The organism is Nocardia cyriacigeorgica (genome assembly GCF_010868145.1).
GTDB classification, from domain to species: Bacteria; Actinomycetota; Actinomycetes; order Mycobacteriales; family Mycobacteriaceae; genus Nocardia; species Nocardia cyriacigeorgica_D.
The window spans coordinates 1-57,671 of the sequence record NZ_JAAGUY010000029.1 but is presented as its reverse complement, the minus strand read 5'-3'; the positions used below and the strand labels follow the sequence as shown (position 1 = coordinate 57,671).

The window sequence follows — 57,671 nt, the reverse complement described above, 5'->3', positions numbered from 1 at the left end:
GGAGAGCCAGTCGGTGTATTCGTCGAGCTGATCGCCGACATTGCCGACGCCGAAGTCGACCTCCATCGCGGTGGTCAGGTAGATCCCGTCCGGCCCGATGCCGAAATCGACGCTGAGCGAAGTGCCGAGAAACACACCGAGGCTGTCACCGTCGCCGACACCGTCGAACGGATCACCCGCGCCCGGTGCCGTGGTCTCGGCCTGAGCAACCGGTGACGTGCCCGGCAGCCCGAACGTCCCCGAGCCGGGGGCGACGAAACCATTGGTGCCAGGAAGCCCGAACCCGTGCCCGGCCTGCCCCAGCCCATGGCCGGGCAGACCGAATCCTTGGCCGCCTGGCTCCTCGAAACCACCCCCGCCGGTGCCAGGAAGCCCGAACCCGTTCGAAGGTCCACCGGCACCGGGGATTCCACCGATACCGGGAACACCCTCCGCCGATGCGCCGGGAATGCCACCGAGGCCGGGAACACCCTCGCCGGTCGCGCCGGGGATGCCGCCGATCCCGGGCACACCGGCACCGGTGTCCGCGCCGGGGATGCCACCGATACCTGGCACGCCCTCACCGTTCGAACCGGGCAGCCGCATGCCGTCGGGCCCGTTGTCGGGCAGCGACGGCAGCTGGAAGCCTGCGTCGGTACCGCCACCACCACTGCCCATGCCACCATCCAGTCGCGGCAGCGGCATGGTGACCCACGGATCGGCACCGGGGGCGCCGGGCTCGGGCGTCTGGTCGGCGACCGGGGTCGGCGCGAAATCTTCGGGATTCGGATCCGGGAAGGTGAGCACCGGGCTCGGCACATCCGGATCGGGATCGGTGTTGCGCGCCCAGCCGGCATTCCAGCTGTCGAGGTGGTGTTCGTTGCCTGGCCGCGCAGGAACTCCACCGCCGTTGGCGGCCACCAGTGCGCCGCCGGTGACGTACGCACCACCTCTGGCTACTCGCGCGACCCCGCTCGCTACACGGTAGGCAGTGTCGCCGCCACGCTCGTCGGCATCGAAGTCGCCGTCGAAGGGCAGGTCACGCGTCATACGAAACTCCACTCTCGGGTCTATCCAGCATCCTCACCACGCCGGACCGACCGAGAGTGAAGATCAGGTACCACCATATTTGTGCGGAACCCAGCTGTCACATCCTCCGGGACGCTGAAAAAGTTAACAACGCCACGCAAATTGCCACAGCCCCCAGTTATCGGGTGGCGACGCCGACACGAGCCGGCGCGCCATTATCCCTGATCAGGCCCGAGATCGCGCGCTATTTCTTGTCTTTCGGCTTATCCGACTGCGCATCGGAGGACAGCGCCGCGACGAAGGCCTCCTGCGGAACATCCACCCGGCCGATGGTCTTCATCCGCTTCTTGCCTTCCTTCTGCTTCTCCAGCAGCTTGCGCTTACGGCTGATGTCACCGCCGTAGCACTTGGCGAGCACGTCCTTGCGGATGGCGCGGATATTTTCGCGGGCAATGATTTTCGAACCGATGGCGGCCTGGATCGGCACCTCGAACTGCTGGCGGGGAATCAACTCGCGCAGTTTGTTGGTCATCTTGTTGCCGTAGGCCTGCGCGGCGTCACGGTGCACGATCGCACTGAACGCGTCGACCGCCTCGCCCTGCAGCAAGATATCCACCTTGACCAAGTTCGACTCCTGCTCGCCCGCCTCCTCGTAATCGAGGCTGGCATAGCCGCGGGTACGCGACTTCAGCGAATCGAAGAAGTCGAAGATGATCTCGGCCATCGGCAGCGTGTAGCGCAGCTCGACACGGGTCTCCGACAGATAGTCCATGCCGCCTAGCTCACCGCGACGGGACTGGCACAGCTCCATGATCGAACCGATGAACTCGCTCGGCGAGATGACGGTGCACTTGACGACCGGTTCGAACACCCGGCGCACCTTGCCCTCGGGCCAGTACGACGGGTTGGTGACGACCTGCTCGCTGCCGTCCTCCATCTCCACCCGGTACACCACGTTGGGTGCGGTCGAGATCAGGTCCAGATCGAACTCGCGCTGCAATCGCTCACGGGTGATCTCCATGTGCAGCAAGCCGAGGAAGCCACAGCGGAAACCGAAGCCGAGCGCCACCGAGGTTTCCGGGGTGTAGGTCAGGGCGGCGTCGTTGAGCTGGAGCTTCTCCAGGGCGTCGCGCAGGTCCGGGTAATCGGAGCCGTCCACCGGGTACAGGCCCGAGTAGACCATCGGCCGCGGTTCCCGGTATCCGGTGAGCGGTTCGGACGCGCCGCCGCGGGCCGCGGTCACGGTATCGCCGACCTTGGACTGGCGCACATCCTTCACGCCGGTGATCAGATAGCCCACCTCACCGACACCGAGGCCCTGCGTCGGTTTGGGTTCGGGCGAGACGATACCGATCTCCAGCAGCTCATGGGTCGCACCGGTGGACATCATCTTGATCTTCTCGCGCGGGGTGAGCTTGCCGTCCACCACACGGATATAGGTCACCACACCGCGGTAGGTGTCGTAGACCGAATCGAAGATCATCGCGCGCGCCGGGGCGTCGGCATCGCCCTGCGGCGCCGGGATCTGGGCGATCACCTCGTCGAGCAATTCGGTCACACCGACGCCGGTCTTACCGGAGACCCGCAGCACATCCGACGGTTCGCAGCCCACGATGTGGGCCAGCTCGGCCGCGTAACGGTCCGGGTCGGCGGCGGGCAGGTCGATCTTGTTCAGCACCGGGATGATCGTCAGATCCTTGTCCAGTGCCAGATAGAGATTGGCCAGGGTCTGCGCCTCGATGCCCTGCGCGGCGTCAACCAGCAGGATCGCGCCCTCACAGGCTTCCAGCGCCCGCGAGACCTCATAGGTGAAGTCGACGTGGCCGGGTGTGTCGATGAGGTGCAGCACGAAGTCGGTGCCCGCGTGCTCACCGGTGCGCGGAGTCCACGGCAGCCGGACGTTCTGGGCCTTGATGGTGATGCCGCGTTCGCGCTCGATGTCCATCCGGTCCAGGTACTGAGCGCGCATCTGCCGCTCCTCGACCACTCCGGTCAGTTGCAGCATCCGGTCGGCCAGCGTCGACTTGCCGTGGTCGATGTGCGCGATGATGCAGAAGTTCCGGATCCGGGACGGATCGGTGAACGTCGTGTCGGCGAAGCTGGCGGGCACTCCACTCCTCATTCGGGTATCGGCGAACTGCGACCCATCGTCCCATGAGTAGGCCCGAGTGCCCTCCGCTGGCCCGTGCATAACGGGAATTCCGGGCAGCCGCAGCGCGATCGACGGCGGCTATGGGCGGGGTCGGGCACCGGATCGGACCAGATGTCATCACGGCGGGTCGCCGTTATATTCCAGTGATGGCCCGCAGTTGGAACTCTCTCGGTAAGCAGCTCGGCCTCATCGCGAAGGAGCAGGGGCCCAAGATCGTCAAGTCTCAGGCGCCGAAGCTGGTCGGCAAGTTGCAGCGCTCCACGCTGCTCGAACGTGCCGTCGGATCGCTGGCGCCACCGCGGCGCTCCGCGAGCGTGCCCGTCCGTCCGACCGCTTCCACACCGGTGCCCACCGCCCATCGCGCCCGCCAGATCGTCTATTCCCCGCATCTGGACGGCCGGGCCGACCCGGGCGAGATCGTGTGGACCTGGGTGCCGTTCGAGGAGGACCCCACCAACGGTAAGGACCGCCCCGTGCTCGTCGTCGGCCGCGACCGCCGGACATTGCTCGGTTTGATGCTGTCGTCGAACCCGATGCGCGCCCACGATCGGGACTGGGTCGGTATCGGCAGCGGCAGCTGGGATCACGAGGGCCGCCCGAGCTGGGTCCGGCTGGACCGGGTTCTCGACGTTCCCGAGGCGGGTATCCGCCGCGAGGGCGCCATCGTGCCACGCAAGACCTTCGATCTGGTCGCCCACCGTCTTGTCATCGAATACAACTGGAGCTGACCAACAGCAACGGACCCCGCGCCGACATCCGGTCGTTACGGGGTCCGTCGATCAAAGCGAATCAGCTGATCATGTCGCGGGAGCGACCGAACAGCATGCCGTAGATGAGTGCCCCGAGGCAGCCGCCGATCAGCGGGAACACCACGAATGCCCAGGACTGAGCCATGGCGCCGTCCTGGTAGGGCGCGACGCCGAGGCTGCGCGCCGGGTTCACCGAGGTGTTGTCGACCGGGATGGAAATCAGGTGAATGGCCGCAAGGGTGACACCGATGGACAGGCCGGCCAGGGGGACATCGGAGATCTGGTCGGTGGAGGCCAGCACCACGAACACCAGCAGCGCGGTCAGCATCACCTCGACGATGATCATCGCCGCCATCCCGTAGCCGTCCTGCACCACGACCTGCCCGAGCGGCCCCGTCACCGCCGACGGGCTGTGCTCACCCCAGCCGTTGGCGCCGAGCCCATCGACCGCGCGGTCGTAGGCCGGCAGGTTCTTCGCAATGGCGAACAGCACCAGACCGGACAGGAACGCGCCGATCAGTTGGGAGATGATGTATCCCACCGCGCTGACCGTGGACAGCCGGCCCATCAACAGCTGCCCGATCGTCACCGCCGGATTCACATGGCAGCCCGAGATCGGTCCTATGGCGTAGACCAGGAACATCAGCGTGAGACCGAAGGCCAGCGCCACCCCGAGCGCGCCGACCTTGTCCCCGGCCAGGACCGCGGTACCGACACCACCCATGACCAGGATGAATGTGCCGAGCGTCTCCGCCGCCCATTTCTTGGCCTCGGGTATCGGCTGCTGCTCGATGGCTTCCTCGACAACTTCCTGCGCAGTAGGTGACATGACGTCCGCCTTCCGAGAGGATCGTCCCCGCCACGGCGGAGAACACACCGGATAGTCCTGGGTCCCGCTGGAAAAACTGGTACGGCCGAAGTGAAAACGAACGTTACGCGAGGCGAGTGATCTCCACAACAACCTCCAGATCGGTCGAGCCGCCGCCGGAGAAGATGCCTTTCAACGGCGGCACATCCGCGTAATCGCGGCCCACACCGACCGACACGTGCTGCTCGTTGACCGGAGTGTTGTTCGTCGGGTCGTAGCCCCACCACATGCCGGTCCACGCCTCGATCCAGGCATGCGACTGCCCGGCCGTGGTCGCACCGATCTCGGCGTCCGGATGCGGATGGAGATAGCCCGAGACATACCGGCTGGGTATCCCCATGCTGCGCAACAGCACCAGCGTCAGATGCGCATAGTCCTGGCAGACGCCCTGCCGGTCGGCGAAGGCCTGCACCGCCGAGGTGTGCACCGAGGTGGTACCGGCGAGGTAGCACATTTCCCGATGCACCCATTCTGCAGCGCGCACAACGGCTTTCGCGGGCGCGACGCCACGAGCCAACTGCCGGGAGACGGCAGCCAGCTTCCGCTCGCGTGGCACATACGTGGTCGCGGCGAGCATCTCGTCGAAGCGATCACGGATCCGCTCATCACCCAGCTGATCCCAGGACAGTTCCTCGGCCGGTCTGGTGAACGGTTCGGTCTCCACCACCGAGGCGCCGGTGACCTCCAGTTCGGTATGTGGTGCGTGCAGATCGAAAGAGGTGACGGCGGTCCCCCAATAGTCGGTATACCGGTAGGACCTGGTCGCGGGTACCGTCTCGACCCGATTCAGGATGACGTTCTGCCTGCTGTCCGCGCGCGGGGTCAGCCGCGCCTCATTGAACGACCGGGTCACCGGCGCGTCGTAGACATATCCGGTGGTGTGCACCACCCGCATCCGCCAGCTCACAGTTCGCCCACCTCCTGCATCTGATCCCGGCTGCTACGCAGATCCGTCCACGCCACCCAGGGCGCGGCATGGAAGTACTGCCTCGCGATGGCCTCACTGACCTCACGGCAGGTCTGCTGCAATAACAGCAGCCGATCCTGCAGATCCTCGAGCAGTGCTCCCGGCGGCACGAATTCCAGTTCGCTGCGCGCCCGCCCGAGTAGCCGCTGCGCCTCATGCCTGGTCCCGAACCGGCTGTTGGGCCGCTGGTCGAGTTCGGCGAGGCAGGTTTCGGCCACCCGCACCGAATGGAACACCGATCGCGGGAACAACCGATCGAGCAGGATGAACTCCGCGACCAGATGCGCATCCAGAGCACCGCGGTGAGTGCGCAGATAAGTGTCGTGCGCACCCGCCGACCGCAATACCGTCACCCAGGCGGGTGAGGAGGTGCGGTCGCCCGCGCGCGAGAGCAGTAGGCGCACCGTCATGTCGACGCGTTCGATCGACCGTCCGAGCAACAGGAAGCGGTAGCCATCGTCGCGGCTGAGCGTCGAATCCGACAGGCCGGCGAACATGGCCGCACGGTCCTTGATGTAGTGGAAGAACTCGTGCGGGCCGAGACCACGCGCCGCCTTCTCCGTCGCCGCCAGACCGATGTAGGTGGCGTTGAGGCACTCCCACATCTCGCTCGACGTCACTTCCCTGGCACCCCTGGCATTTTCGCGGGCATTGGCCACCGAGTCGATGATCGAGCCACCGTGATGGCGGCTGAACGCCACCAGATCGGTCACCGACCAGACGTCGAGCGTCCGGGCCGGTGGTTCGATACCGAGCACCCGAAGCAGCACCCGCGAGGTGCGGTCGGGGTCGACGGTGGCGTCCTCGAGCAACTGATGCACGGCGACGTCGAGAATGCGGGCGGTGTCGTCGGCGCGCTCGACATAACGGCCGATCCAGTACAGCGATTCCGCATTGCGCGCCAGCATCACTGTTCCTGCTGCTGCTGTTGCTGCTGCAGGGTGGCCTGGGCGGCGGTGAGTTCGCGGCCCGATTCGAACGCATCGGCCTGCGGTGGATCACCGACCAGTTCGGCACCCGCCAGTTCCCGGTCCGCGCGCGAGGTCCGTGGCGACAGCACCCAGGTGTCCTTGCTGCCGCCGCCCTGGCTCGAGTTGACCACCAGCGATCCGGCGGGCAAGGCCACCCTGGTCAGGCCGCCGGGCAGCACCCAGATGTCCTCACCGTCGTTGACGGAGAAGGGCCGCAGATCCACATGCCGAGGCACCAGCTCGTCGCCGACCTTCGTCGGCACCGTGGACAGCTGCACCACCGGCTGCGCGATCCAGCCCCGCGGGTCCGCTCTGATCTTGCGGCGAGCGGCGTCGAGTTCCCTGGTACTCGCATCCGGCCCGATGACGATGCCGTAACCGCCGGAGCCCTCCACCGGCTTGATCACCAGCTCGGCGATCCGGTCGAGTACCTGCGTGCGTTCGTCGTCGAGCCAGCAGCGGTAGGTGTCGACATTGGGCAGGATCGGCTTCTCCCCGAGGTAGTACTCGATGATCGTCGGCACGTAGGTGTAGCTGAGTTTGTCGTCGCCGACGCCGTTGCCCACCGCGTTGGCGATCACGACATTGCCCGCGCGCGCCGCGTTGAGTACGCCCGCGACGCCGAGCACCGAATCCGGCCGGAAATGCATCGGGTCCAGGTAGGAGTCATCGATGCGGCGGTAGATCACGTCGACCTGCCGTTCACCGGCGGTGGTCCGCATGTAGACGACGTTGTCGCGGCAGAACAGGTCGCGTCCCTCCACTAGTTCGACACCCATCTGCCTGGCCAGCAGCGAATGTTCGAAGTAGGCGGAGTTGTGCACGCCGGGGGTGAGCACGACGACGGTGGGGTCGGCCTCGTTGGGCGCCGCCGACGCGCGCAGCGCCCGCAGCAGATGGCTCGCATAGTCACCGACGGCGCGCACCCGGTGCGAGGCGAACAAGTCGGGGAAAACCCGTGCCATGGTGCGTCGGTTCTCCATCACATAGGACACTCCGGACGGTGAGCGCAGGTTGTCCTCCAGCACCCGGAACGCGCCGAGCTCGTCGCGGACCAGGTCGATACCCGCTACATGGATACGCACGCCGTTGGGTGCGACCAGGCCCGCCGCCTCTCGATGGAAGTGCCGGCACGAGGTGACCAGCCGTTTCGGGATGACCCGATCACGCAGGATGTTCTGCTCGCCGTAGACGTCGGACAGAAACATCTCCAGCGCCCGCACCCGCTGCCTGATACCGCGCTCGAGCTTGGCCCACTCCGCCGCCGCGATCACCCGCGGCACCAGATCCAGCGGAAACGGCCGTTCCTGACCCGACAGCGAGAACGTGATGCCCTGGTCGATGAACGCACGATCGAGCGCCTCGGACCTGGCAGCCAGATCCGCCGCATCGATGGGTGCCAGCGCCGCATGGATCCCCTTGTACGGCGACCGCACCCGGCTGTCGGCATCGAACATCTCGTCGAACGCCGCAGCGAAGCGGCCCGGCCCATATCCGTCGAACAGTACGGATGGGCCCCTCCGACTATGACCGCCCGCCCGTCTGCCCGCCCGAACCGGGCGGACCTGCGCGACGGGTCGAGCCGGACGGGGCGGCGAGGTAGGGGTCATTCCGAAATCGTGCATCACCCAGCGACGATGCCGGGTGAGACACACGTAAACTTCTCGCATCGCGATGACGGATCGCGCGGTGGCGCTCACGACGGCCTTTCGGCGGCCGACACCGATTTCGTGTGCCGCGAGGGTGCTGGTACCCTCGATCTTCGGCGCAGCGTTACCCATACCCGGCGTAATCGCAGGGCACGATGCGCGCTACCAGACTTCAGAAGACAGCCATCAGCGACAAAGGAAACCAGAGGATACAGGCGTGGCCAACATCAAGTCCCAGATGAAGCGGATCCGGACCAACGAGGAAGCGCGTCAGCGCAACCAGTCGGTGAAGTCCGCGCTGCGCACCGCCGTCCGTAGCTTCCGCGAAGCCGCCGCCGCCGGCGACAAGGAAGCCGCTGGCGAGCGCCTGCGTTTCGTGAGCCGCAAGCTCGACAAGGCCGCCTCCAAGGGCGTCATCCACGCCAACCAGGCCGCCAACAAGAAGTCGGCGCTCTCGCTGGCCTTCAACAAGATCTGATTTTTCCGGTACCGCTCGGTACCGTCTCGACGCTCCAGCCGCCGCGGCCACGACGACCGCGGCGGCTTTCGCTGTCTGCGCAGCTCGTCGCCGCATTGTGTGCGGTGCGCCGCATGCTGTCGGTTAGCTGACGTACGATTCGCCCCATGGTGACCCTGTATGCGAATCAGACCGTGGTGCGTTCCGAGGACCTCCCGGAGGTGATCCGCGCCGCCGAGGTGCTCAATATCGGGGTGAAGATCGAGAACGTGGCCGTGCCCCTCGGCGACGACACCTACTCGATGGAGTGGATCGTCACCCGCGACGAGGAAGCGCCCGCCTACGAGGAGTGGGACGGCCGGTACGAGGAAGCCGACGAGGATCCGGCCGAACTCACCGTCGTCGAATAGCACCTACCTGTTCACCCCCTGTCCCCTCGGCCCGCTGTCGCGTACGGCGGGCCGACCGCCGTCCGCTGGTGCCCGGTGTCACGTGTCGTCGGCGAGGCGGTCCAGGGCCTGCTGTGACGCGGCATCGGCGGCCCGGTAGATGATCAGCCGCTGATCGGTCTCCTGGAGCGGCATCAGCACCTCGAAATCGACCGTGATCAGACCGACGACCGAATGGTTCATCCGTTTGCGCCCGCGGCCGCGCACCCGCACATCACGTTCGGCCCACGCCCGAGCGAACTCGGGGCTGTGGGCGCTGAAATCGGCGACCAGATCCGCCAATGCCTTGTCATCGGGATGCGCTGCCCACGCCGCACGCAAGTCGGCAATGCCCTCGCGGATGATCTGTTCGCGATCGACATAGAAATCGCGCATGCCCGGATGCAACAGGCATAACCACATGGTGTTGCGTTGCGTGGCCGGTAGCTCATCGAAATCCACCAACAACCTGGCCATTTCGCGGTTCCAGGTCAGGATGTCGTAGCGGTGGTCGACCAGCATGGCGGGCAATGGGGAGAGATCCTCGACCAGCATCGCCAGCGCCGGAGCCGCCACCGTGCTCGGCTTGTTGGCATAGGGCAGCCGCTGCTGAGCCAGGTCGAACATGTAGGCCGTCTCGTCGGGACTCAATTGCAGCGCCCGCGCCAGCGCCTCCAGGACCTCGGCGGACGGGCGCAGTCCACGCCCCTGTTCCAGCCGCACGATGTAGTCGGTGCTCACCCCGGCCAGCTCCGCGACCTCCTCGCGGCGCAGGCCCGGCGTGCGGCGCGTTTGTTTGCGAAGCGGCAGACCGAGGTCGGCGGGCGTCAACCGTTCCCGCCGCACGCGCAGGAATGCGCCGAACTCCCGAGTCGCGTTCATCGTCCCCGTCATCGTGCTCGATCTTACGGTCGGCGAGGGTGGGACCAGCTTTCCCAGGAAGAGCTCTCCCTTACCGCGGGGTCCGCGGACCAACAGACTCGTGTCGACGCATCACGCATACGACAGGAGCCGACATGGGGACCACTCTCGACACCTACCGGACCCTCGGGCGTTCGGGTCTGCGGGTATCACCGCTGTCATTGGGAACGATGACCTTCGGCGCGGACTGGGGCTGGGGCGCCGACAAGGACGAGGCTCGCAAGATCTTCGACACCTACCTCGATCGAGGCGGCAACTTCATCGACACCGCCAGCCAGTACACCGACGGCAGCTCCGAACAGCTGCTCGGCGAGTTCACCGCCGACAACCGGGAATCGCTGGTACTGGCAACGAAATACACCATGCTTCGCCGCCCGGGCGACCCGAACTCCGGTGGCAACCACCGCAAGAGCATGTTCGCCTCGGTCGAGGCGAGCCTGCGCCGGTTGAACACCGACTACATCGACCTGCTCTACCTGCATGCCTGGGATTTCCTGACTCCGGTGGAGGAAATCCTGCGGGCGATGGACGATCTGGTGCGCGCGGGCAAAGTGCTGTACGTGGGAATCTCCGACGCCCCGGCCTGGCAGATCTCGCGCATGCAGACCATTGCCGACCTGCGCGGATGGTCGCCGTTGATCGCGTTGCAGATCGAGTACAGCCTTATCGAACGCACCGTGGAGCGCGAGCTGATTCCCATGGCCACCGAACTCGGACTCGGTGTGATTCCCTGGTCGCCGCTGGGGAGTGGGGTACTCACCGGCAAGTACACGCGCGCCGACCTCGCCGATGAGGCGTCGGCCTCGCCCGCCGGGTCACGTAAGAATGTCGCGGCGGCCAGTGGCGCATTAACCGGACGTGGGCTCGCTATCGCCGACGTCGTCGGTGCGGTGGCCGGCGAACTGGGCCGGTCGCCGGCGCAGGTGGCTATCGCCTGGACGCTGCGGAATCCTGGGGTCGCCTCGCCCATCGTCGGTGCCCGCACCGCTGCACAGCTGGAGGACAATCTGGGCGCGCTGGATGTCGAGTTCGACGCCGCACAGCTGGCTCGGTTGGAGCGGGCCAGCGCCATCGAACTCGGTTTCCCGCATGATTTTCTGGCTCGCCCGATGGCCCGCCAGGTCGTCTTCGGCGATCTGAGGATCGAGGGTGCCGCCTGAGGAGTTGCGGTTGTGTCGCGAAGCCGGGCCCGGTTGGGCTCGGCCCCGCGACATCCGGTCGCCGTAAGCGTTCACGTGAATCAACGCACCGACCCGCCATCCGGCGTGGTCGCTGCCGACGATCGTTGACGGAGTACCGATGAATTCCGCGAATCCCTCTTCCCGCAGCATCCTCGAGCGTGCGAAGCTGCCCGCTCGCGCCGCGTCCTTCGTCCAGCCGCTGCTGTTGTCGCTGCTGATGACCTGCATCGTCTCGTTGATCAGCACTCTGATGAGCGACGGCATCGCGGTCGGGCTCTGGTTACGGTCGTGGGCGGTGTCGTGGCCGATCGCGTTTCCGACGTTGTTGCTGGTGCTTCCGGTCGTTCGGCGCATCACGATGCTGGTCGTACGCACCGCCTAAGGCGTTGCCGCACCGGCTTTTCAGACCGATCCCGGCCGCTGCGTATGCGGTTGCCGGGTCACCGGGCGGCCCGGGTCAGCGGCCGTGCAAGTCGAGGATCTGCATGACCGCGTGCTCGAGGGCATACGATGAATCCGCCGCTCCGCCTTTGACGTCGGCGTTCAACGTCGCCACTACTTGCAGCGCGGTGCCGATGGTTGCGGGGGTCCAGCCGCGTGATTGTGCCTGGGCCTTCTTCACCTTCCACGGGGGCATACCGAGCGGACCGGCCAGCTTGAACGGGTCGCCGCGTCCGGCCGAACCGACCTTGGCGATTGTGTGCACCGAATCGGCCAGCGCGTCGGCCAGCAGAACATGCGGCACACCCCGATCGTCGGCCCAGCGCAGCGCCTCCATCGCACCGGACCGATCACCGGTCACCGCCAGCTCGGCCACATCGAACCCGGATACTTCGGCCTTACCGGAGTAGTAGCGCCGCACCGCCGCGACGTCGATCTTGCCGCCGGTGTCGGCTGCCAGCTGCGAACTTGCCGCCGCCAACTCTCTGAGGTCGGAACCGACCGCTTCGAGCACGACCTGCACCACCTCACCCGAGACCCGGGCACCCGCGGCACGAAACTCGGCGCGGACGAACTCGGCCCGTTCGGATGCCTTGCTGAGCTTGGCGCAGTTGTGCACGACCGCGCCCGCCTTCTGGAGCGCCGGCGCCAGCGCTTTGGCTCGCCCACCTCCTGAGTGCAGCACCATGAGCACCACGCCGTCGGGTGGGTCGCCCGCTGCCTCGGTGATCACCGCGACGGCGTCCTTACCCGCCTCCGCGGCAGACTCCAGAATGATCACCCGGTCCTCGGCGAACAGCGATGGACTCAACAGCTCGGCCAGTTCGGCGGTACTGGCGTCTCCCGCCCGAAGGCGGTCCACCGGCACACCCTCCGGATCCGGCGCCTCAGCCTTGACCTGCGCGGTCACACTCGCGACCGCACGCTCGATCAACAACTCCTCGTCCCCGAGCACCAGGTGGACCGCCGCAGGTCGTTCGCTCACGCCCCCGATCCTACGGTCGGTGTCTGACAGCGCCCGACGTGCGGGGCCGGTCGACATCACGACATACGCGAGCGCTGTGCCGAGCTGTCCACGTGCACGTCGACAGGCCGCAGCACCGGCGACGCGACCCGCGCTCGGAGCACATGGAAATCGCTGGTGGCCACCTGGCGGCAGCGAACGGCCAGGCGGCGCACGCCCACCGGGAAGTCGCGGCGTCCGGGCCAGCCGCTGATGGGGATGTCGCGGTCGGTGTACAGGTGCGGCGCCCGCCGTGCGCACTTCCAGGTTGCCGCCATCGACGACGACGGCAATGGCTCCGTCACGGTCGGTGCGGGCGATGGTGGCGTCCGATGTTTCCAGGTCAGCGAGAACACCGGGGTGAGGGTGACCGAAGGTGTTGTCTGCGCCCGCGCTGATGATCGCCAGGCGCGGGTGGACAGCTCGGAAGAATTCCGGCGCGGTCGTGCGTGAACCATGGTGTGGCACCTTGAGGATGTCGGCGCGGATCGGGGCGCCGGCGCGGAGAAGTGCACGCTGGGCGCCGGCTTCGATATCGCCGGTGAGAAGGACGCGACCGGCAGCCGTATCCGCGGCAAGGACCACCGAGCGGTCGTTGGCGGTATCGAGGTCGAGCGGACCTGCCCGCCGAGTGGCAGGCACTTCCGGCGCGAGCACATGCAGGACGAGCTCGCCGGCGCTGACCCGGCAGCCGCTGGTCAGCTCGATCACTGGGATGTTCGCCCGATGAATTACCCGCGCAACCTCCGCGCGCCCGGCGTCGTAGTCGGCATCGCGATCACCGGCATCGGTGTGGCTCGCCTCGGTGTGGCCGACGTCAGGGAGACCGACAATGGGGTGGTCGGCATCGGGTTCCGATCGAACAACGTCTTTCGGAGAGTGCGTGTTCGGTGGGACGAGCGAAGAATCTGGCGCGGGGTCAAACCCTTGCTGTGCTCGGATTCCTTGCGCACCCTCTGGTCCCGATCTCGGCGCATCCGCGGTCTCGGCCGCACCGCACCACGCCGGTACCTGCGACGCCTTCGGGTCCGCGAGTTCACTCGCTTCCACTGCGACAGGCTGAGTGGTGGGACCACGTGTCGGTAATTCACCGGGGCCGACCGCGATCGCGCCGACCTCGCGTCCCTCCAGCGCACCAGCAAGCCCGCCGATGTGGTCGGCATGTGGATGCGTCATAACCAGCAGCGGTATTCGGGTGATGTCGAGCCGATCCAGGCAGGCACGGATCGCGCGGGGGTCGGGTCCGACATCGATGACGACGGCACTGCCGGGGCCGGTCGCCAATGCCAGGCCATCGCCCTGGCCGACATCGCAGGCGGCAAGCACCCATCCGTCGGGCGGCCAACCCGAGAACCAGAGCCGGACCGGAACGAGGACCGCGGCACTGCTGATCAGCACGGCCGCCGCCAGTCTGCGCACAAGAGCCGACCGCAGCAGCCAGATGCCCGCGACGACGATCACGCAAGAGATCAGGCCTCCGGTCGAACCGCCCGGCACCGCGACCATCGCGCCCGGTATCGCGGCACAATATTCAGCGACCGACAGCAACCACCACATCGGTGGTGCCGCACAACGCAGCACGAGTTCGGCAAGCGGCATCCACGCAGACGCCAGTACCGCGCCGGCGGCGCCGATTACCGTGATCGGTGCAATGACCGGCGCAACAAGGACATTCGCCACCACCGCTACGAGGCTGAGCTTGCCGCTCAATGCCACCACGATCGGCGTGGTCACCACGAACGCCGCCGCCGACACCGCGACGATCTCCGCCGGTAGACGCCACAATCCCTTGGCCTTCAACCATTCCGTCCAGCTCGGTGCGAGCAGGATCAGCGCGCCTGTCGCCAGGACCGAGAGCGCGAACCCCGCCGACACCGCGAGCGCGGGCCACACCGCAAGCAGCCCGATCACCGCCGCACACAATGCGGGTAAGGCTTGTCGCCGTCTGCCGGTCAGCAGAGCCAGCAAGGTGACCCCACCCATGGCCGCGGCCCGCAGGACACTCGGATCCGGCCGCGCGATGACGACGAACATCAGCAACGCGGCGGCCGCGACAACCACCGTCATCCGCGGACCGAGCGTGAGCAGTCGGGTGAGGAACAGTGCGACAGCCAGCAAGATCGTGAAATTCGCGCCGCTGACGACAGTTAGATGTTGCAGGCCGGCGGTTTCGAAATCACGACGCACCTCATCGGACAGAGCGGAGGTGTCTCCGACGACCAGTGCGGGCAGCGACCCGGCGGCCGCGGCGGGTAGCGCCGCGGCAGACGCCGCGACCAGGTCCGCCCGCACCGAGCCCGCGAGCCGCTGCCACCAGGGCAATGGGCCTGCTGCGGCCGGGTCACTCAGGGCGCGCAACGTCACCACGGTCAGGTCACGCATCCGCGGCGGGGAGGGTCTGGCCCGAAACTCGATCGGTTGACCAGGCAGTAGCTGCGCCCATGCCTGACCGGTCGCCAGAATCACCACCGTGCCACCGGCCCGCACAACGGTCGAACCCTGCTGATACTCCCGCAGATTCGCCCGCACCAACCAAGTCCGTTCACCGCCGAACGTCGCACCCCGCACCGGTTTCGGATCATCCACCGGTGTCACCGCCACCCGCACCGACGCACCTGCGGCCACTGCTCGGAGCGGATGGGTCTGCACACGGTGATCGCGCCAGGCGGCGGCCACCGCGAACCCGACTCCCAGTACGACCGCACCCAACGCGACCAACGCAACCGCCCGCCACCGCTCCCGCCGGTGCGCCACCGCCCACATCAACCCCACCCACAACCCGATCGCCGCGACCGTCGCCCCCAGTGCAACCGTCACCCCGACCCGCCACCCGGTGCTCAGCACGAGCACAGTCACCATCCAGCAGCACACCGCTGCCGGGAGGAGCCGCCCATCGAGCCTCGCCTCGACTTCCTCGTCGTTCGCCACCCCGGCGCGATCGGGTTCCGTCCCACTCGCCGACCGCTCGCGCTGCGGTGCCGGTTCACGCGGGGCCACCGCCGGGGCCGGGATCGGTGATTTCATATCGTCACCAGGTCGCGGAGCCTGGCCAGGCGGGCGGGGCCGATGCCGTCCACGTCACCCAATTGCTCGATATCGGTGAAGCGGCCGTTCGTCGTGCGCCAGGCGATGATGGCGCGGGCGGTGACGGGACCGATGCCGGGAAGGGCATCGAGATCGGATTCGGCGGCGGAGTTGAGATTCACTCGCGTGGCCGGAGCCGAGGAGGTGGCAGAGCCGGGTGCGGCCGAACTCGCAGTGCCGGATGCTCGGTCGGACATCCCGATGGTGGTGCTGCCAAGGCGCGGTCCGCCGGGCGCGGCGTCCACTGCTCCGACGACCACCTGATCGCCGTCGGCCAGTCGCTGAGCAAGGTTGATCCCGGCCAGGTCGGCGCCCTCGCGAGCCCCGCCTGCGGCAGCCACCGCATCGGCGACCCTCGAGCCTGGCGGAACGCGGACCAGTCCGGATTTGTGCACCAGGCCGACCACGCTCACCACCAGCTCGGCAGTGGCGCCATCCGGTGCGGGGTTGGGTGCAGCAGCGGTGTGTGCAGCCGGATCTGCACCGGACGGCGGAGCTCCCGGAACCGGAGCTGCGGTGTACACCGCAGCAACCGGCGGGACCTGCTGCGCGACTGGTCGTTCCCATAGCAGCACCACGACCGTGACCAATGCCGCGACGAGGCCGACCCCCGCCATCGTCAATACCCCGCGCCGACCCGGGTCCATCCGCGCCCGCCGAAAGCGTGACGGCACCAGCCGGTCTCGCCAACGATGGCGGGAGCCGCCGGGATCGTCCAGCCAGCCGGGCGCCTTCACTTCGCCGACCCCCTCGATGTCACCCTGGTCTCTCGGTGGGTCGTCGGGTGGGAGCTCGTCGAAGTTCCACCCCCCTGACTGGGCATCGGCTACCGAATCCGGATGGCCCCCTGCGGGTTCCGCATGACCTGAATTGCCTGGCGGATCCGATGCGCCGAGCCGGGCACCACCCCGCTGCGTATCGGTTGCCGACCGTCGCCCCCGCCCGGAGTTCCCCTCCCACTCCGGGTGGGATGCCGCGACCGATCTCGCGATGGTTCCCGATCGCGTCGATGTGGCAGGTTCCGTCGCCGCCCGGGTCGCACCGACCCGTGCGGTCAGTACGCCGAGTCGTTCCCGGATCCGTTCGCGTTCCTCGTGTCGTGACATGGCGGCAACGCTAGGGCCGGCCAGGTGCGGTATGCCCATGCCGACCAGGCATTTCGAGAAACCTGTGGATAACTGCGAGCATGTGCACAACTCGCTCGGACACGCCGGCTCACCGGTCGGACGCAGGCATCCGTTCATTCACCGGATGCGAGGATTCGCCCGTGTCAGCACCCACCGGGCAAGACCAGCACACCCACCGCCCCGACGCCGAGATGAACAGCCAGCGCCGGCCCGAATTCGGCGGTGATCACTTCATTCACGCCGGGGACCAGTTCCCGCAACTGCGTGGCCAGCGTATCGGCGGCCTCCGGGGCGCCCAGATGTTGCACCGCCACCGCCGCACCGTCCTCCCCCGCGGCTTCCACGGCCGCGGCGATCAGCTTCGCGTAGGCCTTGGAGCGGGTCCGTACCTTCTCGCGCAGCTCCAGTTTGCCGCCGACGATCTGCAACAACGGCTTGGTGACGAGCTCGCTGCCGAAGAACGACGCAGCGGAACTGAGCCGTCCACCCCTGCGTAGCTGCTCGGTCCGGTTCACCAGAATGAAGGTCCTGGCTCGCGCGGCCGCCGCGACGGCCGCGTCGTAGACCACGTCCAGGCCTGCGCCGGAGCAGGCACGCCGGGCTGCCGCCAATACCGGGAGGCCGGTGGCCAATCCGGCACCGAGCGAATCGACGAGCCGCACGCGGTCGGCCGCATCCATATCGCGCACAGCCTGCCTGCCCGCCTCCCAGGTACCCGACAGCTGGCGCGACAAATGCACCGCGACCACTCCGTCGCCGCCGCTACGGGCCAATGCCGATTCATAGGCGGCACGCAGCTCACCAGGCGAAGGCGCCGAGGTGGTCACGGCATCGGAGCCGTAGTCGATGTCGAGATCGTCGATACCCTCGCGTGCCGCGCGGTCGCCGACCAGAACATGCAGCGGCACAACGCCTATGCCCAGTTCACCGACGAGGTGGGCGGGCAGGCTCGCGGACGAATCGGTGACGACCACGACGGCCACGGACTACCGAACCTCCTGCAGGGTTTTCACCATCGCATTCGCCACAGCGGTGTGCCCGTCCCAGCCCCAATGGATGCCGTCGGGGTTGGCCGCATCGGAGAAGATGTTGTCGCGCACCGCTTCCCCGAGGTCGACCAGCGGTACCGAAGTCCGGCCCGACCATGCGCGCAACGCACGCACCGCACGTTCGCGCCCGCGATGGACCCGCCCGTATGCGTCGCAGTTGTGCACCGAGGGCAGCACTGCCACCACCGGGAGGTCCGGGCGCAGTTGCGCCAGCGCCTCCCGCGACTGTTCGAGGTAGCTCACGCTGACCTTCGGCGGAAGTGCCACCGGCCGACCGAGCTTGGACAGTTTGGGCTGCAGCCACTGGTAGGCCGACCGCACCCCGCGCCGCAGAGCGGGCGGACGCAGGTAGCGGATCATTTCCCGCAGCGCCGTTGGCAACGGCGAAGGCAGACTGTCCATGCCGCCCACGGCGAACACCACGGCGCCGGCACGCGGCACCGCCGCCCACACCCGCGGATCACCGATCAGTGCCCAATACCCGTCGCGGCAGGTCCAGCCGATGCGTGCGACCAGCTCGACATCCCAATCCAGTTCTGCACCCACCAGATTCGGCCAGATGCGGGGATGATCGGCCGGAAGGCCACCTTCGGGTCCGAAATAGGCCAGCGAGTCCGCGATCACCAACAGGATGGGACGTGGAGCTTCCTGCGACACCGCGACGGCGCCCTCCGCCGCAGCAGCCGCACGCTCCCCCGTCTCCGCAGCTGCGGGCTCGCTGTCTGCGAAGGGATCGATGTTCGCGGGCACGGAACCGTCGACCTCTGCCACGGATCCGGCCGCTTCGGCGGATTCAGCCCCGACAGCGACCGTCGGCGCATCCGGATCAGTGATCGTGGCCGCATCGGCTACGGGCTCGCCGGTCACGGCATCGGCGGGGTCGACCGTAGTCCGGTCCGGCACCGCGGCAACAGGACTCACTGCCTCGTCACGCGCAGGTTCGGACTCGTTTGTCACGTCTGCGACGGATGATGTCGGATCCGAGTCGGCACCCTCAGCGATCGGTTCGGCGGCAACAACCGCATCATCCGGCGATCCATCCACGACCGGATCAGCCTCGGACAGTTCTGCCGAGCCCACCGCCGAATCGGCTACCGCCGTAGCGATCTCATCCCGACCTGCCTGCTCGGCCTCAGATTTCATGTCAGCGTCGACGGCGTCCGGAGGCTCGGTGGGGGGCTCCGGCACAGCCTCCGCTCCCGCGCCGGACCTATCGGCGCCGAGGGCGGTCTCCGGCGACGGCGTTGCCGGGCTCGGAGTCGGCGGCGGCCCGAACAGGGCATCCGGGAGGGCACGTTCCGGTTTGGCGGAAACCTTCCGGAACAGTTCATCCGGCACTTGCCGGAGGGGCTCTTCAGAGGACATCGGGAGCTACCTTCGCCGCTGCGTTCCACACATCGAGGCGCCAGCCGGGCTGGTCGATGCTCGGGCCGTGGCTGCTCAGCTGCACCCAACTGGTGTTGGCCAGGCCGCCAAGGGCGGGCCAGCTCCGTGGCGGCAGGTCGAGCAGCGCTGCCGTGAGGGCGGCGATCAGCCCGCCGTGCGCCACCAGGATGATAGTCCCGCCGGGCCAATCCTGCCGCTCGGCGAACAGTTCTCGCACCACCGGGAGCGAACGCGCACCGACCTCGAGTTTGCTCTCGCCATTGGGCGGGGTGAAGCTCGCGTCGAGCCGCCATGCCACCCGGGCTCCGGGATAGCCCGCATCGACCTCCATGTGGTCGAGCCCCTCCCAGTCACCGAGGTTGGTCTCACGCAGACGTGGATCGCGGACAACCTCGATACCGGTGTGATCGGCCAGCGCCACCGCGGTCTCGTAGGCGCGCTTGAGGTCGGAGGACACGATGGCGATCGCATTGTGGGTCACCAGCTCTCGCGCCGCCTCCTTGGCCTGGCGGCGGCCGAGTTCGGTGAGATCGGTGTCGATCTGGCCCTGCATCCGATCGATGGCATTCCATTCGGTCTGCCCGTGGCGCAACAGGATCAGCTTGCGCACATGGCTGTACTTCGAACTCACTCGCCATCCTCGGAAGTCTCCGCGGCAGTGGTCGCCGGCGCGGCGATGCCGTCGACCGGAACCACCGGGCAGTCCTTCCACAAACGTTCCAGCGCATAGAAGTTGCGTTCGTCGTTGTGCTGGATGTGCACCACGACGTCGACGTAGTCCAGCAGCGCCCAGCGGCCCTCGCGGGTACCTTCGCGGCGCACCGGCTTGTGACCGGCGGCGCGCAGCTTTTCCTCGACGTTGTCGACGATCGCGTTGACCTGACGTTCGTTCGGCGCGGACGCGATCACGAAGCAGTCGGTGATCACCAATTGCTCGGACACATCGAGCACCACGACATCGGTAGCCAGCTTTTCATCGGCTGCCCGTGCGGCGACCCGCGCCATCTCCACCGCTTCGACAGAGGCCGTCATCCTCGCACCTCGCTGCGCTCGCTCACGCTCAGCTACCTTCCGCTTCTGCAGGCACATACAGGTGCCGCTTCGATATGTACTGCACGACACCGTCGGGGACGAGGTACCAGACCGGCCGGTTCTCAGCGGCGCGGCGGCGGCATTCGCTCGACGAGATCGCCAGGGCCGGGATCTCGATCATGGTCACCGCATCATTCGGAAGATCACGCAGATGCTCCTCGAGATGATCGGTGTGCAGTTCGTAACCCGGACGGCTCACCCCGACGAATCTCGCCAGGTCGAACAGTTCCGCCCAATCCTGCCACGTCAGGATATTGGCCAGCGCGTCCGCTCCGGTGATGAAGTAGAGCTCGGCATCCGGATGCTGTGATCGCAGGTCACGCAGGGTGTCGACGGTGTAGGTGACCCCACCGCGGTCGATATCGGCCCTGCTGACCGAGAACCGCGGGTTGGATGCCGTGGCGATAACGGTCATCAGGTAGCGGTCCTCGGCCGGGCTGACCTGCTTGTCCACCTTCTGCCATGGCTGTCCGGTGGGCACGAAGACAACCTCGTCGAGGTCGAATCGGTTGGCGACCTCGCTGGCTGCGACCAGGTGGCCGTGGTGGATGGGGTCGAACGTTCCGCCCATCACCCCGAGTTTGCGTCGAGGCCGGCCTGTCGTGTGCATGAGTGCCGAGCTTAACGGGTGCGCGGTGCACGACCGTTGTCGTGATAGCGGCTAACGGTCCTCCGGCTCCTCGGTCCGGAACTCCTCGCCCATCTCGGCCAGCTGGGATCGGGTGATTTCCAGTTCCGCGTCGACGTCGGTCGCGCCTTCCTCGCCTGCCGCGGCGGTCAGCTCCGCGACCAGGGCATCCATGGTTGCCTGCCAGGCCGGTGCCGCGGAGTCGGCGTCGTCGTCCCAGGTCTGCATCCACGCGATCCGACGCAGGCATTCGGCTCGCGCGGCGATCTTGCCGAGGCCACCCCACAGGTCGGCCGCCCGCAGGTACGCCGCCCGCGCCTCGCCGCTGCGCCCGGCCCGCGCAAGCGCCTGCGCCGCCGATCCGGCCAGTTCGGCCCGGAGTTCGTCATATCCGGGGACCTTCTCGATCAGCATCGCGGCCGAGACGTACTGGTGCGCGGCGTCGGCGTAGCGGCGCAGCTCGGACAGGGACGCACCGTACTGCGCGCCGATCACAGCCAGCTCTGTGGCCGGATACCCCAGGTCGGGGTCGCTGACAACCTGCTCGAACAGCGCGGCCGCGGGCCCGTGCTGCCCCGCGCGATGGAAGGCGCGGGCCGCGACGCAGCTGTGGTGCGCCGCGTCGGCATCCGATAAGCCCGACCAGCGGGCCGCGGCGTACAGCGCGGCGTCGGCCAAGTCGAGTTCGCGTCCTTGCTGCCCCGCCAACGCCGAGACCAGCAGCGAATTCAACCGGGCCAGATCCTCACGGGGCAATGCACCGGTACCGACCGCCATGGCCCGCCGCAGCTGGGTCTCGGCGGCCGCCGCGTCGGTGTGCAGACGCGCGGTGGCCGCTTCGATCAGCCGCGTCGCCTCGGCCGACCGGTCGACTACCTCCGCTGTCGGCTCTTCGTCGCCCGACGGCGCCGATACCCGGGCCACGGCTGCCGAACCACCGGCCGCCGTGGCAGCCGGCAGCGGTGCTTCGACGGGCAGGCGCCCACGCAGGCCGAGGGGCAGAAGTTCGACCAGCGGCTGCCTGGTCAGCCTGGCAGTGACGCGCCGGCTGAACTCGTCGGTGCCGTTCCTGGCGTCGTAGCGCCGCGTCAGCTGCTCGATTTCGGGTTCGAGTTCGGCCAGCGCCGATGCCACGGTTCCGGCGCCGATCGGCAACTCACCCATATCCAACGCCGACAACCGGCGCAGCAGCACGCTCGCCCCGGTGATGAACGACAGCCGGTTCGCGATATCGGCGGCCTGCTCGGCGATCCAGCCACTGTGTTCGGCGAGGATCTCGAGCCCCCGAGCCTCATTGCCGGTGAGTGCACAGAACTCGATGTGGTGGCCCACCGATGCACGCAGCTCGATATTGTGCCGGACCAGCGGATATCCGGTCAGATGCGCGCTGCGCGCCGCCGCGATGCGACCGGTGCGCAACATCGGCAGCAGCGCCTTGGCCAACACCCGATGCGGCTCCTCCGCGCAGGTCCGTTCACCGTCGAGCACCGGTTTCCAGTGCTCTAGCGCGGCCGCGTCGTCACCGGCTGCCTCGCTGATGACACCCCAGCTGTTGCGTTCGCAGGCGTCGCAGTCGGACATACCGTCACGTTCGGCGGCCAGTGCGGCATCCCGGAATCGAATCGCCTCGGTATGGTCGCCGAGCGCGCAGGCCATGTCGGCGCGCAGGCTCAGCACCGGACGCGCACTGTAGCCGCGCTGCCGGTACCGGTTCTCCAGCTCGTCGAGCCAGCGATCCACCGTCGGCAAACCGACGGCCGGATTCCAGATCAGATCCGAGGTCATCCACTTCAGCTGCCAATGCAGCGAGTGGGTCAGATGACCAAGCTCGGCCGGGTTCGCGTCATAGATCCCCAGCAACCTGCCGTACGCGACCGGCGACAGATCGCGTTCGCCTGCGTACACGTACGAGCGCGCCAGCTCGAGCAGCACACTGCCCTCGAGCCCGCGATCGGTGCCGCTGCGCGCGGCCGCCGCTGCCGTTTCCAGCCGCTGGGTACGGGTCCGCCCGTGTGGCAGCGATCGGCAGCGGCGCAGCTCGGTCTCGATCTCGGCGTGTTCCATATCAGTTCTCCCCGCCGTCGACGGCGCGCTCGGTCGCCCAGCTCAGAAACTCACTGAACGCGCGGTTGAGCAGCGCGGTATCGGCGGGCCGCAGCGGCCGGTGGGTCATCAGCAGGGCCTGCCCGTACAGCGATTCGATTGCGGTCTTCAAGAACACCGGATCGCCGATGCGGGCCAGTCTGCGCACCACCGGGCTGTGATAGTTGAGGACCAGCTGTGCGCGTGGTGTCGCGGATTCGAGCGCACCGAGAATGTCGGACCACAGATCGTCGGCGTCGGCCGCGGTGTCGGCCCTGGCCCGTTCGTTCCTGGCACCACGGCTGTCGAGATAGAGCGCGGGCACCGACACCGGGTGGTAAGCGCGCAGCAGCACATCGCAGGCGAGCGGATCGAGGGTGGTACGTGCGGTCGCGAGCACCGGCGCCAGCGCCAGTTCCTCGGCCGGATCCACCGGGTCGAGCGCGGCAGTCACGGCGGCACCGTCGAGTTCGACCACCTCCACACCGGGCACGATCTGCGGCAGCAGCGCGACCAGTTCGGCGTCATAGGTGTAGCCGCCGTTGACGATGCCGATACCCTGCGCCGACGCGGTCTGTGCCACCTGCCGGAACTCCTCCACCGACGTGCTGACCCGCACCACCGGATGCTTGCGGACGAACTCGGTGAGCGGGATCCGGCCCTCGGTGGTCTCGAACAGCAGATGCGGCAACATGATCCGCAGCAACTCGGTCGAATGCCTGGCCATGGCCTTGACGCCGAGCGCATGCACCGACAGGAATGCGGCCAGCCGCTCGGGCTGCTCGGCGGCGACTTCGGTCAGCCAGTCCCGCACCCGATCACCGAGCGCGTCACGGACAATGGCCAGACGCTCGTCCTCGTAGAGGCCTTCCCGCGACGCGGTGGGGCGCAGCGAATCGGTATCGATGACACAGCGCACGAAGAACGCCCAGTCCGGCAGCACGCCGCGCACCGCATCCCCGAGCAGCATCCCCTTCAAATAGACACGATGCGCGCTGGATTCGGCCGGATTGCCCGGTTGCGACAGCACATACGCGACACCGCTCACCCCGGCGAGATCGGTATCGAGATCGATGACGTCCAGCGGCTGGAAACCGAGGACCCGCTCGCCGTAGTCGAACAGCGCGGCCCGCCGCAGCGCGGGCGAGTCGAACGGGCGCCGCCAGATGGGCGGCGGATCGGTCACCCGGACCACCGGCCCGTCGGCTTCGACGGTCACCTCATAGGGCAACAACGAACCGTAGTCGGCGACGAGTTCGAGCACGCGTTCGGCGGTGAACCAGGACTGTGCTCCCGGCCGTGGCGTCAGCTCGACGGTGGTACCAGGGTCGGGATACTCCCCCGGCCCGAGTGCACGCAGCACATACGTCCCGTCCGCCGCGGCGACCCACTCCACCGGCGCGGCATCGGCATCAGCTGCCGAACGGGTGACAACGCGGATCGTCTCGGCGACGGTGAAGCAGGCGAGCAGGCCGATACCGAACTGGCCGAGGAACTCCCGCCGGGCACCCTCGATGTCATCGCGTTTGGACGAGCGGCCGATGGTGGCAAGGAAGCGGTGTACGTCGGCTTCGGTGAGCCCTATACCGGGATCGGTGATACGCAGGCCGTTGCCGTCGAGTGTCAGCCGGATCGCGGTCGGGGCATCGGGGTCGAGCTTCGCACGTGCCGTGACGGCATCGACGGCGTTCTGCAACAACTCCCGGATGTAGACCCGCGGACTCGAGTACAGGTGGTGCGACAGCAGATCCACGATCCCGCGCAGATCGACCTGAAACGAATAGTTGTTGTCCGCCGGAGCTGTGTTGACCATTCGGGCATTGTCGCGGCAACACCATAAGATTCGCTTAACAAGCGCTCATCGTCACACCGGCAGCAGCCGCGATACCACCGCCGTCAGCTGCGCCGCCGACCGGCATTCGTGCATCTCGATCACCTGCTGATACTTATCGGCCGCCGAATCACCCGATCCCCATTGGGTTGTCGGCTCCGGATTCAGCCAATGCGCATGCTTGGCCACCTCCACCAGCCTGCGCAGCGTCTCCAGCTCTGGATCGCGATAGTTGGTGCGCGCATCACCGAGGATCAGCAGCGAGCTGCGGCTGGTGACGGCATCGGGCCACTTCTCGGCGAAACCGGCCAATGCACTGCCGTAATCGGAATGCCCATCGAATCCGGCGACGTCGGCCTCGGTGAACACGCGTTTCATCGCCTCGTCCAATTGCGTTCGCGCATCGAAGAACCGGGTCACCTCATCGGTCTGATCGACGAAGGCGAAGATCCGCACCCGGGAGAACTGTTCGCGCAACGCGCTCACCAGTAACAAGGTGAAATTGCTGAACCCGGCGACCGAGCCAGAGACATCACACAGCAACACCAGTTCCGGGCGGCCAGGCCTCGGCTTACGACTGACCAGATCGATCGGCACCCCGCCGGTCGACATGGATTTACGCAGTGTGCGCCGCAGATCGATCTCCCCGCGCCGGGAATGCTTGCGCCGCACCGCCAACCGCGAGGCGAGTATCCGAGCCAGTCGCTGGGTACTGCGACGCAACTCGGCCAACTCCGACTCCGAGGCGCGCAGGAAATCGACCTCTTCGGCCTGTCGCGCGACGCCGTAACTGGCGACGCGCTCCCGGCCGATCCGTTCGGCGACGCGCCTGCGGGTCTCGGCATCCACGGTGGCGCGGAACCCGTCGATGCGCTGACGTGCGGCGCGGCGCGCCACCTCGGTATCGAACGCACTCGCGTCGGGGCGCGCCAAACCGGCGAGGATCTTCGCCAGCAGCGTCTGCGGCTGCACCTCTTTGAGCGCCTGATAGGTGGAAAACGATGGGCCGCGCGCGGACTGATATTGGCCGAGCTCCTCCACCATCTGCCCGGCCAGGGATTCCAACTGGGCGGCGGAGCCCTCCTCGGTCAACAGCTCGGCCAGCATCTCGCGCAGCGCCTCGATGTCGACACTGCCCGACGGCGTCCGCGGAATCTCGACATCGTCCACCGAATCGGTGCGGGCGCCGATCGCGACCGGAAACCACAGGTCGAACAGTCCATCGTAGGTGGTGCGGTGCGTCGTGCGGCGCAGCAGCGCGCAGGCGAGACCCTCCCGGACCGACTCGCGGTCCATCAGATCGAGCACCGTCAGGACCCGGCCGGCGTCCACCGTCTCCGACGGACCCACCGGAACACCCCGAGCCCGCAAGGCCTCGACGAAATCGACGAGGTGGCCCGCGATCCCGTGTGGCGCCTGAAAACTCGGCGACTGCGCGGGTACCGATCGCGCGGACATCGACTCAGGCCAGTTTCAGCTCGGCCAGCGCACGCTCATGGTCGCTGCGATGTTTGAGCACCACACCGAGCGTCGCACGCACCGTGGTGTCGTCGAGATCCTGCATGCCGAGGGCCAGGAGTGTCCGACCCCAGTCGATGGACTCGGCCACCGACGGCAGCTTCTTCAACGGCATGCCGCGCAGCACGTGCACGATTCGCACCAGCTGCGCCGCGACGGCCTCGGGCAATTCCGGTACCCGGCTGGCCAGGATACGACGTTCGAGGTCGGCGTCGGGGAAATCCAGATGCAGGTAGAGGCAGCGACGCTTGAGCGCCTCGGACAACTCCCTGGTGGCGTTGGAGGTGAGCACCACGAACGGCTTGTGCGCGGCGGTGATGGTGCCGAGTTCGGGCACCGTCACCGCGAAATCACTGAGCACCTCGAGCAGCAGCCCCTCGATCTCGACGTCTGCCTTGTCGGTTTCGTCGATGAGCAGCACCGTCGGCTCGGTCCGGCGGATCGCGGTCAGCAGCGGCCGCGCGAGCAGGAATTCCTCGGTGAAGACATCGGCCTTGGTCTCTTCCCAATCGTTCTCGCTGGAGGCCTGGATCCGCAGGATCTGCTTGGCGTGGTTCCATTCGTAGAGCGCGCGAGCCTCATCGACACCCTCATAGCACTGCAAACGCACCAGCTCCGCGCCCGCGGTCTGCGCGACCGCACGCGACAGCTCGGTCTTGCCGACACCGGCCGGCCCCTCGATCAGCAGCGGTTTACCCAGCCGATCGGCCAAGAACACCGACGTAGCGGTGGACTTATCGGCCAGATAGCCGGTCTCGGCGAGCCGATCGATCACCTCGTCCACCGACGCGAAGATCGGCTCCTGAACCGCGACCTGATCCGAATTCGAGCGATCCACCACCGCGTCCCTTTCCTGCGACTACCAGCCCCACGCTACGGGACGGCGGATCGGTGTCCCGGGTCAGACCGGACGGACCTGCCCATCGCCCCACACGATCCACTTGGTGGAGGTGAGTTCGGGCAGCGCCATCGGGCCACGTGCATGCAGCTTCTGGGTGGAGATACCGATCTCGGCACCGAATCCGAACTGTTCGCCGTCGGTGAAGGCGGTGGAAGCGTTCACCATGACCGCCGCGGCGTCGACCCGGCTGGTGAACTCGCGGGCCGCGGCCGATTCCGCGGTGACGATGGCCTCGGTGTGGCCGGTGCCCCAGGTGTTGATGTGCTCGACCGCGGCATCCAGACCGTCGACAACCTTCAGCGCGATATCGAGGGTCAGGTACTCCTCGCCCCAATCGGTATCGGTGGCGGGAACCTGACCGGGCAGATCACCGTGAATGGTGACGCCGTTGTCCTCGAGCGCCTTGGTGAGCCGCGGCACGGCGGCCTCGGCGATGGCGGCGTCGATGAGCACGGTCTCGGCCGCATTGCAGACGCTCGGCCTGCGGGTCTTGGCGTTGATCAGGATCTGCTCGGCCATATCCAGGTCGGCGCCCGCGTGCACGTAAACGTGGCAGTTGCCGGTGCCGGTCTCGATGGTCGGCACCTGCGCGTCACGCACGACGGCGTTGATCAGCCCGGCGCCACCGCGCGGAATCACCACATCGACCAGACCGCGCGCCTGGATCAGATGGGTGACGCTCGACCGGTCCGCACTGGGCAGCAGCTGAACGGCGTCGGCGGGGATACCCTGCGCGACAAGCGATTCACGCAGCACCTCGACCAGGGCGGCATTCGATCGGGCAGCCGACGACGAGCCACGCAGCAACGCCGCGTTGCCCGACTTCAGCGCCAGCCCGAACGCGTCGACGGTCACGTTCGGCCGCGCCTCGTACACCATGCCGACCACCCCGAGCGGCACCCGCACCTGGCGGATTTCCAGCCCGTTCGGCAGCGTCGAACCACGCACCACCACACCGACCGGATCCGGCAGGCCCGCGACCTGCCGCAGCCCGGAGGCAATGCCATCGATGCGTGGCTTGGTCAGCCGCAATCGGTCGAGCAGAGATTCCTCGGTGCCCGCGGCCTGCGCGGTCGCGATGTCCTCGGCGTTTGCGGCCAGCACCCGATCGGCGGCGGCGAGCAGCGCATCGGCAGCGGCGTGCAGAGCTTCGTTCTTCTCGGCGGTGGTCAACTGGGCGAGCGCACGTGATGCGACCCGAGCCTTACGCGCGGCCTCGTGCACGGCCTCGCGCACATCGAGCTCGGCTGTCTGTCCTACCGTCATGGGTTACAGACTACGCAGCCGCTACGACACCGAATCATCGTGTTGCGGGTCGCTCAGGTCGCTGGTCCGCGCCGGCTACACCGGTGAGCACTGACGTCCATCATCGGTGATCGACGACGTCGATCCGTAGGCGTGAGTGCCTGTGGTTTCCCCCAGGACATATGAGCCGACCGGTTCGCGCCGAGGGCAGACGCCCGCGCGTTCGTTCAATCAGCGGCAAGCACTGCCGCGAGGCCTTCTCGCAGGTCCTTGACGAAATACTCGGGAACCTCCAGCGACGGGAAATGACCACCGGTTTCGGGCGAGTTCCATCGGACGATGTGCCGGTACCGCTGCTGCGCCCAGGGGCGCGGGCACTTCTCGATGTCGCGTGGGTACACGGTGATTGCCGACGGGACGTCGACCCTCAGTCCGGGGTCGAGCGCATTGACGCCGCCGTGGCTTTCGTAGTAGATACGGGCCGACGACGCGCCGGCCCCGGTCAGCCAGTACAGGGTGACGTCGTCGAGAATTCTGTCTCGGGAAATCGTCTCGAACGGGCTGTCATCGGTATCTGTCCACTCGGCGAACTTGTCGAGGATCCAGGCGAGCAGCCCGACTGGCGAGTCGACGAGCGAGTAGCCGATGGTCTGCGGCCGGGTCGCCTGTTGTTTGGCGTACGCCGCGCGCGGGCCGCGCCAGAAGTCACTGGTTTCCTCGACCCATGTGCGCTCGGTTGCCGTCATACCGTTGGTGGTCAGCCCGGGCGGCGGCTGCGGGGTCAGCGTGTGGATGCCCAGAACCCGCTCCGGGAATCTGGCGCCGAGGACTGTAGTGATCACACCTCCCCAGTCGCCACCGTGCGCTACGAACTCGCTGTAGCCGAGCCGTCCCATCAGTTCCACCCATGCGGCCGCGATCTTTTCGATTCCCCATCCGGTGGTGGCCGGCTTGTCGCTGTAACCGAAGCCTGGTAGCGACGGGACCACGACGTGGAACGCCGGCGCATCTGCGTCTGTCGGATCCGCCAGCTCGTCTACTACATCGATGAACTCGGCAATGCTGCCCGGCCAGCCGTGCGTCACGATCAATGGAGTCGCGTCTGCGCGAACGGATCGGCGGTGCAGGAAGTGGATTCCCAGACCATCAATGGTCGTGCGGAACTGGCCGATCCGGTTGAGGCGCGCTTCGAACGATCGCCAGTCGTACCCGGTACGCCAGTAGTTCACGACATCGACGAGGTCGGCGAGAGGGACGCCCTGTTCCCATCGGCGCGGGTCGGGCGCGGCGCGATAGACCGTCTCGGCTTCCGGCAGCCGTGCCGCGGTCAATCGTGCCCGCAGATCGTCCAGGTCAGCGTCAGGCGCGTGGGCTGCGAATGCTTGGACGTCGTTGGTTGGACGGTCTGTGGGCACGAAACCTCCTCGATATCGTGAAACCGCCGTGGTCGAGAACCAGCAATGACGGTTCTAACATGGCTCGAAGTCGGTGCGCAACCAGCTATGGTGGTTCCATGCGCGTTGGGTTCCCTGATTTCCGCCTCGGCAGCGTGCTGGCGACCAGCTTCACGGCGACGCTGACGGAGCGATGCGGCAACGCTGTGGAACGCATACCCACGCCGCACCGACTCGTCGACTGGCTGACAGTGAACGGCCTTGCCCTGGAGTCCTGCACCACCGCCCAGCTCGAGCTCGCCTATGAGCTGAGGGAATCCATTCACGCCGCCGCGACAGCGGCCGCGATCAACGACGCTCTCCCTGCGTCTGCTGTCCACATCATCAATGACCGCAGCGCTCAGGGCCGGGCCGTGGCCATCCTGACGCCCGAGGGCGATCGGCGATGGCAACTCAGCTCGGCTTCCTGCGTAGAAGACGCCCTAGGCGTGATCGCCGCCGACGCGATCAGCATCATCTCAGGCGAGCGAGACGGAAAATTGGCCTTGTGCGCTTCGCCGACCTGCCGAGCCGCCTTCTTCGACACCAGCCGGAGTCGCACCCGCAGATGGTGTGACATGAACACGTGCGGGAATCGTCAGAAGAAAGAGCGCTTCAACGCCAACCATCGCAGAAACCCGACATCAGCGACGTAAACGTCGCCCCCCCGGCACATACCCGAGTGGGCCCCGCGTTCGCGACACATCTGTCGCTTCGATTCCAGCCCGAAAGCTGCGCCACCTCCACTGGCACACGGACAGCTGTCGGTGCGGTCCCGTAGTTTGCCGAGCACGGTTCATCGACACAGAAGCGGAGTAAGTGTGGCAGTCTCAGGCAACAGCAACGTCCCGATCGTGCCCACTTCGCCCCGATCGCGGCAGCGCCGGCCCGCCGAATCCTCGCGCGACAACTTCGACGATGACACCACGATCGACGAGGTCGAGTTCTCCGACGCCGACCTCACCCGCCCCGAGACCCACGCACTGGGCATCGATGGCTGCCGGTTCGACAACTGCCGTCTCGGCGGGGTCATGCGCGGCGTCACGATCTACGAATCCGAATTGTCGGTCTGCGATCTGGCCAACCTGCAGGCCGACGAATGCACGATGGCCGAATGCGCGATCAGCACCAGCAGGCTGACCGGCATGTCCTGGACCGCTGGCAGCTGGCGCGACGTTCTGCTCGAATCGACCCGCGCCGACCTCACCAACTTCCGGTACTCCAAGCTGCGCACCGTCGTCTTCCGCGACTGCGATCTGCGTCAGGCCGATTTCGAGGGTGTCGAGTTCCGCAATGTCGCCTTCGAGCATTGCAACCTCACCGGGGCCCGCTTCACCGGCACCGCGACGCGCCACAACCTCCGATTCACCGACTGCACTCTCGCCGATATCGACGGCGTCGCCGGACTACGCGGCGCCACCGTCGACGGCGGCGACCTCCTCGGTCTCGCCGCGAGCTTGGCCCGCGAGGCGGGGATCACTGTGCGCTGGTAAATACCCACCGGACCCTCCAGCAGCATTCGCGCATAGCCGCTAATGCGGGGTGGCCGGCGGCTACCGTGCGGGTATGACCGACGAACGTGGGCCCGTGATCGCGGTGCTCGGCAGCATCAATATGGATCTGGTCACCACCACCGACAGGCGGCCGCGACCGGGTGAGACGGTGCTCGGCAGCGGATTCGCCATGGTGCCGGGTGGTAAAGGCGCAAATCAGGCGGTCGCGGCGGGACGGGCCGGTGGGCAGGTGGAATTCATCGGTGCGGTCGGTGACGATGTGTTCGCCGACGAGCTGCGGGCGGTGTTGCGGGAATCCGGTGTGGGGACTGCGCGGTTGCGGACATTCGAGGGACCCAGTGGGATCGCCGCGATCGTGGTCGACGCGGGCGGGGAGAACAGCATCATCGTGGTGGGTGGGGCCAATTCCTCAGTCACAGAGCTGAGCGATGAGGATCTCGTAGTGATCGCCGCCGCCGATATCCTGCTGTGCCAGTTGGAGATTCCCGTGGTTGCGGTGAGGGCCGCAGCGCGGCACGCGAAGGCGAACGGAACCATCGTGGTGCTCAACCCCTCACCCGCCCGTGCGCTGCCGCCGGAGTTGTGGGCCGACATCGACGTCGCGGTAGTCAACTCCGGTGAGTTCACCGCACTCGGGTCCGCGCTCGAGCCGGTCCCACACCTGGTGGTGACGCTCGGGGCGGACGGCGCCCGCCACCGGGGGCCCGACGGCGTCGAACTCTCCGTCCCCGGTTCGGCGGTGGAGGTGGTCGACACCACCGGCGCTGGCGATACCTTCACCGGGGCTCTCGCCGTCGCCTGGGATCGCGGCCCAGCAGAGGCCCTGCGCTTCGCTTGCGCGGCCGGTGCGCTCGCGACCACCCGGTTGGGTGCGAGCGTGTCGATCCCACGGCGCGATGAGATCCATGCCGCGCTACGCGCCGCCGACTTCGCGCCGTGACCGCCTGCTGCCTGGACAGCCGCCGCACCGGCACCCATCCCGACCGTTGCGGGCGCCAGGTCGGGGCGAGCCGATGCCCGCGACCGGCTTCCCGTGACCTCGCCGGGCGTGCCCTGATCTGAGCGACGGTCCGGTGGGCGCTGTGAACCTGGTCGCCGCGGCCGCCTGCCGGCTCGGCGCCCCGAGAAACGAGTCCAGTCGAGGGTGTCGGTGGCATTCGGCCGGTCGATCGTTCGCCGGTTCGGTCGATCTCGGATCACCGGTGATCGTCCGACACCACCGATATTCAGGTGCGCCCTGCGGCTGCGGTGCCTACCGTTGAACGTGTAAGGCGAAGCGAATTCGCATGTAGTGAAAGGACCGAAACAATGTTTCCCGTCGAGCTGCCCGGTACCCGGGCGCGGACGTTGATGTGGGCTTCCGAGCACGATATCGAGCACGCCGCGCTGCGTCAGTTGCGCAATATCGCGCAACTGGAATGGGTCCACGGCGTACGCGTCATGCCGGACGTGCACCTCGGCAAGGGGGCAACTGTCGGCTCGGTCATCGCAATGAAGAATGCGGTCGCCCCGGCGGCCGTCGGCGTGGATATCGGCTGCGGTATGGAAAGCGTGAAAACCGACCTCACCGCTGCAGACCTGCCGCATAATCTGCACTCGTTGCGCAGCCGAATCGAGGCCGCGGTACCGGTGGGTTTCCACGGCCACGATGACCCGGTCAATGTGGGCAGGATAGGCGCGGAGATCTCCGGACTCGGCGCGAGCACCGCGACGCTGCGTTCGGGTTGGGACCGGTTCTGGGGTTCGTTCACCGATCTGGATAAGAGTGTGCGCTCACGCGAGTCCAAGGCGCATAAGCAGATGGGGACGCTAGGCCAAGGAAATCACTTTATTGAACTCTGCCTCGATCAGGACGATGCGGTGTGGATTCTGCTGCATTCCGGAAGCCGGAATATCGGCAAAGAGCTCGCCGAGCGGCATATGGCTGTAGCTCGGGCGCTGCCGCATAATGCAAACCTGCCGGATCGCGACCTCGCCGTATTCCTTTCTGGAACTCAGGAGATGGACGCCTACCGTCACGATCTCACCTGGGCTCAAGAATATGCGGCCCGCAACCGCGCAGTCATGCTGGCATTGGTGTGCCGCGCGGTCCGCGACGAGTTCGCCGATCGCTCGGTCAGGTTCGACGAGCCGATCTCATGTCATCACAATTATGTGGCGGAGGAGATCATCGACGGCATGCCGATGCTGGTGACTCGAAAGGGTGCTGTTCGGGCGGGTAAAGGGGATCTCGCGTTGATCCCCGGTTCGATGGGCACTCGCTCGTATGTCGTGCGAGGCAAAGGAAACCCTGACTCGTTCCAGTCCGCGTCCCACGGCGCGGGCAGGCGGATGAGCCGTACGGCGGCCAAGAAGAGGTACAGCGTCGCCGACCTCATTGCCCAGACCGAGGGTGTCGAGTCACGTAAGGATGCCGGTGTAGTAGACGAGATCCCCGCCGCCTACAAGAACATCGACGAGGTCATCGCTGCGCAGAGCGACCTGGTGGACGTGGTAGCGACCCTGCGTCAGGTTCTCTGCGTCAAGGGATGATCCGCACTCCGGCCGAGCCACTGCGGCTGGGCCGGGGTAGCGCGCGCCATTATTCGGACTTCGAGACCTGTTCGGAAACTATCCACAGCCTCATCTTCTGAAGTCTCCACTTGCGAACCGATACGCTGGATATGGTGCGTCCCAAGATCTCCGCGGCCATCGCCTGCCCGTGAGTCATAACGATCTCATCTTCGTGAGCCGTCCACGCCCTCCTCCTCACGCCGTATCGACCGGCTTTCTCGGCGGCGGGCACCCAGGCGGCGACCTTCTTCGCGGCCGCTCGTTTACGATCAATCCCGATCACGCCAGGCGAGTACCACACCCACGCCGCGAGTTGAGCTGCCGCCACGTTTTGGACCATTACATTGAAGACTCCGTCCCGTCTGTTGGGCCTAGCAGTCCTCGTCACCCCACAGACCCGTCTTATTGTTCGGCAAAAGAACGCGGCCGCTGCGGGGCTGGCTGTCACGAAACTAATGAATGGTTCACCCTTACATGTGAATCCGACCGAGCCATCGCCATCGAGCAAGCCGCGAACATAGTCCGCTTCGGCAAACGGTCGGTCCGGTGGATGAATGGTCCACGACTTCGCGCCAACGGTCACACCCAGGCTTGCAATCGACTGTCGTACTTCCTGATCGAAGAATCGCGATGTTGCAGTTTGATAATTGTCCGCGAAGTTGGTTGCGCGAGTTCGATAGGTGATGGATGAATAGCACGGCAGGATCTCGGCCACGCGAGCCAGAATCCGCTCGTCTCGGATCGCCAGTTCGAGCGAAACTCTGCCTTTGGCCTCGATGCTTCCCTCATGCGAACCGTCGGTCTGCAACAGTCCGATCATGTAAGCCACACCAGGCTCCATCGGGTCAAGCGTTGGCAAGGCTCCCCCTTAAGCGCAAACCACAGCGCCATCGTTGTTGGTTATCGCGACTCCGAACGCAGAAAGGCAGGCACGATCTACCGCAGTGGCAGATGCGATGGTGCGAGATCCCCTCGTGCACAACAATACCCGCACAGAAAAAGTCACGCTACAGGTTTGCCCGATGTCGTGCCGCCCGCGTAGAGGCTCTGCGTCACGGCTTCATCCGGCTCCACTCTGGCTGGTCCTGATAGGTCTTGTCTGAGATGATGGGCGCTGGCCTCAGCGGCGTTTGAGAGTTGCCACCACACCCGCGCCGAACAACAAAGTCCCTACGATCAGCACCATTCCGCTGGCGAGCCAGGCGTGTAGGGCGACGTGGAGTTCGGCGGTGAGGCCGGGGATGTTGCCGATGAGGCGGAAGGTGTCGTCGGGGAAGAGGATTTGGATGATGCCGGGGATGATGCCCCAGATCAGGCCGGCGATCATGGTCGCTGCGGGCGAGTACGCGGCCAGCACTGCGACCAGGAGCAGCAGGATCGCGCCGAGCACGGATTGACCGGGTGCGCTCCAACGATCGACGGAATCCCACCATCGGCTGGTGGTCAGCGAGCCGTGCGCGGCGATGCCTATGCCGATCGGCGTCACGATCAGCCCGACCACGGTGCCGATCGCAGTGCGACCGAACGAGCCACGATTCTGAAACTGGGCTCCGGGGGGCGACCACCCCGCCGGCGACTGGAAACTATCCGGCATCACGTCCTCCTACCAGGTCCTACGGCGCCCGGTGGCCCCCGTCATCAACCTCATTGTCCCCAGGAGTACCCAGATCCGCCGGTCACGGCTCGGACTCGCGGCCCTCCCGTGATCTTGTCGGTGGGGTGGGGCACCATGGCCCACATGAACACAGCTGAGGGGACGACAACGGCGGGTATCGACGTTGCCGGGCTGCGGGAGCGGGCCGAGGGTCTGCTGCGGGAGCTGGCCGGCAGCGGGGCGCGGTTGCGGGAGGACCAGTGGACCGCGATCGAAGCGCTGGTGGTGCATCGGCGGCGCGCGCTGGTGGTGCAGCGGACCGGGTGGGGTAAATCGGCGGTGTATTTCATCGCGGCGAAGCTGCTGCGCGCGGCGGGGCGCGGTCCGACGGTGATCGTGTCGCCGCTACTCGCGCTCATGCGCAACCAGGTGGCCGCCGCCGAACGTGCCGGGGTGGTGGCGGCGACCATCAACTCCGGCAACGTCACCGAATGGGACGACATCCACGCGCGGGTTTCCGCAGGTGAGGTGGATGTCCTGCTGGTGAGTCCGGAGCGGCTCAACAATCCCGACTTCCGGGATCAGGTGCTGCCGAAACTCGCCGCCGACGCGGGCCTGGTGGTGATCGATGAGGCGCACTGTGTCTCGGACTGGGGGCATGATTTCCGGCCCGACTACCGGCGCATCCGCACGCTGATCGCCGACCTGGGGTCCGATGTGCCGGTGCTGGCCACCACCGCCACCGCCAACGACCGCGTCGTCACCGACGTCGCCACCCAGATCGGCACCGACACCCTGGTGCTGCGCGGCACCCTCGACCGTGAATCGCTGCATCTGTCGGTGGTGCGGTTCGACGATGCGGTCGAGCGCACGGCCTGGTTGAGCCGCCATCTCGGTGAACTGCCGGGCTCGGGGATCGTCTACACGCTCACAGTGGCCGCCGCGCAGGATCTGGCCGATGTGCTGAATGCGCAGGGGCACACCGTCGCGGCCTACACCGGGCAGACCGATCCGGCCGAGCGCGAGATACTCGAGTCGGCCCTGCTGAACAACGAGGTCAAGGCACTGATCGCCACGTCGGCCCTCGGCATGGGATTCGACAAACCCGATCTCGGGTTCGTCGTGCACGTCGGTGCGCCGTCCTCCCCCATTTCCTACTACCAGCAGGTCGGTCGCGCTGGGCGCGGCACCGAACGCGCCGAGGTGGTGCTGCTGCCGGGCCCGGAGGACGCGCGCATCTGGAGCTATTTCGCCTCCGTCGCGTTCCCCCGTGAACACATTGTGCGTTCGGTGCTCGCGGCGCTGGATGTCGAGCGCCCGCTGTCGACGGCTGCGTTGGAGCCGTTGGTGGAGTTGAACCGGTCCCGGTTGGAGATGGTGCTGAAGGTTCTCGACGTCGACGGCGCGGTGCGGCGGGTGCGTGGCGGTTGGCTGTCCACCGGCCAGGCGTGGACCTACGACACCGAACGGTACGAGCGCTTGGAAGCGGCGCGGTCCGCCGAACAGCAGGCGATGGTCGACTATCAATCGACGACCGGCTGCCGCATGGTGTTCCTGCGCGGCCAGCTCGACGATCCAGGTTTGCACGCTGCGGGCCCCGGCACCTCCGAGTGCGGGCGCTGCGACAACTGCACCGGCACCCACCTGGATACCTCGATCGACGCCGACGCGATGGCCGCCACCCGGGAACGTCTGGACCGGCCCGGAATCGACCTGGCCCCGCGCAAGATGTGGCCGACCGGGATGGCGAAGCTCGGTATCCCCTTGTCCGGCAAGATCTCCGATGGCGCCGAGACCGGCCGAGTGATCGGCAGACTCAGCGCGCTCGGTTGGGGACAACGTTTGCGCGCGCTGCTCGACGGTCCGGATGCGCCGGTTCCGGATGCCGTGGTGCAGGCGTGTATCGCGGTGCTGCGCGATTGGGATTGGGCCACCCGGCCCACCTCGGTTCTCGCCCTGGAATCCCCCACCCATCCGATCCTGACCGCGACGCTCGCACAGCGGCTGGCGCAGATCGGCAAGCTCCGCGATCTGGGGACGATGCCGATCCGGCCCGACCGCCCACCGGTGTCGGCGGTCAATTCCGCCCATCGGGTCGCGGCGCTGCACGGCCTGTGGGATCTACCCGACCTGAGTTCGGTGGACGGTCCGATTCTGTTGGTCGACGCCCTCACCGACACCGGCTGGACCTTCACCGTCGCAGCCCATGAGCTGCGCGCGGCTGGCGCGCCCGCCGTCCTACCCTTCGCCCTCGCCACGCCGACCTGACCACCGGTTCCGCCGATCACAGCAGCCTGGCGTCGCCGGGGTCGATCACGCGACCGAGATCGAGGTCGATATCGAAAGTCGGTGCGGCGGCACCGCATCCGGCGATCATGGCGCGAGCCGCCGCTTCGATCGCCCGCTTCTCGGTGACTACCGTCGACACCCCGAACGCCGCGACCCGCACCACCCAGTTCGGACCGCAGCAATGAACAGTGCCCTACGCTGTACGCCACCGATCAGGGCAGCTACCTCGTCCAGGGCTGGCGCACCGACGAACCCGAGACAGTCGAGATACCGCATCTGCTGCTGGGATTCGCTGAACCGGATACGTTCGTCGGATCGACGATGGCCGCTACCGGTCGAGGTACTTTCACCCTGTCCGGCCGACCGGTCACCGAACCGGACACGCTGGCGCAGCTCGACCTGGCCGAGGACGAGACGGCGATCGAGGTGCCGAAGCTCGAAAGGAACTTTTACGGTGCGTCTGCTGCAAGGTGATCCGTATCCGGACCTACTTCGTTCCTGTCGGCGCGAAGCATTTCACCTGGAGGTTCGCGACTCCTACGGTGTCGCCGTGGAATCCGAGCCGCTGCAGCGGTTCCTCAGTGGGGAGCCGACCACCGATTTCGCTTGGTTCCAGCCGTGGCAGTCGCTGATTGAGGAAACGACGAGCCGGGGTGTAGCCGTGCGACGGGTGCGAGTACTCACCGAGCCGCACAGCGACTATCACCGGTGGATGCTGACGATCACTCCACAGAACATCGAGGCCGGGGAAGAGATTCGGTATTTGCCGCGGCACCTGGCCGGAGATGTTCCGGCCGAGGACTACTGGCTGTTGGACGAGGAACGGGTGGCGTTTCACGCCCGCGACGCCGACGGGCGTGGGCTCGGGGTAGCCATGACCTCGGATGCGTGGATCGTTGACCATTGCGTCGGCATGAAACGCCGACTATGGGAGCTGGCTACGCCGTTCGAAAATTACGCGGCGGCCCGATCTTCCCAGTGACCAACTCGGTTCATGAGCAGCGTGAAGCGCTCGGCAAGCGTCTGCGCGAGATGCGCAAGGACGCCGGACTCACCGCACGCCGGCTCGCAGCCCTGGCGGGTTGGCACGAATCCAAGGTTTCCAAGGTAGAAACCGGCGATCGCAGTCCCACCGAGGCAGACCTACGGACCTATTGTGCCCACACGGGCAATGACCACCAGCTGGCCGACCTCATCGCTTCGCTTCGCAATATCGAAAGCGCATACCAGGAATGGCGGAAGGTCGTCGGTCTCGGCACCAAACGACGGCAGCATGCGTTGGTCAAGCTGACCGAGGATGCCCAGATCATCCGGATCTACAATCCCTACTTCATCCCTGGTTTCCTCCAGACCGCCGAGTACGCCGCTGCCGTCCTGCACAACGCCGTCTCGTTCTACCAGACACCCAACGACGTCGAAGCCGGTGTCGCGAAGCGCATGGAGCGTCAGCAGCTCATGTACCGGGGAACCCGCCGATTCCACTTCCTGATCGGTGAACAGACTCTGTACACCACGGTGGGCAACGATGACGTGATGGTAGGGCAGTTGGATCGGTTGCTGGCCGTTGCCGGACTCCCGCGAGTGACGCTCGGAATCCTCCCGAACACTGCCGGCATCCCCTTCGCACCGACGAACTTTTCGATGTTCGACCAGCGGGTCGTCTTCGTCGAAGCAGTCACCGCCGAACTCACCATCACCCAGCCAAGGGAGATCGCCCTCTACGGCCGGGCGTTCGATGTGCTGGCCGGCCAGTCCGTGACCGGCGAGCGGGCGCGTGAGTTGATTCGGAAAGCTCTCGATACTCGCCGCGGTTGACGGCAGTGGGCGTCCACCTCGGCTCGACGGTCCCGAGCCGAATCGAGTCGGGACCACCGCGTGGGTGGCGCGTCGATCGTCGAGGCTCGGGTTATGGTCGAGGTCATGGCCAGTGGTAAGGGGGCGGCTGTCGAGCTGGATGTCGGGGACAGGGTGGTGCGTGTTTCCAACCCTGATCGGGTGTATTTCCCCGAATCCGGTGCCACCAAGCTCGATCTGGTGCAGTACTACCTGAGCGTCGGGGACGGGATCGTCAATGCGCTGCGGGATCGGCCGTGCATGTTGCATCGGTTTCCGAAGGGACTGGCTGGGGACAAGGTGCATCAGAAGCGGTTGCCTGCGGGTGCGCCCGATTGGGTGCCCACGGTGCGGGTGTTCTTCCCCCGCTATGGCAGGCATGCCGACGAGCTGTGCGTCTCCGAGCTGGCCGATGTTATTTGGGCGGTGCAGATGTCGACGGTGGAGTTCCATCCGTGGAATTCACGGCGCGCCGATACCGAAAGCCCCGACGAGTGGCGGATCGACCTGGATCCGATGCCCGACTGCCCGTGGTCGCGGGTGCAGCGGGTGGCCGGTGTGGTGCGGGAGGTGCTCGACGAGATCGGGGCGGTGGGCTGGCCGAAGACCTCGGGTGGGCATGGGTTGCACGTGTATGTCCGGATCGCGCCGGACTGGAGGTTTCAGGACGTTCGCCGCGCGGCGCTGGCCTTCGCCCGCGAGGTCGAGCGACGCGCACCCAAGGACGTGACTACCACTTGGTGGCGAAAGGACCGCGATCCACGACAGCTGTTCGTCGACTACAACCAGAACGCCCGCGACCACACCATCGCCGCCGCATACTCGGTGCGCGGCGTCCCCGAAGCCACTGTGTCCACCCCGGTGACCTGGGATGAGATCCCCGATATCCACCCACGCGATTTCACCATCGCCACCGTGCCCGCCCGCTACCACACGCTTGGCGACCTGCATGCGGGTATCGACGACGCCGTCTTCGAATTGGACCACCTGATCGAGTGGGCCGACCGGGACAAGGTCGAGCTGGACGAGGACGAGGACTGACCGGCAGCAGGCCGTTCACGTGACCGACCCCCCGGCCGGGCGCGAGACGAACCGATCGCCGGTTGCCGTGGAGATCGAGCGGCGTCCTGGTCACGCGACGACCCGAGTCCCGACGGTCCGCGAGTAAGTTCGGTCCGAGAACGGCCGCACGCGGGCGGCAGCGAGGGAACGGAGGAGGTTCGAGGATGAGCGGCACAGGTGTGGCGATCGCGATCGGCCCCGGTGAACAACCGATGCTCGAGCAGGCGGTGACCGATGCGGGCGCCCGCATCGCCGACCCGGCCGACGCCCGTGCTCTCATCTGGAACGGTCCACCGACGCAATTCCCGGATCGGCTCCCCTCCGGCATCGAATGGGTGCAACTGAACGCGGCCGGGGTCGAAGACTGGTTCGACGCCGGCGTCTTCGACCGCTTCCCTCGGGTCCGATTCACTTCCGCCGCAGGCACATACGCCGCCAGCGTCGCCGAGCACACGTTGATGTTGCTGCTGGCCGGAGTCCGTTATCTCCCAGAACATTTGCGGGCGAACCGCTGGCGGCAGCGGGAGTTCTTCCCGCATGTCGGTTCGCTGCGCGGCGCCACCGTCGCCATCGTGGGAGCCGGTGGGATCGGGCGCGCGCTCATCCCGATGTTGACGCCGCTGGGGGCGCGGATCATCGCGGTCAACCGGTCCGGACGTCCGATCGCCGGGCCTGGTACCCCCGATTCGGTGGAAACAGTGCGCGCCGACGATCTCGCAGGTGTGTGGTCCCGCACCGATCACGTGGTGATCGCGGCCCCGGCCACTGCCGAGACCCGCCATCTGGTCGGCGCGAAGGAGCTGGCGCAGCTGAAACCGACGTCCTGGGTGATCAATGTGGCGCGTGGCAGCCTCGTCGATACCGACGCGCTGGTCGAGGCGTTGCGTACCGACGTCATCGGCGGCGCGGGTCTCGACGTCACCGAGCCCGAACCGTTGCCCGACGGCCATCCGCTCTGGGAGCTGCCCAATGCCATTGTCACACCGCATGACTCGAATCCACCAGGGTTGCGGATGGCGGCATTCGCCCAGCATGTGACGGCGAACGTCACCCGTTTCGCCGCGGGCTCGGAGCTGTTGGCACCTATCGACCAGGAACACGGTTACTGACCGTCGCGCGGCGGTGTCCGGTGCAGCTGCCGGTGGGCGCTACACTCGGGCGGTCGACGGCCGTTGCGCCCGCCGGTCCGGCGCGCGGGTGGGGTTTGCGAGGAGGTGCACCGATGCCGAACTACCGCATCGATGACCTCGCACGCGCCGCAGGCACCACCACCCGCAATGTCCGCGCCTATCAGGAGCGCGGGCTGCTGCCCCCGCCGGTCGGGAAGAACGGCCGCGCCAGCATCTATGACGACACGCACCTGGAACGGCTGCGGTTGATCGACTCACTGCTGCAGCGTGGTTTCACCACCGCCCATATCGCCGATTTCATCACCAGCTGGGAGACCGGTAAGGATCTCACCGAGGTGCTCGGGCTGCAACACGCGGTGACGGCGACGTGGGCCAAGGAGGAGCCGTTCGAGGTGTCGCGGGAGCTGATCGGCTCCATCCTCGGGCCCGATACCGACGAGCTCGTCGAACAGTTGCGCCGGATGGGTCTGGTCCGCATCGACAACGACACCGTCGTTTTCACCGACACCCAGTTGCTGACTTCCTTCGCCGAACTCGACGAATACGGCCTCGACCTGCGCACTCTGATCAGCGTGCACACCAAGGTCGCCGCCCACATCGATGACATCACCAAGATCATGATCACCGCGGCGCGCAAACATATCGTCGACGAGCACGGTCCAGGCTGGCTACCGGAAACCAGTGAGGAGATCGCCCAGACGACGGCCATGCTCAACAAGATGCGCGAACTGAGCGTCGCATCCGTGCACAGCACCCTGGCCCGCTCGCTGGACACCAATCTCCGCCGTGAACTGGGTGAATACCTCGAAACCGCCGCCGATCGCGAACGCAAACGCACCGCGGCGAATTCGGATGAATCCGAGGGACGCCGGTAGCCGCTCGAGCGTCGATTTCCGTATGCCGGGACCTTGGCGGCCGTAATGTCTTCGGTAAGCGGATGCCGATGAATGGAGTCTCATGATCTCCGATCGAGCGAAAATGCCACCGCGGGCGCTGGTGCGGGTGGCGGAACGGGCACGCACTGTGATGGCTGCGGCGCACCGGCGGATGGTGCCCGGGCATGTGGCGCTGCTGGAGATGCTGGCGGCCGGATGGCTCACCCAGGCCATTCATGCCGCAGCGGATCTCGGGGTCGCCGACGCGCTGGCCGACGGACCACGCGACGGCGCCGACCTGGCGCAGGCGGTCGGAGCCGACGAGGACGCGCTGCATCGGCTGCTGCGGCTGCTGATCAGTCACGGCATTTTCACCAGGCGCCGCGACGGCAGGTACGCGCTCACGCCGATGGCGCAGGCTTTGCGGGCCGACTCCGTGGTCTCCCTGCGCGATGCCGCGCTGTTCTTCGGGTCGAAGATCCACCGGGACAACTGGACCCAGCTGGTGGACGTGGTGCGCAGCGGTGACGCGGTGGGCGGCACTGTCGACGGGATCCCGCTGTTCGACTATCTGCGCACCGACCGCGAGCTCGGTGCGCTGTTCGACCGCGCGATGACCAGTATCGATGATCTCGGCAGGCTGCCGCTGCTGTCGGCCTACGACTTCGGCCGCTATCGCACCCTCGTCGATGTGGGCGGCGGGCGCGGCGCATTGCTGACCGAGATCCTGCGGCGGGCACCGCAGTCGCGCGGCATCCTGTTCGATCTTCCGGAGGTGGTGGCCGACGCCCGGCCCCGGCTGACCGAGCTCGGGGTGGCCGACCGGTGTGCCGTTGTCGCGGGTTCGTTCTTCGATGCCGTTCCCGAAGGCGGTGACGCCTACCTGCTCAAGCATGTCATCCACGATTGGCCCGTCGATCAGGCCACGCGGATTCTGCGCAATGTCCGCGCTGCCATGTCGCCGCAGGCGCGGCTGTTGCTCATCGAGCTCGTCCTCCCCGACGACGCTCGCCCGCATCCGAGCAAGTACATCGATCTGGAGATGCTGGTCAACACCGGCGGTAGGGAACGTAACGCCGCCGAATACCGTGCGCTGCTGGCCGAATGCGGTTTCACTCTCGCCTCGGTCACCCCGACCCTGTCCCCGGAGAACGTGCTCGAAGCCGTCCCGGTGCGCTGAGCATCGGCCGGTCGATCCTGCTCAGCCCGGCACGACTGCCTGGCCGATGAGCGCCAGGTAGAGCGTGAGGATGAACAGCACCGCCGGTATCACCGGATAGTCCTCGTCCTGCGAGCGCAGGAAACGCCCGCCGCCGAGAAACGGAATCACCAGCAGCACCAGCGGAATCCAGCTGATCACCGCGCGTGCGCCGTCGTGCTCCCAGGGGCGGACCAGCACCAGATCGGCAGCGACAGCGACGATCGCGCAGCCGAGCGCCGCGCCCACCGATCCGACCGTGCCGAGTGTGTTGGAGTAGTACATCTCCCCCGGCCGCGGTGTCCGCGAGGTCTTACGCGCGAATTCGAACTGCAGGAAGGCACCGGCGAAGATGACCGCGGCAGCCGCCGCCTGCCAACCGGATTCGACCTCGCCGGTGTCGGTGGCAGACACCACGACATAGGCGGTGACCAGCAACTGCACCGGATAGGTCACCAGCAGATTCAGCAGAATACTGGTGCGGATCGGTTCGGAGAGCTGCTCCAGCCCCCACAGCCCGAGACCATAAACGAGCACCGCGGCGATGGCGACAGCCGAACCGACCGACAGCAGCAGGCTCGCCGCGATCGCACCGACCGCGATGACAGCCATCGCGGCACGCAGATCCAGTGCGGTGACCGCGCCCGTCACCAGCGGCCGATCCGGGTTGTGCACCCGGTCGTAGTCGAGGTCCTTCTGCTCGTCGACCATCCGCAGATACAGCAGCACGAACGCGACCACCACGATCCGCAGCGCCGTCGCCCAGGTGGGATGCCAGCTCGAATCCGGTTGGGTGACCAGCGCGGCAGTGCCTTCCAGCGCCAATACCCACAGCACGCCATAGAGCAGATAGTGCGGTTTGTACATCACGGCGGTGAAGCGCGCGATACGGACCACCGTGCCGATCGGGCCCGCCGGCGAGGTCATGGCCTCCGCCTGGGAAGGTGCTGTCCGGTCACGCACGCTCCCGCCCTCAGGCACCTGACTCACTCCGACTCCAGCGGTCCCACATGGTCACCTCGGCCGCCGGCGCCCGCCGGCCGGGGCTCGCATCGCCGGGCAGCAGATGCGCGACCGGCAGCATCGCCACCTGGGTCACCTCGTCGAACGGAATGTCGAGCAGCTCGGCGATCTCGCGTTCATAGGCCAGGTGCGCAGTGGTCAAGCAGGAGCCGAGGCCCCGATCGTGCAGTGCCAGCTGAAAATTCCACACGGCCGGATAGATCGACCCGAAGAAGCTGGCCAACAGCAACGATGAAGCCTCGGCCGGCGGACGGCCGAGCGAGCACACCACCACCAGTGCGGGCACCTCGTGTAGATGGGCGGCCAGGTATTGCCCGGAGGCGAGGTCGCCGAGCTGATCCGGGCGTGGAGTGCGCGCGGACAGGTAGGCAGCGAACCCCTTGCGGTAGTACTCGGCGATCTGCTGTTTGGTCGCTTCGTCCTGGACGACGAGGAACCGCCACGGCTGACGGTTCGTCCCGCTCGGCGCGTGTACCGCGATATCGAGGCACTCCAGCAGGTCTCGGCGCTCGACCGGGCGGGTCAGGTCCAGCCTGCGCCGGAAAGCACGTGTGGTGGTGAGCAGTTCGGCACCACCCATCACAGACCGGACCTATCGATCGAGGTATCCGATTCGGCGACGACGACGTCCTCGGCGAATTCGGCGTCCACGCGTGCCGCGACGGCGCCTGCCTGGTGGATCTCGCAGCGCACCACCGTGCGGTCGCCGGTGCGGGCGATGACCTCGGCCCGGCATTCCGCGGGACTGTCGAGTTCGACGAAGCGGTCGAAGGTGCTCGACACCCCCATGAGCCGGGGCGCTTGCGTGAGCACCATGGCCAGTGCGGTCTGTCTGCACGCCTCGATCAGCAGACTGCCGGGCACATGGTCGAGCGGATGATCGAACAGGATCGGGTGGCCGATATCGGGCACCAGCGTGGCGCAGGCGGTGTCGCCGTCGCTGCGCACCGGACCGACCACGACATTACGCCAGTTCTCCCGGCCCACCTCGGCGGCTTCGGCGCGCTCGGTCAGCGCGGACGCACCGACGAACGGCCCCAGACCGAGGCTGTCGCGGAATGCGCTGCGCATCCGGTCCCAGCGCCCGCCGGTGGTCCAGGAGAACGACCCGTCGACCGTCATCATCGGCACGCCGCCGCAGGAGATGTCGAGCACCATATCGACGCCGTGCATATCGGTCCCGTCGTGGTGTTTGCGTGGAACCCGCACGGCCATCACCAGATCGGCGGGGGCGAACCCGACATCCCACGCCGCGGTATCGGAGCCGGTGCCGTTGAACGTGCGTACCAGGAACGCCCGGTCGGTGGGGACGGCATAGAACTCGTGGGTCAGTGCGATCGCCGCCTGTCGCGCGGCTTCCATCACCACCAGCGGATCGTGGCGAAGGGCGAGGGTGCCCGCGTGGTCGCCGTAGTAGGAGTGCATGCGCGGTAGCTGCGCACCGGCGACGAATTGGTCCTCACCGACAGTGTCGAGCGAGGTGACGAACACCTCGGAGACCGCGCAGCGGTGCGCAAGCTCTCGGGAGATGGTGCGAACATGCGATGCGGTGTTGTCGGCGTTCACTGTCTCGACGCTCACGGCCGGCCCTCCAACCAGTCGGATGCGGACACCGGGCGCAACGTTTGTGGTTGCGTCCCCACCCGCATGGGTAGTACATAGGACCCGAGCACGATCACCGACCACGGGTCGAGCTCGACGCCCCGATCCCATGCCGTAGCCAGCAACCGTGCGCAGTCGGTATCGGACTCGGGGTCGAATCCGCTGGGGAGAGCGACGTTCGCGCGCTCCAGTTCGTCGGCCAACCTGCGGGCGGCCTCGGCCCGGCCGAAGTCACGGGCGGGGGTACTCGCGTAGAGGTCTGCGGCCAGTTCGGCGGCCTCGGTGGATCGGTCCACGCCTGCGGCCGCGTGGGTGAGCACCTCGGCGCGGCGAGTTTCGTCGAACAGGATCGACAGCTCACGCAATACGTCGGCGGGGTCGTCGGGCGAGTGCACCAGATTCAGCAGGTAGCTGTGCCGCCCGAGCAGGTGCCGCAGTTCGCCCGGCTGCCGTTTGCGCGGGTCGGTCGGGCCCTTGGCGTCGGTCAGCCGGACCGGGACGGGCAGCTCGGCGTCCTCCGCGGCGACAACGAGCACCAGCACATCGCAGATGCCGACCAGCAGATCGGCCAGTCGCCGCCGCTCGGTCGAAGCGATGTTCCAGGAGTAGTACCAGAGCGCACGGGCCAGCAGCCGGTCGGCGGGCACGCGGTCGGCATCGACGACCCGGAATCCGTTGTCGGACAGCCACGCCAGCGTCGGCTTCACCGAACGTGCCACAATGGCATCGGGTTTGAGCAACAGCAGGGAGTGCTCCCTGGCGAACTTCGCCGCATCCACTCCGGCCCGGTCGAGCTGATCGACACTTTCTTGCACATAGGTGTCACCCAGGTAGGCGCGCACCTTCTCCGGCTGGGTGGTCAGTGCGCTCAGCAGCTCGCGCAGTTGCTCGCTCATCCACCCACCCCACCGAAACCGTTGCCGGCCAGCACATCCTCGATCGAGGGCAGCGGGACCCCGAGATAGCCGGATTCCAGACAGTAGTCGAGCAAAATGCGCAGGTACTCCTTACCGGTGGCCGGTGACCGACGACCCAGCAGCACATCGGCGTTCTCGGTGTCGAAGACCAGCCTGCGCCGGAAGTAGCTGGTGTAGAGCGAGCCGATGCGCCGGTAGTACTCGCGTTCGATCGGCGCGAGATCGGATTCGGCGAAGCTCGTCTCCGGTACGAAGGTCGCCACCTCGAACGATGGGTACTCGGCCAGCACGTCGGAAACCTCGCGCAAAGACAAGGTGTCGCGGCCGAGCGCGTGCAGGGTGCGCCCGGACGCCGAATCGAAGTCGAGGACGGCCGCGGCGACCACGTCGGCCACATGGTCCACCGGCGCCAGCGACAGCGTCGCGTCGTAGCGGCCCGGCAGTGACCGCAGCTTGCCCTCCACCATCAGTTTCACCACGGTGTAGAGGTTCTTGTACTCGCGGATGACGCCGGTATCGCTCGCACCGGTGACGATGCCAGGTCGCACGATCGCCCACTGCAGGCCGCGCTCAGTGGCCGCGTGCACCAGCTGTTCGGCGCGGAACTTGCTGTCCTCATAGCCGTTGCCGAACCCGTGCCCGGCCTCGAGTTCGTCCTCCCGAATCGTGCCGCCACGCATCCCGCACACGTAGGCGGTACTGACATGCACCAGCGGCACCTGCCAGCGCAACGCGAGCTCGATCGCATTGGCCGTACCCGCGATATTGAGCTGCTCGTAGTCGGTATCGGTCGCGTCGAAGGCGGTGGTGGCCGCGCAGTGCACGATCACGCCGACCCGCTCGGCCAAGTCCTCGGCGTCGCGGTCGGCGAGACCGAATCCGGCGGCCCGGATATCCCCGGCGACCGACGTTCCCGGTTCGAGCGGGGTGCCGTCGTTGCGGATGACCTCACCGTTGCGGTGCAGTATCGCGGCGATGGGACGGCCGGCCGCAGCCAGCCTGGCCACCACTTCGGCGCCGACCAAACCGGTCGCGCCGGTGACGAGGGCGGTATCGCGGTCACTCATGATCGGCTGTCCAAACTGCCACTGATCAGGGCGATGACCTCACCGACGCGGCGAACACCGGCCAGTTCTTCGGGTCGATACCGTGGCAGCTCGAAGGCGCGCTCGAGCACGACGGTCAGTTCCATCAGCCGCAGCGAATCGAAACCCATGTCCTCCATGAGCCGCTGGTCATCGGCCATGGCGGCGTCCTGGTCCGGCGCCATGGCACGGATGAGGGCGCGCACCCGGTCGGCGACGGCGGTGTCGGTGGCGGTCATGACGGCTCGCTTTCGCGTAGATGGGGTTGCTGACCACCGGTGGTCAGCAGGTCACGGGCCTCGTCAAGGGGCAGATCGGTATCGAGGTAGCCGGCGATGCGTAACCAGTCGTAGCCGATCGCGAGGGTGCGCCGCCATTGTTCACGCGAATCGAAGGAGGCGGGGAAGTCGGCACCACCGGCGACCGCGCGCACCAGGACCACGAAATCGTCGATCGTGGCGAACCCGGCCATCGCATCGGCGCCGGCGGCGAGTGCCGCCGAGAACTGCACCGCCTGCGCGGATTCCAACGCATCCATCAGCTCACCACGACGCCCTGCGTGCGGCGGCAGCAGCCGCCGCACCGTCTCGACCGGCGCCACATCAGCGGGCAACGGGTGGATACCGAACGCCGACAACAGCACCCGTACCGCCATGGCGATCATCCGGTGTGCGGCGATATCGGCGACGCCGCCCTGCGCGTTCTTCACCGCACCCGCCAGATCTTCGCGGGCGTTCTCCAGCACGATGTTCGACCACACCAGGTTCATCGCGCATTCGGTGAACCGCGGCGCGGGCAGCGGTGACAGCGTCGCAACCGGCTCGGTGCTCACCGCACCGGTCACTCCCAGCGCTGGCGCCGCCCACGACGGCACCGGCGTGTAGGGCCGCAACGGTTTACACATCGCCAGCGCTGGTTCGATGGATTCACCACCGCGCCACTGCAATCCGACCACGCCGAGGCGCAGGAACTCGGCGAGCTCGGCGCGAATATCGGTGCTCGCGCGGCCAAGGACCGCGGCGAGGGAATGCCGGAACACCACCGACCGCCAGGCGCGGCCGCCGCGTTCGGACAGGACGAAGACGTCCTCATCGCCGCGGATGACGTGGATGCGCTCGCCGATCTTCCAGGTGGTGACCCCGGGGACGCGCGCGAACAGGATCTGATCCGCGTCGTCGGTGACATCGGTGACGCCGAGATCGGCGGCCAGTTCGAGGACCTGATCCCAGCACACACGCTGCTCGAGTGCGCGTTTTGCCGCCGCGCCGAGGATGCCCTGCGGCCGTGCCGATCCGACCTCTGCACCGGCGGGCTCCCCGGTCGCGCAGGCGATCGCCGGTCGGCCGACGGGTGCGAGCAGGTCCTGGAACCGGGTGATCCGGTCGTCGGTGCCGATGCGGGTCAACTGCTGTGGCAACCATTTGGTTTCGAGATATGTCTCGTTCACGCCTGCCGCCCAGGACTTCATCGCCTGACGCAGACCGTCCTCGGCCCAGTCACGGGCTTCGGTGTCAGCGCCGAGGGTGCGCAACGCCACCGCATAGCGCAGTGCCTGACGGGCACGAGCGGCCCACCAGTCGGCGAGCCGTGCGGCGAAGGTGGTGTGCGGCAGCAGCGCGCGCAGTTCGGCGATATCCGGGGCGCCGGGGCGTACGAGGGTGGCGCGCAGGAACCGCTGGCAGCGGTTGAGCAGATCTTCGTCGAGGGTGGTGACATCTGCGGCCGCGACCACGGCCTCCAGTTGCTGCCGCAGCTGGGCATGGGAGCGGGTGCGGACCTCGACCCGGCGGCCGTCGATGAACAGCACCGTCGGCAGGGTCGGCATCTGTTCGGACCCCGGTGCGACAACCAGGAAATCGACGTCGGAGCCCTCGTTACCGAAACCCTCGGCCAGTGAGCCCTCGAACAGCACCGCCGAATCGGCCGGGATGGATACCTGCGCCAAGGCGGCGTCGAGGAGTTCGCGGGTGCGGTCGGCGGGCAGGGTCGGCGTGGGCGTTTCGGCCTCGACCGGAGTAGCGGCGACGTTATCGGCGGTACCCGCCGACGCCGTGCCATCCGCCTCGTGCACCACCGCGCCTTCCAGAGCACCGTCGGCGAACAGCTGCCACATGTGACGACGCCGTGGTTTGCCGCTGGACGTGCGCCGGATCAGCCCGCGTGGACCGGTGACGACGGTGACCGTCTGCGCGGGACCGAGTTCGCCGCGAATGATCTTGCGCGCCTCGGTGATCCACCCCCCGGGTGCGGATTCGGCGAACAGCGCGATCCCTTGCGATCCCGCTTCGGTGATCGCCACCGCGGCCAGTTTGCCCTTCGTGATCCCGGCCTCCTGCGCGACCCGCGATTCGATGTCCTCCATGAACACCGAACGGCCGCGCACCTTCAGGCTCGAACCCATCCGGCCGAGGACGAAAACCTCGCCGCGATGCAGGAATCCGGCGTCGCCGGTGCAGAGCACGCCGTTCTCGATCCGGGTGGACGATCCCGGGCTCGGCGGGCCGGAGTAGCCGAGCGCGACCGAATCTCCGACCACCGCCATCTCACCGAGTGTTCCGTCGGGCAGGTCGTTGCCCTCCTCGTCGACCACCCGCACCGTCGATTCGGGCGTCGAATAGCCGAGGCCGGTGATCCAGCCCGCCCCGTCCACCCGGTGGGTGTCATCGAGCGGTTCTTCGGCGAGCACCGAAACCGGCAGGCCGAATCGCAGGGCGGCGTTGTCCACCCGCAGCGCCGTCACCGGGCGGCGGCGCGCCGACGACGTCACCATCAGTGTCGCCTCTGCCAGCCCGTAGGCCAGTGTGTAGGCGTTCATCGAAAACCCGCGGGGTCCGGTGAGTTCGGCGAAGGACTGAAGATCGGCGACCTCCACCGGCTCCGAACCGACGGCGAGGGTGCGCCAGCCGGACAGATCCAGGTCGGCGATGTCCTCCGGCCGCACCCTGTGCGCCACGTAGCCGAGCGCGAACGACGGCGACGGCGAATGCTGGGCCCGGGTCATCGCCCGCAACCACCGGATCGGGTCACGGACGAACTGGTCCGGCCGCATCAGGTACAGCTCGCCCTGGTTGGTGACGGTGGTCAAGAACGCCCCGACCAGGCCCATGTCGTGGTACAGCGGCAACCACGACACCATCGCCTCACCGGGATGCCAGTCGATGAGCTGCGAAATCATGGCGATGTTGTTGGCCAGGTTGCGCCAGCTGACCCGCACTCCGCGCGGGGTGCCGGTGGAACCGGAGGTGAATTGCAGCAGCGCACAGGGGTCCGGCGCGCCGAACACCCGTTCCGCAGGTGCGGGCGGCAACGTCGCCGGGTCGATGACGACCGGTTCGTCGGTGCGGCCGGCTTCCACCACGGCACGGCGCGCGAGCTGTTCGAACTCGACCGAGGTCACAACGACACGTGGCTGTGCCTGCTCCAGGATCGCGGCCACATGGCTGATGTACTGGTCGATATCACCGAACATCGGCGGCGCGACCGGCGTGAACACACCGCCGCACGCCCACACCGCGTAGAACGCGGCCGTGCACGGGAATCCGGTCGGCATGACGACGCAGGCGCCGTCACCGCTGCCCATACCGTGCTCGCGCATCAGCTCCGCGATGGACCAGGTGAGGTCCGCCAGTTCGGCGTAGCTGCGGTAGTCCCAGCCGTCGGCCTCGTCGGCGAAATGGATACCGGTGTCCGCATCCGGGGAGACGAGCCACTGGCGAACCGTCGCAACGTATTCGGCCTCACTCATCGTCCGATGCTCCTCCGGACAGCACCGTCACCGTCCCGTTGGTTCCGTCCACCCGTATATGCATGCCCGTCCGTATTCGCTTGGTGATGTCTTTGACTTGAACGACCGTCGGCACGCCGAGTTCACGTGCCACGATTGCGACGTGGGTGAGCGGGCTGCCCCGCTCTATCACCAGCGCCGACGCGGACGGCAGCGCCGCCACCCAGCCGGGGTCGGTGCGGTAGGCGATCAGGATGCCACCGGCGACGTCACGGGGCTCGTCCACCACAACCGCTGCGCCCTCGACTACACCGGAGGCCGACGGCGTGCCTGCCAGGACGGTACCCGTCGTCGCGGGCGGAGTGTCGGTCACCGGAACCCAGCCCTGGGAAGCCAGCTCCTGTCGGCCGAACGTGGATCCGATGGTGGTGAACCGCGCCGGAGCTACGAGCTCGGCATCTTTGGCGCGCTGCACCTTTCGCGCGGTGACCAGATCACGCAGGTCGGCCGTGTCAGCGCCTTCGTAGCTTCCGCGCAGCTCGTCGACGGTCAGGTAGAACACGTCGGAGAACTCGTCGATGATCCCGCGTGCGGCGAGATCCCGGCCCATCACCCGGATCATCCGCTTCACCATGCCGAACGCCCTTGTCCGGCAGAACCGCAACCGTTCCCGATGCGCTGCGCATCGAGATACTTTGGCGCGCAACCGTTCATAGATCCGCCTGCGGAATCCGTTCAGACGTGCGTCGAGGTAGGAGTCAGCCTCGGCGCCGCGATCGGGCTGCTGCCCGGCCTGACCGACCCGGCCGAGGGCGCTGCGCAGCATGACGAAGAGACTCGCCGGATCCTCGCGCAGATCGGGCGTTTCCAGTTTCAGTTCGTCCAGGCTGCGGTAGCCGTAGCGGTCGATATAGGCCTCGACTTCGGCGCGGAACCCCGCGTAGGCGTCGGAGCCGTGCAGCTTCCGGTAGATCTGTTGCGGCTCGGTCGAATTGATGAGGGCGGTCAGTTCCGGGTCGGCGTGCACGGTCTCGGCCATCGCCGTCAGGGCTCGTGCCGGTTCCGCCGATTCGACGTCGGCGCCCGGCCCGACGACCGCGTACAGGAACCATTCGGGTGCCTTCGGCAGGAAGAGCTTGGTGAGCAGGAACATCGCGCCGGTGCAGGTGAGCAGGATCGCGTCGAGCACCATGAGCGGCCCCCAGCGCTGGACCAGATCGCGATCAACCCTGCGGTAGGCCGCGTAGGCCTGCTCACCGGTCAGGGTCGTGTAATCGATGGCCTCGTACTCGTCGTAGACACGGTAGAACTCGGTGAAGAATTGCTCGACCATGTCGTCGATACCGAACAGTCTGCGCAGATACGTGACGGTGGTGACGGTCCTGGACCGGACGCGGGCGGCGCTGGTGCGGAAGGTGTAGGGCCGCAGCGTTTTCGCGATCTCGTCGGCGAGTGGCTCGTCCACACCGAGGGCGGCCTCGAGGACCTTGCGATTGAGCGGATAGCCCGGCGCGATACCGACCATCCGGTACCAGTGCAGCAGGTTGTAGTACACGCGGCCGTGAAAGTAGCCGAGCAGGACCGGTGTCCATTCGTCGGTCTGGCGCAATTGCTCGGCCGGTACCTTCAGCGATTCGGCGTAGCCGCGATAGACCCGGCCGTAGATATCGGCGGCGGTGGTGTAGGTCAGCGGTGAGGTGATACCGCTGAAGCTTTCGATGATGTTCGAGTTGTCCCAGATCCGGGTCTGCCCGTCGGGAACGTCTTCACCGGCGCCGCGGATCAGCGAGGCGTCCGCGATCGCCCGGTCCGCGGCCACCGCCGCCAGTGCGGTGGTGATGGGACGAGCCTGCAGAAACCAGATGCCGTCATCGTCGATGGCCCATTCGATGTCCTGCGGTGCGCCGAGCGCGGCCTCGAGTTTGCGGCCGAGCTCGGCGAGGGCGGCGATCTCCGATTCGGTCAAGGCCAGGCGTGCGCGGCGCGCTGCGTCGACGTCGCTCGTTGTCGAGCCCTGGACGTCGTCGGGCAGGAACGCCCGGTCCTTGTCGCCTATGACGGTGTCCAGTACCACGCCGGAGCGGTCAACGACCACCGAATCGGCGTCGACGGCACCCGACACCAAACCCTCACCCAAGCCGTATACGGCGCTGATCACCAGCTCATCGACCGACCCGCTCACCGGGTTGGCGGTGAACATCACCCCGCTGATCCGCGCGGGTACCAGCCGCTGCAACACCACCGCGACGGCCGCGACCCGCGGCTGATCGTGCGCGAACGCGTAGTCGATCGACCGCTGCGAGAACGCCGATGCCCAGCAGGCACGCACCCGGTCGGCCACGGCGTCCTCGCCGTTGACATTGAGGAACGAATCGAACTGACCTGCATACGAATGCGCAGGCCCGTCCTCGGCCGCAACCGAGGATCGCACCGCGATCGACGCCCCGCCGAGACGGCGATAACCGTCGGCGATCAGCTCGGCGACATCGGCGGGCAGGGCCGCGGAATCGATCGCTGTCCGCAACGCCGCGCCGGCAGCCGATGCCGTCTCGGGCGTGTCGGCGGCGGCGAACGCCTCGATATGCTTGCCCAAGCCCGCACCGGCAACGAATGCGTCGAAGACATCGGTGCCGAGCACCGTCCACTCCGGCACCGCGAAACCGCTGTTGTGCAGGGTGTGCAATCCGCGGGCCTTACCGCCTGCCAAGGCCGTGACGGCCCCCGAGTCGGTCCACGGTCCGAGCAGCTGCACGCTTCCTCCCAACGCTGCCGGCAGTGCCGGGCAGCTCATATTTCTCGGCCCTCCGTGATCGCGGGGCCCGCGACCGAGTTAATCCGAGCATTGTCTGTATATCCGAGAATTGACCATGGTGTTAGCTCACAATCCTCGGGTGCCCCCGCAGTGTCGAGCTGTCCGACTTCGATCGCACCCTCTTATGTCGCGCCTACTAAGCTGTCGGGCAGCGTCGGTGGGTGCGGTGAGGATGTGATCGGGTCGTGAGTTGGACGTTCACTCCGGACGAGTTCGCCCATATCTGGCGCGAAACCGACCAGGACCGTCACCCGTATCCGCTGCGCATCCTGGAGACACCGCGCACCGAACACGAGGCCGAGACGCTGCGCGCCGAGCTTGCCACCCGGCTGCCGCTGGGCACCGACCCGGATCTGTCGGCCTGCCTGCGCATTCTCGCCGCACCGCATACCCGAATCGTCGCTATCGGCGGCGGACACACCGCGGGCAGCGAAATCCGTCTGCTGGCCACCGCGGTCTTCGATCGCGCGGTGCTCGCCGTCCAGGAACCCGGCCGCACACCGGACTTCGGTGGGCAGGTGCGGATATCGATCGGGCACAGTGCCAAACTCGGTGCACGGATCGCCGCGCTGCTGCCCAAGACCCCCGCCGGGCGCGAGCCCGCACGGGCAGCGGCGGCAGACGCGATCCGCGACGACGAGGTCGTCATCGCCACCCAGCGCGCGGCGCTGCCTATCCGGCGGCTACTGCTGAAACCACACACCGCCGAAGGACATATCCGGATCGAGCCACGCTTGGACCGCCCCACTCCACCCGCACCGGTCCACTACACCTGGATCGATGTCGAGGGCGACGGCCGCTACTTGATCAAAGCCGGTGACACCGTGCATATCGTGCCCGCGGGCACTGAACAGCTGGCCGCGCAACTGCAGAAGCGGGTGCCTTCCTGATGCCCATGACCCCCTGACCGGTGACCTCGATTGCGACTACTCTGAATCGGACCGACGGAGGGGACAGCGATGACGATCGAGACCAGCCGAACCGAAATCGCCCGTTTTCGGCAAGCGGCGCACGCGGGCACAGTCAAGTTCGATCCGGCCGCGGCGCGGCGCTGCGCCGAACTCTACGACCATCAGGTCGATCGCCTGCTACACCTGCAACAACGGCTGGAATCGGTGGCCGAGCCGCGCGGATTCGGCGGACTCGTCTCGGCACAGCAACTGCAGGCCGGATTCGGTCACAAGGCCCGCGACGCTGCGGCGCTGCTCGATCACTACATCGAGGCCGCCTACCGGATGAAAGAGGCGTTCCTGATCAGCGGCGGACTCTACGAAGAAGCCGACGCCGCCAACGCCGCAGCGATCCGTGCGATCGAGTCGAGGCTGCCCCGATGAGCGGCACCGACCCCGAATACATCAGCGCCATGGAACACTTCGAGTCGATGCGGCACGAGGAGATCTACGCGAAAACCCAGGAGATCGACGCGGCCGCGATCCTGCAGACCTCTGCCGCCTGGCTGGAAGCCGCGGCAGGCCTGTCGACGTCGTTCCCGCTCACCCGCGACAGCGTGGATCGAGTGATGGATTCGATGGACTGGGAAGGTGCCGCCGCCGATGCCGCCCACGCCAGCGCCCGCAGTTTCGCCGCGTCGGTGGACGACCTGGCCGGGGTCCTCGGCCAGGTCGGCGCCAGGATCGGCGGGGTCGCCGCGGCGGCGGAGGCGGTCAAGCTCGCTGTCGTGCCGCCCGGTGGATCGGGTCCCATCGGCGCCATCGCCAAGCTGCTGGAAGCCGCCAACGTCATCGATGCGCAGATGGCCCAGGAAGCGTTGCGTCAGGAAGCCGTGCTGGCAATGAACATGATCTACAAGCCGGCTTATGGGCTGGCGGGGTCCGGGGTGCCCGCATTGCCCGCGCCGCCGGGAGCGCCAGGGGTCCCGGCGGCACCGGCAACTCCGCCACAGCCGTTGCGCGGGGACCCGGCCGCGCCCCCGAACGGTTCCGCTCCGTCGAATCCCGCACCGGACCAGGATGATCCGGGTGCCACCGCACCCCGGTCCACGTCACCGGAAACCGGCACCCAGTCCCCGCAGCCACCTAGCCTGAACACCCCTCCCTCCACTGAGCGCCCGCAGGGCGGGACGGCGCCCGCTCCGCCCACACAGCAGGCGCCGTCCCAACCCGTGCCGCCACCGGCCGCACCCCCGCCGATCGCGCCTCCGTTGCCCGTTCCCACACCGTCCGAACCACCGCTTCCAGTCCCTCCACCGGCCCAACCGCCGCCGAGGCCCCGGCCGAGCAGCAGGCGAGCACCGCGACCGAGCCGTCCACACCGGAGCCGGCCGAGCCC

Annotated in this window: 51 protein-coding genes and 1 pseudogene (1 of these 52 running past the window's edge); 20 read left to right on the top strand and 32 right to left on the bottom strand. The window is 67.1% G+C overall.

Annotated elements, in window-relative coordinates:
• Together GV792_RS24900 and lepA are read right to left on the bottom strand one after the other, a co-directional pair.
• Positions 1-1,029, bottom strand: the beginning of a protein-coding gene (locus tag GV792_RS24900; RefSeq protein ID WP_163826981.1) for a hypothetical protein. The gene continues 1,269 nt to the left of window position 1, outside the view; only the first 1,029 of its 2,298 coding nucleotides appear in the window; its start codon is at positions 1,027-1,029; its stop codon lies off the left edge, out of view.
• Positions 1,030-1,252: 223 nt separating this feature from the next.
• Entirely contained in the window at positions 1,253-3,130 is a 1,878-nt protein-coding gene (gene lepA, locus GV792_RS24895; RefSeq protein ID WP_163826979.1) for a translation elongation factor 4, read from the bottom strand.
• A gap of 176 nt (positions 3,131-3,306) precedes the next feature.
• Between lepA and GV792_RS24890 the strand changes: the two genes are divergently transcribed.
• Entirely contained in the window at positions 3,307-3,888 is a 582-nt protein-coding gene (locus GV792_RS24890; protein ID WP_163826977.1) for a type II toxin-antitoxin system PemK/MazF family toxin, read from the top strand.
• A gap of 61 nt (positions 3,889-3,949) precedes the next feature.
• On the opposite strand, the gene GV792_RS24885 is transcribed toward GV792_RS24890, so the two are convergent.
• From GV792_RS24885 to GV792_RS24870, 4 genes are all read right to left on the bottom strand, one after another.
• Positions 3,950-4,738 (bottom strand): aquaporin, encoded by a 789-nt coding sequence (locus GV792_RS24885; RefSeq protein ID WP_163826975.1) that lies wholly within the window; start codon positions 4,736-4,738, stop codon positions 3,950-3,952.
• Between the two features lie 103 nt (positions 4,739-4,841).
• A complete protein-coding gene (locus GV792_RS24880; RefSeq protein ID WP_309138629.1) occupies positions 4,842-5,684 on the bottom strand; it encodes a transglutaminase family protein in 843 nt (280 codons plus the stop codon).
• Positions 5,681-6,652: an alpha-E domain-containing protein gene (locus tag GV792_RS24875; protein ID WP_163826973.1), complete on the bottom strand. Its 972-nt coding sequence runs from the start codon at positions 6,650-6,652 to the stop codon at positions 5,681-5,683. The genes GV792_RS24880 and GV792_RS24875 overlap by 4 nt, the downstream gene beginning before the upstream one ends.
• Entirely contained in the window at positions 6,652-8,172 is a 1,521-nt protein-coding gene (locus tag GV792_RS24870) for a circularly permuted type 2 ATP-grasp protein (protein ID WP_256670751.1), read from the bottom strand. The genes GV792_RS24875 and GV792_RS24870 overlap by 1 nt, the downstream gene beginning before the upstream one ends.
• Positions 8,173-8,581: 409 nt before the next feature.
• Between GV792_RS24870 and rpsT the strand changes: the two genes are divergently transcribed.
• The gene (gene rpsT, locus GV792_RS24865; RefSeq protein WP_163826969.1) at positions 8,582-8,842 is read left to right on the top strand and encodes a 30S ribosomal protein S20; all 261 of its coding nucleotides are present in this window, start codon (positions 8,582-8,584) and stop codon (positions 8,840-8,842) included.
• Positions 8,843-8,988: 146 nt separating this feature from the next.
• Positions 8,989-9,231, top strand: a complete 243-nt coding sequence (locus GV792_RS24860) for a hypothetical protein (protein WP_163826967.1) — start codon at positions 8,989-8,991, stop codon at positions 9,229-9,231.
• Between the two features lie 78 nt (positions 9,232-9,309).
• Here GV792_RS24860 and GV792_RS24855 read toward each other — a convergent pair whose 3' ends face one another.
• Complete coding sequence (locus tag GV792_RS24855; protein WP_163826965.1) at positions 9,310-10,143, bottom strand: helix-turn-helix transcriptional regulator; 834 nt, start codon at positions 10,141-10,143, stop codon at positions 9,310-9,312.
• Between the two features lie 122 nt (positions 10,144-10,265).
• On the opposite strand from GV792_RS24855, the gene GV792_RS24850 reads away from it, so the two are divergent.
• Positions 10,266-11,330, top strand: a complete 1,065-nt coding sequence (locus tag GV792_RS24850; protein ID WP_163826963.1) for an aldo/keto reductase — start codon at positions 10,266-10,268, stop codon at positions 11,328-11,330.
• Positions 11,331-11,469: 139 nt separating this feature from the next.
• Positions 11,470-11,733: a DUF2798 domain-containing protein gene (locus GV792_RS24845; protein WP_163826961.1), complete on the top strand. Its 264-nt coding sequence runs from the start codon at positions 11,470-11,472 to the stop codon at positions 11,731-11,733.
• A 75-nt stretch (positions 11,734-11,808) separates the two neighbouring features.
• Here the strand turns inward: GV792_RS24845 and holA are convergent, their stop codons facing one another.
• From holA to GV792_RS24775, 14 genes and pseudogenes are all read right to left on the bottom strand, one after another.
• Positions 11,809-12,777 carry a DNA polymerase III subunit delta gene (gene holA, locus GV792_RS29900; protein WP_175583141.1) on the bottom strand — a complete coding sequence of 323 codons (969 nt, stop codon included), beginning with the start codon at positions 12,775-12,777 and terminating at the stop codon, positions 11,809-11,811.
• Between the two features lie 1,065 nt (positions 12,778-13,842).
• A pseudogene (locus GV792_RS29895) lies at positions 13,843-15,177 on the bottom strand (ComEC/Rec2 family competence protein); the annotation flags it as partial.
• A 638-nt stretch (positions 15,178-15,815) separates the two neighbouring features.
• A complete protein-coding gene (locus GV792_RS29315) occupies positions 15,816-16,985 on the bottom strand; it encodes a ComEA family DNA-binding protein (RefSeq protein WP_218580081.1) in 1,170 nt (389 codons plus the stop codon).
• A 164-nt stretch (positions 16,986-17,149) separates the two neighbouring features.
• Positions 17,150-17,989, bottom strand: a complete 840-nt coding sequence (locus tag GV792_RS24825) for a DegV family protein (protein WP_163826959.1) — start codon at positions 17,987-17,989, stop codon at positions 17,150-17,152.
• A gap of 3 nt (positions 17,990-17,992) precedes the next feature.
• On the bottom strand, positions 17,993-18,712 hold the full coding sequence (gene octT, locus GV792_RS30150) for a diglucosylglycerate octanoyltransferase (RefSeq protein WP_163827004.1): 720 nt from the start codon (positions 18,710-18,712) through the stop codon (positions 17,993-17,995).
• Positions 18,713-19,409: 697 nt separating this feature from the next.
• On the bottom strand, positions 19,410-20,072 hold the full coding sequence (locus GV792_RS24815) for a histidine phosphatase family protein (RefSeq protein ID WP_163826957.1): 663 nt from the start codon (positions 20,070-20,072) through the stop codon (positions 19,410-19,412).
• A complete protein-coding gene (gene rsfS / locus GV792_RS24810) occupies positions 20,069-20,473 on the bottom strand; it encodes a ribosome silencing factor (RefSeq protein WP_163826955.1) in 405 nt (134 codons plus the stop codon). Before rsfS ends, GV792_RS24815 begins: the two co-directional genes overlap by 4 nt.
• Positions 20,474-20,501: 28 nt before the next feature.
• Positions 20,502-21,143 (bottom strand): nicotinate-nucleotide adenylyltransferase, encoded by a 642-nt coding sequence (nadD, locus tag GV792_RS24805; RefSeq protein WP_163826953.1) that lies wholly within the window; start codon positions 21,141-21,143, stop codon positions 20,502-20,504.
• Between the two features lie 51 nt (positions 21,144-21,194).
• The gene (locus tag GV792_RS24800; RefSeq protein WP_163826951.1) at positions 21,195-23,225 is read right to left on the bottom strand and encodes a hypothetical protein; all 2,031 of its coding nucleotides are present in this window, start codon (positions 23,223-23,225) and stop codon (positions 21,195-21,197) included.
• A 1-nt stretch (position 23,226) separates the two neighbouring features.
• Entirely contained in the window at positions 23,227-25,056 is a 1,830-nt protein-coding gene (locus GV792_RS24795; protein WP_163826949.1) for an HSP90 family protein, read from the bottom strand.
• A gap of 51 nt (positions 25,057-25,107) precedes the next feature.
• Positions 25,108-26,532 carry a vWA domain-containing protein gene (locus GV792_RS24790; protein ID WP_163826947.1) on the bottom strand — a complete coding sequence of 475 codons (1,425 nt, stop codon included), beginning with the start codon at positions 26,530-26,532 and terminating at the stop codon, positions 25,108-25,110.
• A gap of 4 nt (positions 26,533-26,536) precedes the next feature.
• Positions 26,537-27,433 (bottom strand): AAA family ATPase, encoded by an 897-nt coding sequence (locus GV792_RS24785; protein WP_175583140.1) that lies wholly within the window; start codon positions 27,431-27,433, stop codon positions 26,537-26,539.
• 60 nt (positions 27,434-27,493) lie between these two features.
• Complete coding sequence (locus GV792_RS24780) at positions 27,494-28,759, bottom strand: glutamate-5-semialdehyde dehydrogenase (protein WP_163826943.1); 1,266 nt, start codon at positions 28,757-28,759, stop codon at positions 27,494-27,496.
• 206 nt (positions 28,760-28,965) lie between these two features.
• Positions 28,966-30,153, bottom strand: a complete 1,188-nt coding sequence (locus GV792_RS24775) for an epoxide hydrolase family protein (RefSeq protein WP_163826941.1) — start codon at positions 30,151-30,153, stop codon at positions 28,966-28,968.
• A 98-nt stretch (positions 30,154-30,251) separates the two neighbouring features.
• Between GV792_RS24775 and GV792_RS24770 the strand changes: the two genes are divergently transcribed.
• The 4 genes from GV792_RS24770 to GV792_RS24755 all read left to right on the top strand — a co-directional run bounded on the left by GV792_RS24770 (position 30,252) and on the right by GV792_RS24755 (position 34,217).
• Positions 30,252-30,827: a CGNR zinc finger domain-containing protein gene (locus tag GV792_RS24770; protein ID WP_163826931.1), complete on the top strand. Its 576-nt coding sequence runs from the start codon at positions 30,252-30,254 to the stop codon at positions 30,825-30,827.
• Between the two features lie 198 nt (positions 30,828-31,025).
• Complete coding sequence (locus tag GV792_RS29885) at positions 31,026-31,664, top strand: pentapeptide repeat-containing protein (protein ID WP_163826929.1); 639 nt, start codon at positions 31,026-31,028, stop codon at positions 31,662-31,664.
• Between the two features lie 73 nt (positions 31,665-31,737).
• Complete coding sequence (locus GV792_RS24760; protein WP_163826927.1) at positions 31,738-32,625, top strand: ribokinase; 888 nt, start codon at positions 31,738-31,740, stop codon at positions 32,623-32,625.
• A gap of 368 nt (positions 32,626-32,993) precedes the next feature.
• Positions 32,994-34,217 (top strand): RtcB family protein, encoded by a 1,224-nt coding sequence (locus tag GV792_RS24755; protein WP_163826924.1) that lies wholly within the window; start codon positions 32,994-32,996, stop codon positions 34,215-34,217.
• Positions 34,218-34,266: 49 nt separating this feature from the next.
• On the opposite strand, the gene GV792_RS24750 is transcribed toward GV792_RS24755, so the two are convergent.
• Together GV792_RS24750 and GV792_RS24745 are read right to left on the bottom strand one after the other, a co-directional pair.
• The gene (locus GV792_RS24750; RefSeq protein WP_163826923.1) at positions 34,267-35,067 is read right to left on the bottom strand and encodes a hypothetical protein; all 801 of its coding nucleotides are present in this window, start codon (positions 35,065-35,067) and stop codon (positions 34,267-34,269) included.
• A 291-nt stretch (positions 35,068-35,358) separates the two neighbouring features.
• Entirely contained in the window at positions 35,359-35,739 is a 381-nt protein-coding gene (locus GV792_RS24745) for a hypothetical protein (RefSeq protein ID WP_309138628.1), read from the bottom strand.
• A 237-nt stretch (positions 35,740-35,976) separates the two neighbouring features.
• Between GV792_RS24745 and GV792_RS24740 the strand changes: the two genes are divergently transcribed.
• Positions 35,977-38,100, top strand: a complete 2,124-nt coding sequence (locus GV792_RS24740) for a RecQ family ATP-dependent DNA helicase (protein WP_163826920.1) — start codon at positions 35,977-35,979, stop codon at positions 38,098-38,100.
• Between the two features lie 16 nt (positions 38,101-38,116).
• Here the strand turns inward: GV792_RS24740 and GV792_RS24735 are convergent, their stop codons facing one another.
• Positions 38,117-38,260 (bottom strand): hypothetical protein, encoded by a 144-nt coding sequence (locus GV792_RS24735; protein ID WP_163826918.1) that lies wholly within the window; start codon positions 38,258-38,260, stop codon positions 38,117-38,119.
• Positions 38,261-38,442: 182 nt separating this feature from the next.
• Between GV792_RS24735 and GV792_RS29880 the strand changes: the two genes are divergently transcribed.
• From GV792_RS29880 to GV792_RS24700, 7 genes are all read left to right on the top strand, one after another.
• Positions 38,443-38,595: a hypothetical protein gene (locus tag GV792_RS29880; protein WP_256668308.1), complete on the top strand. Its 153-nt coding sequence runs from the start codon at positions 38,443-38,445 to the stop codon at positions 38,593-38,595.
• Positions 38,576-39,103, top strand: coding sequence for a DUF6879 family protein (locus tag GV792_RS24725; RefSeq protein WP_163826916.1), 528 nt, complete (start codon positions 38,576-38,578; stop codon positions 39,101-39,103). The genes GV792_RS29880 and GV792_RS24725 overlap by 20 nt, the downstream gene beginning before the upstream one ends.
• Positions 39,100-39,936, top strand: coding sequence for a helix-turn-helix domain-containing protein (locus GV792_RS24720; RefSeq protein ID WP_163826914.1), 837 nt, complete (start codon positions 39,100-39,102; stop codon positions 39,934-39,936). The genes GV792_RS24725 and GV792_RS24720 overlap by 4 nt, the downstream gene beginning before the upstream one ends.
• Positions 39,937-40,041: 105 nt before the next feature.
• On the top strand, positions 40,042-40,995 hold the full coding sequence (gene ligD / locus GV792_RS24715) for a non-homologous end-joining DNA ligase (RefSeq protein WP_163826912.1): 954 nt from the start codon (positions 40,042-40,044) through the stop codon (positions 40,993-40,995).
• A gap of 185 nt (positions 40,996-41,180) precedes the next feature.
• On the top strand, positions 41,181-42,125 hold the full coding sequence (locus GV792_RS24710; protein ID WP_163826910.1) for a D-isomer specific 2-hydroxyacid dehydrogenase family protein: 945 nt from the start codon (positions 41,181-41,183) through the stop codon (positions 42,123-42,125).
• Positions 42,126-42,238: 113 nt separating this feature from the next.
• Positions 42,239-43,021 (top strand): MerR family transcriptional regulator, encoded by a 783-nt coding sequence (locus GV792_RS24705; RefSeq protein WP_163826908.1) that lies wholly within the window; start codon positions 42,239-42,241, stop codon positions 43,019-43,021.
• A gap of 82 nt (positions 43,022-43,103) precedes the next feature.
• A complete protein-coding gene (locus GV792_RS24700) occupies positions 43,104-44,201 on the top strand; it encodes a methyltransferase (protein ID WP_163826906.1) in 1,098 nt (365 codons plus the stop codon).
• A gap of 21 nt (positions 44,202-44,222) precedes the next feature.
• Here the strand turns inward: GV792_RS24700 and GV792_RS24695 are convergent, their stop codons facing one another.
• Genes GV792_RS24695 through GV792_RS24660 form a run of 8 tightly spaced genes read right to left on the bottom strand, consistent with a single transcriptional unit; the run spans position 44,223 to position 55,322 of the window.
• A complete protein-coding gene (locus GV792_RS24695) occupies positions 44,223-45,146 on the bottom strand; it encodes a hypothetical protein (RefSeq protein WP_163826904.1) in 924 nt (307 codons plus the stop codon).
• Between the two features lie 46 nt (positions 45,147-45,192).
• A complete protein-coding gene (locus GV792_RS24690; RefSeq protein WP_163826902.1) occupies positions 45,193-45,822 on the bottom strand; it encodes a nitroreductase family protein in 630 nt (209 codons plus the stop codon).
• The gene (locus GV792_RS24685; protein ID WP_163826900.1) at positions 45,822-46,823 is read right to left on the bottom strand and encodes a ScbA/BarX family gamma-butyrolactone biosynthesis protein; all 1,002 of its coding nucleotides are present in this window, start codon (positions 46,821-46,823) and stop codon (positions 45,822-45,824) included. The genes GV792_RS24690 and GV792_RS24685 overlap by 1 nt, the downstream gene beginning before the upstream one ends.
• Positions 46,820-47,740 carry a nucleoside-diphosphate kinase gene (locus tag GV792_RS24680; protein WP_163826898.1) on the bottom strand — a complete coding sequence of 307 codons (921 nt, stop codon included), beginning with the start codon at positions 47,738-47,740 and terminating at the stop codon, positions 46,820-46,822. The genes GV792_RS24685 and GV792_RS24680 overlap by 4 nt, the downstream gene beginning before the upstream one ends.
• Positions 47,737-48,828: an SDR family oxidoreductase gene (locus GV792_RS24675; protein ID WP_163826895.1), complete on the bottom strand. Its 1,092-nt coding sequence runs from the start codon at positions 48,826-48,828 to the stop codon at positions 47,737-47,739. The genes GV792_RS24680 and GV792_RS24675 overlap by 4 nt, the downstream gene beginning before the upstream one ends.
• Entirely contained in the window at positions 48,825-49,085 is a 261-nt protein-coding gene (locus GV792_RS24670) for an acyl carrier protein (RefSeq protein ID WP_163826892.1), read from the bottom strand. The genes GV792_RS24675 and GV792_RS24670 overlap by 4 nt, the downstream gene beginning before the upstream one ends.
• Positions 49,082-52,591, bottom strand: a complete 3,510-nt coding sequence (locus GV792_RS24665) for an AMP-binding protein (RefSeq protein ID WP_163826890.1) — start codon at positions 52,589-52,591, stop codon at positions 49,082-49,084. Before GV792_RS24665 ends, GV792_RS24670 begins: the two co-directional genes overlap by 4 nt.
• Positions 52,584-55,322 (bottom strand): phosphoenolpyruvate synthase, encoded by a 2,739-nt coding sequence (locus GV792_RS24660; protein WP_309138627.1) that lies wholly within the window; start codon positions 55,320-55,322, stop codon positions 52,584-52,586. The genes GV792_RS24665 and GV792_RS24660 overlap by 8 nt, the downstream gene beginning before the upstream one ends.
• Before the next feature lie 245 nt (positions 55,323-55,567).
• Between GV792_RS24660 and GV792_RS24655 the strand changes: the two genes are divergently transcribed.
• From GV792_RS24655 to GV792_RS24645, 3 genes are all read left to right on the top strand, one after another.
• Complete coding sequence (locus GV792_RS24655; RefSeq protein WP_163826886.1) at positions 55,568-56,272, top strand: ESX secretion-associated protein EspG; 705 nt, start codon at positions 55,568-55,570, stop codon at positions 56,270-56,272.
• A gap of 69 nt (positions 56,273-56,341) precedes the next feature.
• A complete protein-coding gene (locus GV792_RS24650) occupies positions 56,342-56,716 on the top strand; it encodes a hypothetical protein (protein WP_163826884.1) in 375 nt (124 codons plus the stop codon).
• A partial coding sequence (locus tag GV792_RS24645; protein WP_163826882.1) for a hypothetical protein occupies positions 56,713-57,671 on the top strand: 959 nt, incomplete at its 3' end. The genes GV792_RS24650 and GV792_RS24645, both read left to right, overlap by 4 nt.

Coding starts and splice junctions, on each gene's coding strand:
- GV792_RS24665 (WP_163826890.1), bottom strand. CDS start 52,591: ATGAGTGAGGCCGAATACGTTGCGACGGTTCGCCAGTGGCTCGTCTCC.
- GV792_RS24800 (WP_163826951.1), bottom strand. CDS start 23,225: ATGGAACACGCCGAGATCGAGACCGAGCTGCGCCGCTGCCGATCGCTG.
- GV792_RS24885 (WP_163826975.1), bottom strand. CDS start 4,738: ATGTCACCTACTGCGCAGGAAGTTGTCGAGGAAGCCATCGAGCAGCAG.
- GV792_RS24695 (WP_163826904.1), bottom strand. CDS start 45,146: ATGACCTCGCCGGCGGGCCCGATCGGCACGGTGGTCCGTATCGCGCGC.
- GV792_RS29315 (WP_218580081.1), bottom strand. CDS start 16,985: ATGTCACGACACGAGGAACGCGAACGGATCCGGGAACGACTCGGCGTA.
- GV792_RS24875 (WP_163826973.1), bottom strand. CDS start 6,652: ATGCTGGCGCGCAATGCGGAATCGCTGTACTGGATCGGCCGTTATGTC.
- GV792_RS24870 (WP_256670751.1), bottom strand. CDS start 8,172: ATGTTCGATGCCGACAGCCGGGTGCGGTCGCCGTACAAGGGGATCCAT.
- GV792_RS24740 (WP_163826920.1), top strand. CDS start 35,977: ATGAACACAGCTGAGGGGACGACAACGGCGGGTATCGACGTTGCCGGG.
- GV792_RS24845 (WP_163826961.1), top strand. CDS start 11,470: ATGAATTCCGCGAATCCCTCTTCCCGCAGCATCCTCGAGCGTGCGAAG.
- GV792_RS24690 (WP_163826902.1), bottom strand. CDS start 45,822: ATGGGTGGTGCCGAACTGCTCACCACCACACGTGCTTTCCGGCGCAGG.
- GV792_RS24670 (WP_163826892.1), bottom strand. CDS start 49,085: ATGACCGCCACCGACACCGCCGTCGCCGACCGGGTGCGCGCCCTCATC.
- GV792_RS24700 (WP_163826906.1), top strand. CDS start 43,104: ATGATCTCCGATCGAGCGAAAATGCCACCGCGGGCGCTGGTGCGGGTG.
- rsfS (WP_163826955.1), bottom strand. CDS start 20,473: ATGACGGCCTCTGTCGAAGCGGTGGAGATGGCGCGGGTCGCCGCACGG.
- GV792_RS29880 (WP_256668308.1), top strand. CDS start 38,443: ATGGCCGCTACCGGTCGAGGTACTTTCACCCTGTCCGGCCGACCGGTC.
- GV792_RS24760 (WP_163826927.1), top strand. CDS start 31,738: ATGACCGACGAACGTGGGCCCGTGATCGCGGTGCTCGGCAGCATCAAT.
- GV792_RS24755 (WP_163826924.1), top strand. CDS start 32,994: ATGTTTCCCGTCGAGCTGCCCGGTACCCGGGCGCGGACGTTGATGTGG.
- lepA (WP_163826979.1), bottom strand. CDS start 3,130: ATGAGGAGTGGAGTGCCCGCCAGCTTCGCCGACACGACGTTCACCGAT.
- GV792_RS24710 (WP_163826910.1), top strand. CDS start 41,181: ATGAGCGGCACAGGTGTGGCGATCGCGATCGGCCCCGGTGAACAACCG.
- GV792_RS24650 (WP_163826884.1), top strand. CDS start 56,342: ATGACGATCGAGACCAGCCGAACCGAAATCGCCCGTTTTCGGCAAGCG.
- GV792_RS24705 (WP_163826908.1), top strand. CDS start 42,239: ATGCCGAACTACCGCATCGATGACCTCGCACGCGCCGCAGGCACCACC.
- GV792_RS24675 (WP_163826895.1), bottom strand. CDS start 48,828: ATGAGTGACCGCGATACCGCCCTCGTCACCGGCGCGACCGGTTTGGTC.
- nadD (WP_163826953.1), bottom strand. CDS start 21,143: ATGCACACGACAGGCCGGCCTCGACGCAAACTCGGGGTGATGGGCGGA.
- GV792_RS24680 (WP_163826898.1), bottom strand. CDS start 47,740: ATGAGCGAGCAACTGCGCGAGCTGCTGAGCGCACTGACCACCCAGCCG.
- GV792_RS24850 (WP_163826963.1), top strand. CDS start 10,266: ATGGGGACCACTCTCGACACCTACCGGACCCTCGGGCGTTCGGGTCTG.
- GV792_RS24795 (WP_163826949.1), bottom strand. CDS start 25,056: ATGGTCAACACAGCTCCGGCGGACAACAACTATTCGTTTCAGGTCGAT.
- GV792_RS24790 (WP_163826947.1), bottom strand. CDS start 26,532: ATGTCCGCGCGATCGGTACCCGCGCAGTCGCCGAGTTTTCAGGCGCCA.
- GV792_RS24890 (WP_163826977.1), top strand. CDS start 3,307: ATGGCCCGCAGTTGGAACTCTCTCGGTAAGCAGCTCGGCCTCATCGCG.
- GV792_RS24860 (WP_163826967.1), top strand. CDS start 8,989: ATGGTGACCCTGTATGCGAATCAGACCGTGGTGCGTTCCGAGGACCTC.
- ligD (WP_163826912.1), top strand. CDS start 40,042: ATGGCCAGTGGTAAGGGGGCGGCTGTCGAGCTGGATGTCGGGGACAGG.
- GV792_RS24770 (WP_163826931.1), top strand. CDS start 30,252: ATGCGCGTTGGGTTCCCTGATTTCCGCCTCGGCAGCGTGCTGGCGACC.
- GV792_RS24780 (WP_163826943.1), bottom strand. CDS start 28,759: ATGACGGTAGGACAGACAGCCGAGCTCGATGTGCGCGAGGCCGTGCAC.
- GV792_RS24855 (WP_163826965.1), bottom strand. CDS start 10,143: ATGACGGGGACGATGAACGCGACTCGGGAGTTCGGCGCATTCCTGCGC.